Genomic DNA, 51,223 nt, shown 5'->3' with positions numbered 1-51,223 from the left:
TTCGACACGGCTCATTCCTCAAAGATCGAGGAGAAGTGTCACCACCAAACAGCGCCGAAGTGTCACCGATGTCCTGAGGCAGATTCGTCACCCATGTCCTGAGACATAACAGCGCGCACACTCGAAGAGTGCCTACGTGCATTCGGTATTTTCCCTTTGGTCTGGTCGTCCTTCTTGCCTGCTCTCGTTCCTAGTCTTGTTCTCTCGTTGCTCTGCTTCCTTAGGTCTACTTCACTTCTTCTCGTCCCTTCGTCTCGGCCTCCTTCTTGTCGGGCCCTTCTCCGTGCTCAGCTTTTGCCGCCTCTTGCTCCGGCTAAGCTTCTCGCCGCTCCCGCGCGCAAGAGGACCCGACCCACGCAAATGGGTCGGGTCCTTTCGTTCGCTCGTGATTACTGGTCGAGCATCCCCACGATTTTGTGAACCGCCGCGAGGACGCGCGTAGCCGAGTCGCGAATCACGGTGATGTCCGCGTCACTCCATCCGGCGATATAGCCGATGCTGTACGCGCTGGTGTCGAAGCCGCACAGACCGGCGACCACATAGGCGACCGATTCGGCTTCGACTTCCATGCGTCCACGGTGCTGCCGGTACTCTTCGACGTTTTCGATGTGGTGGAGCTCGATATGCGCTGTCTCGTGAATCAGAGTCTTCGCGGACTGCTCGACGCTGACGCTTTCCGCGAGGACCACACGCAGCGTCTCCGGATCGGTGTAACCGCTGGCATGGGTCAGCGGTTCGCGGGTGATCCTCCATCCCCTGGACTCGAGGTTGTTGGTCAGCGGGGGGATGACGCCGTAGTCGTGGTCGCCAATGAGTTGCTGGGTGGGATCTAGCGCTAGCGGTTCGGCCCCTTCGATCGGGTCGGTCTGTGCGATGTCGAACACGGAAAGTGTCGGGAAGTATCGGATCAGGCGACTGTCGTCATCTGAGCTCTCATCCTCGCCGGTGGTCTCGGTCTGCCTCTCGCGGTATCCGAAGATCTTGATCGCTTTCTCGCCTTTGCGCACCTGCCGCCCCTTCGACTGCCACTGTCGGAAGCCGGCGACCATGCTCGCTTCCGGGTTCTGCGCGAGGATCAACAGGAGGTTATTAAGGCTGTAGTTATGGAAGGAGCGCGCGAACTCCAGGAATGCCCGCCACTGGCCGCTGTCGGCGAGCCGTTGGACCTGCTCCACTATCGACGCGTGAAGCGCCTCCGCGTGTGCCTGACGCTTCTCCACGTCTCGGGTAATGGTCGTATTTCCCATGATTTGCTGCTCCTTTGCCCACTCGTCTTTCTCGCCGTTCCGGCACGAAGATCAAGAACGGGCGGAGGCCGAGCAGTGACCGGCAGGAGCGGTTGCTAAGCGCAGGAGCGCAGCGACGGAGTCTGCAAATAGTGAGGGTCGGGAGCGGAGCAGCCGGAGGTCGTTACGATCGCAGGCCGGAGCGGGGAGAAGACACACATATTGCGCCGACGCTGTCGGCTCCACGCCAGAGCTTCATGCGAGTTCGACGACGGGCGGTGGCGCCGTCGAACCACCTCTCTGACGCTGAGGGTGCACCCACGATCGCTGGCAGGAACCAAAACGGCTCCGACGGGAGGACCTGCCCGATAGGCAGGATCGGGTCCGGTATCGGCCTAGTAGGCGGTCAACGTGGGGAAATGAGCTGCAATGAGTCTGACTCCACTCGCACGCGAGATCGTTTGTGTCACAGGTGTGGGTCAGGGGCCGTCGAGGAGGAGCCGTGCGGTCAGACGCCGCCACGCCATTGTGAGAAGGGCGACGAGACCGAGCCCGGCCATTACGATCCCACGATCAAGGTCCGACAATCCGAGGTGACGGCCAGCGCGGGATAGTACCGGCCGAGGTCCGGATAGCGGTGCCCCCGTTGAAGGCAGAGGCGGCGCTGGCTGCGGCGAGGGTGGTGCGCCCTACCAAAGTTGTTCGCATTCGAAGGACTTCAGCTTTGAAGTAGTGACCAATTCTCAATTCTCGCGGGCCGCGTCAGCCGATCTCATGCCAGATATGAGGGTCGGGGGCGTCGGAGATCGGCAGACTCAATCCTCGTGCGTCCGAAGGAGAGTTGATCTGAGCCGCCGTTGGCGGCGCTGTCCTTGCGGGTTTGTGTGTCTATCCGCCGCCCGATCGTAGCTCGTTCCCGGTGCTCCGTGCCGGGCTTTCGCGGCATATCCTCACTCGCTGCGCTCCCTCCGGTATTCCACGGTCCCGGCACTCCGCCCCTCCCACTCGCCACTGATCTCCCCGCCGGAAAGGCAAACAAAACGATCAACCAGGGGAGTGATAAGGATGCGGGTATTCGCCATCGACACGAGAAACATGGGTCCGGAACTGCAGGGCGGTTTGGTCGGAGTGGACGGCTCGACGAGCCCCTCAGCAGGCGAGAGGCAGGAGTGCATAGAGACAGTAAGTCGATACGCCCTTGACGGTTGGGCGATCGCGGCGGACCCTCGAACACCGATCGGCCGGCTAGCGGCGCTGACGGCCGAGACCGCATGTGTGCCGTTCGTGGCCTTCAACCGAGTGGTCCAGCGGGGCGGTCCGGTCGTCGGGCCGTCGAGGGCTGGGGCGCAGACTCGTGAATTGTCCTGACCGCGGAGCGCGAATCGGGCCCGTATTCGGGCCCGCATCAGGTGTGATAAGTCGCCGTCACGAAGGTCCGCACTGACTGCGGGTGCGTTCCCCTCCGCGTCGGCCGCCTTAGCCTTCGCCGGGGGATTTGCCGGGACGGCTCCAGCCCGAGCAACCGCTGCGCGAGCTTGTTCCCCTCACAGGTAGCGGTGCTAAGCGTCTACCGGTGGATGGTGAGGCCTCTGGCGATCACGACCGCCGTGTCCTATGGGGGAGTATTGCGGGAGCGGAAAGCGGTGGGCCAATTGCGTCGGACGATCTCGGCGGACGCCCACGCCTTGATGTTGGCGATCAGGATGCGCCGCTTAGCCTTCTCCTCGTCGGTCATCGTGCCGGACTTGGACTGCTGCCGCCGTAGGTGTGGAACCCGGCGCCTTTCGCGTCGTGGACGAATTGGCTGTGTCGTGAAGGCACGCAGTGTCGATCAGGGAGTCCCGAGGACCCGGCGGATTGCAGCGTGCTCCGTCTCCCAAGATGGAAGTTTCTTTTCTAACGACTCAACCTGGAGAGAAGTTTCCTTCCTGTTCATAGTTTCGGATGGGTGCGTTAAGGTGCTTCCACGAGTCTGGCGTGGTGGAAAACATTGCAGAGGACCTCGCTGAGTCTGCCGCCCCGCTGGCTCGTATTCGGGCCTTGTTGCCCTCGTTGCCACCCAGCGATCGGCGGGCCGCAGAGGTCATCTCTGCTCGGGGTGCGGAGGTGCTCGGTTCGTCCATTTCGGAGATCGCGCAAGCGGCTCGAGTTGCCGAATCGACTGTCATCCGAGCTTGCAAGCGTCTTGGCTTTACGGGGTTTCAGGATCTGAAACTTGCTATCGCACGCGACGTGCGACCTCAGCTGGAACTAGTTGCAGATGAAATCCGTGATGGTGATAGCGCGACCGAGATCGTGGCGAAAGTCTTTGCGGCGTCTTCTGATGTGTTGTCGGAGGCGGTTACCTCTGTGGATACGCCGACCCTCAGTCTTGTCGTTGATGCCATGGCGGTGGCCGACCGTGTGTTGTTTGTCGGACTCGGGCCGTCATCACCAATCGCTCAAGACGCTGCATACCGCTTTCGGAGCATCGGAGTTCGTGCTGACGCACCGATCGATTCGCTGACTCAGCATCAGGCCGCAGCTATGTTGCACTCGGGGGACGTGTGTGTGCTGATCAGCCACACTGGCGCGACGAGGGAAACACTTGAGATTGCCGCCACGGCAACCGACCGTGGTGCGGTCACGGTCGCGGTCACAAGCTATGGACGATCCCCCCTCACGAGGGCGGTCGAGTATCCCCTGATCGCCGGCGGACGGCAGCTCGGCTTCCGCGTTGAGGCTATGGCGAGCCGGTTAGCTCACCTATGCGTTCTGGACTCGATGTATGTCGCCCTTGCGATGCGCGATTCGGACCGCGCGATGGCCGCCCTGGACGCACACCACGCGGTCGCTTCCCATCATCAGCTTTGAGCCCCCAACCACCATCAGCTTTGAGCCCCCAATTGGAGATGTCATGACCTCAAAACCTCGGGTCCGCATTGTTACGACGAACGATCTGTTTGGGTCGTTCTTTCACCGCAGAACCTCCTACGGGGTCCAACCGGGGGCACGTTCCCTAGTGAATGCTGTCGATTCATTGCGCTCGGGAGCTGAAGCTTCGCTGTGGGTCGACGGGGGAGATTTCGCCCAAGGGGGGCCGTTGGCTCCCGCATCAGGTGGGACGTACGGTTTCGCCACCTTTCGCGAGTTGGGTATCGACGTGGCGACCATTGGAAACCACGAGTTCGACTGGGGCGAGGAGCACGCTCGCCGTTGGCTTGGCGAGGCAGGTGTGCCGATTGTCGTCGCAAACTACGACATCGGCCTGCCGTCCACGGTTCTGCTGGATGCAGGCGGGGTGGGCGTTGGCGTGATCGGTTTGACTCACCCCGCGCTGCAGCAATTCAACAGCACCCTGAGTGGCGATCAACTGGCGCCGGAAGTATTGGTGCCGGATCTTGCCCGATCATTGCGGACGAGTGGCGCCGACGTGATTGTGACTGTCATACATGACGGGGTTGATTGGACCACCACCGTCCAGGGACCGCTGCAGATCGACACGGGCCGTATCGAAGCGTTGGTGACATCGCTGCGGGGTCATACCGATGTTCTACTTGGTGGACATACGCTAGGTCGTTTCATCGGGACGCTCGCGGATGTGCCCTTTGTCCAGCCGTGGGCGTTCGGCGCCGAAGTTGGCGTCCTGGACTGGAACGCCGATGGTTCGTGGACAACGTTCGGTGTGATGTTGGAGGAGACCGATAATCCGTGGACTGGCCCGGGAGCTTCCGCCAACTGGGCACTATCGCATGAGGTCGTAGGGGAGATTTCGCAGCCGCTGGCGGTCCGTCCGTGGCATGACAACTCGCTGGCCGAGTCGATGGCTCGGGGGATCGCTGCAAATACCGGGGCAGACATTTCGCTGGTGTTCCCTCAGCAGCTGCAGACGATGCAGTCGCCGATCGATGGCACGTTTGCGTTTCTGCCCGCCGGGCAGGTGTCTGAGGCGGACATCCTCCGGGTAGTTCCGTTTATCACTGACCACGTGTGCCAGGACGTGTTCGTCTCGGAAATGACGCTGGGTGAACTGGAGGTTCTGCTGGAGTGCGCGTCAGGTGCACGCCCGGTTGAGGTGGATGTCGCCCTGAGCCCGAAGACATGGGGCGGACCAGCAGTGGCGCGGAACCGTCAGCGAACCGGGCAGACGATCTCGGTTGCCATGGCCAGCCTGTATAGCGAACGCGCCCTAGCTGAGTCGTGGATTGGTCGCACATTGAACTGGGACCCTACGGGCACAGACCTTCGCGCTGCGCTGCGGACCGATGTCGCCCGCTGACGTTGTTCTCTCCTGCGCGGACGTGTCAGTTCGATTCGGTAACAGAGCCGTATTGACAAGCGTGAGCTTCGCGGTGGAGCACGGGAGCGTCCACGCACTGATCGGTCCGAATGGTGCAGGAAAAACAACTCTGGCGAACGTCATCACTGGGCATGCGCGAGCTGAGAGCGGGACCGTGACATTGAACGGGATACGCCTGCACGGCGCTCCGTGGCGTCGAGCACGTCGCGGAGTGGGACGCAAGTTCCAGATGCCGCGTGTATTTCCTCGTGCGAGCGCGGAACAGAATCTGGTCGCGGCCGACGCGCGGGTCGCATGGGACGGAGTTGGGGCGGTCACATGGGCGCGGCAGCTGGGGCGGCGACCAGCGGAGACCCTATCGCATGGGATCCGGCAACAGCTGGAGTGGCACATGATTGTGGCCCGGCGGCCGCATCTGATTGTGTTGGACGAACCCACCTCGGGCCTGTCGGTGTCCGAGCGTGAGCTTCTCGCCGAACAGGTACTCTCCCATAACAGGGCAAGTCAGACCTCATTCCTGATCGTGGAACACGATCTGTCTTTTGTCTCAGCGGTGGCGGACCGTGTCTCGTACTTGGAGAGCGGCCGGCTGGTCACGACGGGCACGTTCCAGTCGGTGACACAGGATCCCCGAGTCCGCGAAACGTACCTTGGAGAGTACGCGTGAACGCCGCGGGTGGTCTGCACGGGTCAATTACAGTTTCACGCGGGCGAGCCAGCATCGTGCGCGACGTAGACATCACGCTGCCGCCAGGCCAGGCGTTGGGGGTGGTTGGCCACAACGGTGCGGGAAAGTCGACACTAATCGCCGGGATCTGCGGGCTTCTGCCTTCGACGGGGACATTGGAATTCGGTGACCAATCGCTCCTCGACATGCTGCCGTATCAGCGGGCGCGCGCCGGCATCGCTGTGGTACCGCAGGGCCGACGCCTGCACCCTCAGCTGACCGTACGAGAGAACCTCGACGCAGCTCGGATCGCTCCCGCGGGACCCGGGCCATCAATTGACATTGACGTCATCTTCCCAACATTGACGTCGTTGGCGAATTTGCGGGCCGGGTTGCTCTCCGGCGGCCAACAACAGCAGGTCGCTATTGCCCGGGCGATGCTACGCAGGCCAGCCGTGCTGCTTCTCGATGAACCGACGGAGGGACTGGCGCCGGTCGTCACGGACCTGCTGGTTGACAGCCTAACGAACGCCACCGAGCACGGCATTGCTCTGCTGATTGCCGAACAACGACTAGATGTCTTGCAACGCATCTGCCACACGGTGACTGTGCTGCGCTCGGGAAATGCCGTCGCAACAGGAGCAGCCGGCTCCACCCTCGTGCGCACGCTTGCGACCGAACTCTAAGCCAGATCAAGTATTTCAACCCAGGAAGACAATCATGCCCGAAAAGAACGAAGTCTCACGCCGCTCCCTACTCGGAATTGCAGGTGCTGGCGTGGCAGCTGCGAGTCTGACCAGCCTCCTAACCGCGTGCACACCACGCGCAGTTCCGGCACCGGCATCCAGCACATCTGGCGGCGAAAGTGGCACGATCAAGTTGGGTGTGCTGTTCTCACTATCCGGTGATTTGGCCATTGCTGAAACAGCAATGCACAACGGGACAATGCTCGCGATCGAGGAGATCAATGCCGCCGGAGGGATCCTAGGCCGCACGATCCAGCCCGTCGTGGCGGACTACGCCTCGGATTTCAAGCTCGTCGTAGAAAAGGCTCAATACCTAGTTGATCAAGGTGTTGCTGCCACGGTCGGCTGCTACTCCTCGGCGTCTCGCAAGGCTGTCTTGCCAGTCTTCGAAAAGGCCGACGCAGTGTTGGTATACCCCACGTTTTACGAAGGCCTGGAGTGTTCAACGAATGTGATCTACTCCTCCCTTGTCGCAAACCAGCACCTCACTGACGCCTCCGAATGGATGGTAGAGAACCTCGGCAAGCGCATCTACATGGTCGGCTCCGACTACGTGGGCCCGCAGACCTACAACGCCATCGTGTCGAAACTGACGCAGAAGAGAGGTGCGACGGTTGTCCAGAACCGTTTCTTCCCGCTCGGTCAGACCGAGTTCGGTGCCGCGATCAGTGATATCAAGGCCACCAAACCGGATGTTGTGTGGTGCACCCTGGTGGGCGACAGCGTGCCGGCGTTCTACAAGCAGATGCTCAACGCCGGTCTTAGCGGGCAGGTCATGCCAATCATGGCCGGGATTACGACCGAGCAGGAGCTAGCAGCGATCGATACCGACGCTGCGCTAGGACACTACTTCCCGAGCTCGTACTTCGCCACCATGACCGGCAATGGCAACAAGGCGTTCGTAAACCGCTATCAGGCGAAGTTCGGCTCAAACCAGCCCACGAACATGCCGGTCGAGGCCAGCTATACGTCTGTCTACTTGGTGAAGGCCGCCATCGAGAAGGCTCACACGGCCAACCCTAAGGCGATCTTGGCCGCATTCCCCGGTGTGACGGTGAATGCACCCGGCGAAGGGCAGGTGACTGTAACAGCGAATCACCACACCACCCATCCAATCTTCCTCGGGCGAGCGAATAAGGACCGGCTGTACGACGTGGTTGCAACGTTCAAGCCGCGCAAGCCGGACCCGTTCCCGGCAGACCTGGTGGGAGCGGAGAACGTTCCTATGTGCCCGCGTCGCGAAACAACCTGATGACTATCGTCGTTGATGCTCTAACCCAAGGCGCCAGCGCAGGTGCGATCTTGCTGTTGACATCGCTAGGGCTCACCGTGATCTACGGCGTGATGGGTGTGGTGAACCTTGCCCACGGTGAATTCGTCATGCTCGGCGCATACAGCTCGGTCCTTCTGACACCCATTGTTGGACCATGGCTAGCGATTGCGGCCGCCCCCGTGGCCGTCGGAGCCTTTGGTGCAATCCTGGATCGAATAGTGATCAAACATCTGTACCGCAATCCGGTGCGTTCAATGCTGGGCACATTCGCTCTCGCGTTGATTCTGCGGCAGCTGATTACGGTGATCGTTGGCCCTGGCCTGCAGTATTCGGCGCCGCCGATCGGGGGGAGCTTCCCCCTCCTGTTCGGCGCGGAGATCTCGACGTGGCGATTGCTGGTCACGGCAGCCGCGGTGACGGCGGCAGTCGCCGTTGGTTTGTGGCTCGCCCGGACAAAGCTGGGTCTCGGGATCCGGTTGACGGCGTCCGACCATGAAATGGCTCAGATGCTCGGGCTGAAGACGAATCGACTCAGCGCCGTGACGTTCTTGGTGGGCGCTGCCCTCGCTGGGTTCGCGGGTGCGCTGATCGCGCCACTGGCTTCGGTAAGTCCTGACATGGGCAACCAATATCTGGTCGACGCGTTTCTAATCGTTGTGTTGGCTGGGCTGGGGAATGTGCGCGGGGCGGTCGTGTGGTCTGTGATTGTGGGTGTCGCTACAGCGGCGATTGCTATCCCATTTGACAATGTCATCGCTCAGGTCGCCACTTGGGCGGCGGCGTTGGTGATTGTGTCGGTACGCACCCGGACGAGGGTACGAGTGTGAGCGCCCGTCTGGTTTTCCCACTCGCGTCGATCGTGGCTGTCGTCGGCGTGACAGTTTTGCTGCCGCTGATATTGCCGTCGTTCTCGATCACATTGTTGAGCATGTGGATTCCCTTTGTCCTGCTGGCGCTAGCGGTGGACATCATGTGGGGTGAGAACAGAATTGTCTCCTTCGGGCATGGCGTCTTCTTTGCACTCGGCGGGTACGTTGCCGGTGTCATCCTGCGTGGCCATACGCAAGATTCGAGTTCCGCGAATTTGGCGTTGCTCAATGGTGGTGCCGATGGGTCTGACCCAGTCCATGCGATGTTGGGAACGCTGGCGGATGTTCGTATTGGCGGGCTGTCGGTCGCTCCACTGATCGCACCCCTGGTGCTGTGCGGTTTGTTGGGATGGCTTATCGGTGTGAGTATCTTCCGTCTGAACGACCCCGAGTTGTACGCCCCGCTGGTCACGCTGGGTGTCGGGGTTATAGCCACAGCTGCCTTCTTACGTGTTCCTTTGTTCGGGGGGAGCAACGGGCTCTCGGGGATCCCATCGCTGGTGTCGTCGGGTGGCGTTGTATCCACCTACGCGATCAACGCGGCCCTAGTGACCGTGCTCTTCGTCGGGTATTGGATCTTCCGAAGGCGGCGCTCCGGTTTGCTTTGGCGTGCGAGCGGTGATGATCCGCTGCGTTTGGAGGCTCTGGGCTTCCGTGTAGCAGGTCGTCGCGCGCTAGGGTTCGGCGTTTCGGCAGCGCTCGCGGGATTGGCGGGCGCGTTGTATGCGAGCGCAGCCGGATATGTGTCTGCGGATCTGGCCGCGGTGGGCTTTTCGGTCCAGGCGTTGGTATGGGTGGCCGTTGGCGGACCTGGGAAGCTCTTCGGTCCCATTCTGGGAGTGCTGCTGTTGCAGTCTGGGCAGCAAGCACTGAGTCAACAGTTGGCGGGCGTGTGGCCACTGGTGTTGGGCGGGTTGCTGCTTGTGCTGGTCCTTGCAGCCCCAACCGGTGTAAGCGGGTTGGTGGGGGATCTTGCCACCCGGGTAGCGGAAAGGAATGAAGCGCGTGGTGCGTATTCTCGCAATCGGTGACGTTGTCGGCGAGGAAGCAGCGCAGTGGCTGGCTTGCCGGCTTCCACAGCTTCGGCGCGCGGAGCTTCTGGATTGGGTGATCGTGAATGCTGAGAACTGCACAGTCACCGGTCCCTCGCCAATGAACGGGTTTGGACTGAGCGAATCTGTGGTGTTGTCACTGTTGGCGGCTGGCGCTGATGTGGTCACGGGGGGCAATCATTCCTGGGATGGTCCAGACGTTGCCGCCGCTTTGGCCCTATCGCGGGTGGTGCGGCCGTGGAATGTGTCAAGCTCGCTGGGTCGAGGCTATGTGACGGTGGAAAGGGACGGAGTCCGGCTCACGGTGGTGAACCTACTGAGTCCAACCGCCCAGTTGCCGGACATGAAAGCTCCTATGCCAGAGCCGATTTGGGATGCCTGGATGCGTCTTCGGAGCGAGCTGCCGAAGTCGGAGATCGTAGTTGTCGACCTTCATGGTGAGTCGCCGTGGGAGAAGGCATCATTCGCGACCGCCGTGGACGGGGAAGTGACCGCTGTCGTCGGTACCCATACTCACGATCCGAGCTTGAGAGGACATCTGCTTCCTCAAGGCACAGCATACGTTTCAGAGCTAGGGATGACGGGGCGGCTAGGCTTCACCGGCGGAGGTTTTGATCCCGCCCATTTTGCGGCGGACATGCGGGGAGAAGAATTGCACGATTTGGCGCCGTTTGCGTTAGCGACGGGTGAGATGACAGTCGGCGCAATGCTCATCGAGGTCGGCGCTGATGGTCGAGCTGTCGCGGTGGAGCGCCTCCAGATACCGTGACGGGGCTCAGGTGCGTCCTAACTCTTGAGGGTGCGGTGCCCCTTGGTGCGGGGAGGTGATACTGAAGTGGTGATGCACGCTTCGGGGGGTTGCCGGGTTCGAGCGGCGGTTCCATCGGATGCGTCCGCGTTGGCGGGTGTGCTGAACCGGATTATCACCGAAGGTGGGAAGACTGCAATTGAGAGTGAGCTAACCCCGGATGATTTCCTGGAGTGGTTCCTCGGTCCAAAATATGCGCTCGGGTGTTTCGTAGCAGAGGACGATCTCGGGGCTGTCGGCTTTCAGGTTTACGAGCGGTATCACGCAGATCTGCCTGCTGGCTGGGCAGACATCGGAACGTTTATCGAGAGCGCCCGGCGGGGAGGGGGAGTGGGGCGAGCGCTGTTTGCAGCGACCCGCTCAGACATGAGGCGAACGGGCACGGTAGCGTTGCGTGCTGTGATCCGTCATAGCAATCAGGGAGCGATCGCCTTCTATCGGGGGTTAGGGTTCGCCGAGACGTTTCTGTGGCAGGCCGATCCGGAGCAGCCCAACGTCATATTGGCTTTTGCTCGGTAACGTAGAGGTCAGCCAACACGCTTCATCTGGTCGTCTGAGTGTGCCGACTCCGGGTCAGTCGAGCCCGTTGGCGAACTGTCGAATATGTGCCGCCAGAAGGTCTGGAACTTCGAGAGCAGCGAAGTGACCCCCCTTGGGAAGATCGACCGTGTCGACCAGGTTGTACATGCGTTTCGCCCACACGTCCGGCGGTCGCTCGAGGTACGTGCCCAGGCGAGGGCTGTGGGCAATGGCGGTGGGAACCCGAATACGGCTTGCCGGCGGTAACCGGGTTGAACCGGCGGCCGCGTTGTCGAGGTAGTCAAGTATGGAGGTTTCGATCGAGCCAGTCATCCACATGAAGGTCAGCAGCTCCGCAAGCGGTGTTCGACCGACTCGATCGAAGGCATCTACTCCAAGAGCTGGGTCAGTCCAACGGTCCCAGCGGTCGAGTACCCATGCCGCCAGGCCCGCCGGGGAGTCCATGAGCGCTGGCGAGAGGGCCCCCGGCCGAGTGGACTGGATTGTCTTATAGCCAGATTCGTGTTTCCACCATTGGTCTGCTGCGGCGAGATAGTCGGCTTCGGTATCCGTCAGCAGATCGGAATCGGCTGGAGACGGTGAGAGCTCCAGGTTGGAGAGGTGGAGTCCGCGGACATGCTCGGGCGCGTCAAGTGCCATCCAGGTTGCGACAGCGGAGCCGAAGTCGGTGCCGTGGGCGATCACACTGGGGTAGCCGAGGACGGTGAGGGCCTCCACAAGTGCTCCAGCGGTGTCCCGCGTGGTCCATAGGCGGGCAGGGCGGGTGGAGAGCCCGTGGCCGGGCAGCGACGCGGTGAGGACGGGACGGTCAAGTGCCAGCAGGGGCGCGATTCGCTCAAATTCAAGAAAGCTGCTTAGCCATCCGTGGAGAAGTAAAATGGGGACCCGTTGACTGGTTTCCGCTCGCAGCGTGAAGTGGAGTGTGCAGTGCTCCGTGCGGACGGTGAGGTGCCGGATTTGGTTGATCCGGTTTTGGCTACGTTCCCAGCGGAATTCTGTGGCCCACCACTGGCAGAACTCGCGCAGGCGACTGGGCTTTGGCCCGGGAATGTCCGGGCGATGTGGCACCGGCAGCCGTGTGTGGTGCAGACGCGATTTGAGGTCGTTGATCCCCGCCGGGTCAAATGCGATGCGCAAAGACGCGGCTGCGCTGGTCATGGGAGGTGCTCCGATCGGCGAGGCGGGTCACGTGGGCGAACTCTTTGTGACAGTACTCGGGCCGGGGACTGGCGTGGGGAAACGCGGGCGCTTGAGGAGAGTGCACCCCTTTTGGGGGCGCGGGTGAGAGCGCGGCTCTGAGAGGGTGAACACCAAACAATTTCAGGTGTCGCGTCTTCGATGCTGCCTGGGGTGGGGGAATGGTGGAACAACGGCTTCGCAATGCCGCTGACAGCGGTTCGATCGTGTTGGTGGTGGGAACCGGGGTGAGCGCTGCCTTGACGGGGGGTGCGCCGACCGCGACTTGGCATGGGCTTCTGCAGGCGGGTTTGATGGCGTTGGAGCCGCACACCGTGCCGGCGACGCTGGACTACATTCGCAATGCGATCGATTACGGCTTCGGCAATGATGATCTCACGGCTGTGCTGCAGGCGGCGGATCGGATGCGGCAAGCGTTTGAGGAGGTAGGCAACTATGCCTTCACCAAATGGCTTCAAGAGCATGTCGGCGGGCTGAGGGTCGCGCAGCAACCGTTGCTTGAGGCCCTGACATCTCTACCCTTTCCGATTCTGACAACGAACTACGACACCTTGCTGGAGGGTCATGATCGTGCGTCGGCGGACTGGACTGATTCTTCCCAGATGCAGGCGGTGCTTGCTGGGAATTCGAACGCGATCGGTCACTTGCATGGAATATGGAGGCGCCCGGAATCGGTGGTCTTGACGAGTTCTGACTACACGCGGCTGTTGGAAAGTTCCAGCGCACAAGACTTGCAACGGGCGGCGTCCACCCTGAAAACTCTGGTCTACGTTGGGTTCGGATCGGGACTGGCTGACCCGAATTTCGGGCGCCTGATTCAGTGGCACCGGGAAACGTTCATCCCCTCCTCGGTGCAGCATTTCCGGCTGTGCCTGAATCGGGAGCTGGCAGAACTTGAGCGCGAACACGCGAACGACCAGATCATCCCCGTCGGGTACGGGGATGATTATGCGAAGTTGGCCGGATTCCTTGAGTCCTTGAAGCCGGCTTCGGGAACGATATCGATCTCGCCCTCGGGTATCGCCAGGGACGTGGTATCGGAGCTGCAGCTGGATTTTGAGAATGAGCTGACCACGGACGCAATCCTTGCCGAGGCGTTGGACGTCGTCGGAGCCTGCGCCTTGGCGGATGTCGTACGACCGCCCGTACTGCTGCCTGTTCCGCACGCAGATTTTGTTCGGGCGCAACGTCGGCAGACTGATGGCGGTGAAGTTGCCCGTTTGGATGCATTCGAGGTTGCGCGCTCGGCTGAGGTTGTCCTCGTGGCCGCTGATGAGAGTTCGGGTCTGACGACTGCGGTGAAATGGCTTGCGCTGGAATCGGCAACCTATCTCGGCGGCGCGGCACCGCTTTATGTGTCGTTTCGGAGGCTGGGGCGCGGACACAATCCGCTCAAGCGGCTCGTGGAAACGGAAGCACGATCGCATGGGCTTCTCCCGGATCGGGGTAGTCAGATTCCGCCGCATGTGTTGGCGATCGACGATTTCTCCCCGTATGTGGAGCACATCTCCGATCGCGCGATTCAGGACATTGCGGCCAGTGATGCGATTGTCAAAATCATTGGGTGCAAGGTGGGTGCCGAGGATCTGATTCTGGAGAAGTTGCAGCGTTTAGGTGTTGATGGACGCGTACACTACTTGGGGCGTCTAACTGCGGCGGATATCCGCGCGTACGCACAGCTTGCGTCACCGGTGGAGCATGAGCAGCTTGCGGAGCGCGTGTTGAACGTGCTTCAGACCGACAATCTCCCCCGGACGCCAAACACCGTTGCGCTTCTGATCGCGGTTTTGTTGCGCGGTGGTGCGCTCGGCGCGAGTAAGTCGCAAACGTCAATCTTGGACGACTATGTGGCGATGTTGCTGGGGCGGGGTGACCCGCATGAGGATGCGCGGCTGGGCCTGGATAAGAGTTCCCGGGAGGCACTTCTTGCTGGCTTGTCGAAGGCGCTAGTTGTACGCAAGACGGGGGGTCTGACCGAGGAGGAAACGGTTGCTGCCTTCCGGGCAATTCTTGAGCGGTTGGATTGGAATGAGTCGGCCCTTGATCTGGTGCGAAGCCTGATCGATCGGAAGATCCTGCGCAAGGACGGCCAGCATGTGGTGTTTGCGCGCAGCAGTTACCTTCACCTCTTCGCCGCCAAACGGGCAGCACAAGATCAGGAGTTTTTGGCGCACCTGCTCCAAGATCCGGTGTTCTTCTCGCCCATCCTGATGGACTACGCGGCGATCAAGCGCCACGACGCCCTCCTGGTGAGTCGTCTGAACGAGCTGCTCGCACGCGATGAATGGGCTACATCCGCGAACCCGGTGTTCGAGCTTGTCCCCTCGGAAGATGCTCCAAAGGTTACTTTGAGCGAGACGAAACCATCGCGTCATGAGTCCGGCGCGACGGCAGCAGGCGAGCTGGAAGTGTTCGACGCGTTCAGCGACACTGACGAGCCCCCCTTCCCGCTCACTGAGGAGGAAGAGCTCCCTCGCGGGGTGCTCTTAATGCGCACGCTCGAGTTGGTGTCGAGCGCCCTTCGCGATTCTGACCAGATCGAGGACATCAACCTCAAACAGCATGTGCTGGAGAATGTCCTTCTTCACTGGGGGCGGCTCATGGGTACGGTCAGCTCTGATTACGGGTTCCGGGATTTCATCGCGAACCTCGTTGATGAAATGGATGCCCCGGATACTGCCGCGTCCGATGAGGATCGTGAAGAACGCATCGATGTTTTGGTCCGTGTGTTCCCGGCCGCGATCTCCCTGGGTGGGGTGTTGCACACCCTCGCCTCCCGCAAGCTCAGCAGGGCGCTGGAACGGCTCGTTCCCGCTGTGGTGGAGCTGGATGATGATGAGCTAACAGTTGCGACGGCATTTATGATCTTCGCGCTCCGCGATGAGGGCTGGGTGCAGGCGTTGAACACTCTGTTGGCCAGGACGGGGAACATCTGGGTTATCCGGAACTTCCTTCTGCAGCAACTGCGGTCCGTTTACGTAGGGGATGAGGGAGCCGAGCGGGTTGGCGACGAGGAATTGCTGAGCTTGTGTGTGACGATCATCCAGAAGGCCCACTCGTATGGAGATGCTGAGCATCGCAATGCCGATTACAGTCGGATTCGTAGTCAGCTAATGAGTCGCAGGTTGGAGGAGCTGCTGAGCCGGCGCTCGCAAGGCGGAACGATCGAGATCGCGTAGCCGTCGGTGATCCTTGATTTTCGCCGACGGAGTTCGGTGTGGCCTGAGCGACTGGAGCCAGAAGCGTGAATGTGGATACTCGATACCAAGTCTTCGTCAGCTCCACCTATACCGACTTGATCGATGAGCGCCGTGAAGTGATGCAGGCACTTCTGGAGCTTGACTGTATTCCTGCCGGGATGGAGCTCTTCCCGTCAGCGAACGAGGATCAGTGGACACTGATCCAGGAAGTCATAGATCAGAGCGACTATTACTTGGTCATTGTTGGCGGCCGTTACGGTACGGTCAGCGCTGAGGGCTTGAGTTACACGGAGAAGGAATACGATTACGCGGTCGCACAGAAGATCCCCGTGCTGGGTTTTGTCCACGCGGATCCCGATGCGATTGTTGTGGGCAAATCCGAGCTGGACGTTGAGCTGCGCGAACGATTGATGGAGTTCCGCAAGAAGGTTCAACAGCGGATGGTGAAGCATTACCGCGGAGCAGAAGATCTCGGGTCTGTGGTTTCGCGCGCCCTGACTCGAGCAATCAAACGCAATCCACGACCGGGGTGGGTTCGGGGTGATCAGGCCATGACCGATTCGGTTCGGGCAGAGATCGCAGAGTTGCGCGCCAGCCTTGCGGAGGCCCGGCAGGCTCAGGATCGCGCAAAGCTTGATGCAGACATAACTGCGATCGATGTCAGCTTTGAGCACGGTGATGACGAGCTGACCCTCACGTTTGTGATTACCAGCGGGTTCAACTTCCGGCAGGACGTCGATCTTGAGTACACCTGGGACGAACTGATCGAGGTGCTCGGCCCCTTCATGATTCATGAGGCGCCGGAAGGGCAATTGCGCAAGATCGTTGAAGACCGCGCGTGGACTGAGCTGATCGGGATGGGCCAGAACTGGGAAGAACTACCCTATCCGAAGACCCACATCAGTGATGAGTCCTGGGGGCGATTGGTTGTTCAACTCAGGGCTTTGGGCATGATCACGGCCGGGACAAAAAAGCGCACTGTCTCCGATCGGGAAGTTTATTGGGGTCTGACCGCGGCCGGAGATGCCTACCTGGTACGGCTGCTGGCCACCAAGCGAGCCCCCCAATCAGCTGGCGACGAGTCTTAGTGGCCCGTCACTCGCACCTGCCAGTTCACAGCTTGAACTTGACCTATCGTCAAGCGGCGTCGCGACCGTGAGGAAGGGACGGAGTTGATGGAGGCAGTCGTCGTCGACATGCGCTTCCTGATCACCTCGCTCTGTTGTGGCAAGACGTTTCGTCGAGGTTAAGCGGAGCCGCCGTTTCGCGCTCTCAGGCGAAACGGCGTCCTTTCCGGTTGTTTTCTCGTCTGTGCGTTAGTTGTTCCGTTCGCGGTCTGAGCTGCCGGCCTCGTCCGACGTAAGAAGGATGACGTTTCCGTCGGGGTCTTCGACCATGGCGGCGTATGGCCCGATCGTTTTGGTGGGGGACATCCTTCCGACGTATCCGGCTCCGGTGAGGGTCGCCCATTGTTCGTCAACGGCCGAATCGATACCGACGTAGAACTCGAGCATCTGTTGATAGCCCTCGCCAGTGGGGCGACTCCACGCGGGATCGTATTGCGCGGCGAAAGAGCTGATAAGTAGGAGGCTGACACCGCTTCCCATCCGGTGGACGACCGCCGGCGGGGTGGGCATGGTTTCTGGGATGTTGAGGCCGAGCCGCCTGTAGAAGGCGAGCGTAGCTGCCATGTCTTTGACCTCGAGGATCACCATGCTGAGCTGTATCTCCATCGTTTGATTTTGCCGGTGTCCACCGACATTCGTCAGAACAGTAGACAGGTCAGGGCGCCAGGGCGGCTCGTGCAGCATGATGGTCATCGGGGTTGGGTGGGGATCGCTGCATGGGAGGGGAGTAGGTGTGGCGGGTGATTGGCGTGCCCGGTGGGTTCGGGCGGTGGGTCGGATGTATCGGTCATGGGCGCGGAAGCGGAGGCTGTCCGATAGTGTTCGCGTTCATCGGTGGGCGATGGCTCTGATCCGCCGGCAGCGTTACTGCGTCGTGGTGACTCAGGGTGCGGAAGGGCCATCTACGCGCATCGTTGAGGTGTTTCGCCCCGCGGTGGATGGAAGCATTTGTTTTGCTACAGACCCGAATAGCCGTAAGGCCGGCGAGCTAATTAGCACTGGGCGGTGTGTGTTGGTGTATGTCGATAACCGGCGCCGCGCGTACGTGAGTGTCGAGTGTGACGTCGTGGTCGAGCTCGATCTGGGCGCGCAAAGTCCATTCAAGCCGTTTTGGTCGGCGTTTTGGCCAGGCGGGCCAGGCGAGGATTACGCGATGGTTCGCTGCGCTCCGACTGCACTTGAGGTCTGGGCTGGTTTGGCTGTCATCGCACCGGATCCGTTCGGTCGGCGCAGTTTCCGACTAGAACGGCACGAGGGCGGATGGACGACACCATCTTTCCCAAGGGAACCCGTGGTGTAGGTATCCGTCAACTCGGAAGGATGGGCATTCGCGCGCCTGTGTCGGAGCGTCGGTCCGATAGGCAAGAATTGAGATGTGCCCGTGTCCATCCTGCATCCCGCTGATACGCGCGAGGTGCGGAAAGCTCGCGGAGCGTTCTTTACGCCCCCGCCGATCGTTCGTTTCATAGCTGACTGGGCGTTGCGTGAGCCGTCTGATTCGGTTTTTGAGCCCTCCGCGGGAGACGCTGAGTTTCTCGTTGATGCTGTCCGACGATTGTGTGAGCTCTCCGGCGACGCCGACTTTTCGCCTGCGGTGCATGGCGTTGAGATCCATGAGCACAGTGCGGAGGTCGGTCGGCGACGAATTCGCGAGGCTGGTGGCACACCTCATCTTGAGGTGAACGACTTCTTCCGGCTGTCGCCGGCGCATCAGTTCACGGCCGCTATTGGGAACCCGCCGTATGTCCGTTACCAGGACTGGACGGGCGAGGCGCGAGCACGTTCACGCGAAGCGGCCCTGCGGTCCGGCGTTGCTCTGAGCGGACTGGCCTCGAGCTGGGCGGCGTTCGTCGTGCAGAGCGCCGCGCTACTGATGGACGGCGGGCGATTGGGCTTGGTCCTGCCGGCTGAGCTAATGTCCGTGAACTATGCAGGGCCGGTGCGTCGTTTCCTGTTTGATCATTTCCGCGCCCTGCAAATCGTACTGTTTGAAGAGCAGGTGTTCCCTGAGGCTGAAGCTGATGTGCTTGTGCTTCTCGCGGACGGTTACAACCAAGGACCGACAGATCGAGCCACGATACATCACGCGCGCAACGCCTCGGACTTGCCAGATCTCGGCGTTGGGAAGACCTGGGTGCCCAACGATCCGGCCGATAAGTGGACGGGCGCGGGCCTGGTCTCTGATGAAGCGGTTGCGCCTCTGCTTCGACTGAAGTCGGAGGAGCACTTCACGGATCTAGAGGCGTGGGGCGATACCACGCTTGGAATCGTGACGGGCAATAACAGCTACTTCGCACTGTCACCGCAACGAGTCAAACAGTTGGGGCTTCGTCGCAAGGAGCTACTTCGGCTCTCACCGCCTGGAAGCGCCCACCTGCGCGGGCTCGTCTTGTCTTCGGATATGCTGACCCGGCTTGGCCGCAAAGGGAAGTCGACATGGCTGTTCTCCCCATCAGGTCAGCTCTCGGTCGAGGCAAAGTCGTACATCGACGCCGGCCATATGGCTGGCGTGGACGGGGCCTACAAGTGCCGAGTGCGGAAGGTGTGGTATCAGGTTCCCCTTGTGGCCCCGGCTGATCTCCTCCTGACGTGCATGAACGCTGACACGCCTCGTTTGACAACAAATCTGGCTGACGCGTACCACCTGAATTCGATACACGGTGTGTATCTGGGGGAATCGCAACGCGAACTGGGCCGCGAGCTCCTCCCGTTAGCGTCCCTTAATTCCATGACACTTTTGAACGCCGAAATGGTTGGCCGGGCATACGGCGGGGGATTGCTGAAGCTCGAACCGAGAGAAGCCGACCGGTGGGCCATGCCGACGCCGAGGCTCGTGCGCGAGCGGACAGCCGCGCTTCGTCAGATACGCGATCGCGTCGCCCGCAAACTGCAGGCAGGCCAGCTTCTTGCCGCCGTCGAACTCGTAGATCAAGCGTTACTGGTCGAAGCTGACCTGGTGACCGCGCGTGAACTGTCGCAGATCAGGGCCGCACATCACGAGTTGACGCGGCGACGAATGGTGAGGGCAAAGAGTGGCTGAGCCATCAACTAAAGACAATGCATGGGTCATCTTCGATCGGATCATCTCCGATGCTGCCCCGAGCGGTCAATACACGAATCCGTGGGTAGTAGACAATGCCGGGCGGCGATACGAGCCAGACATCCCCACGCTTGAGCTTCTCCTGGGTGTGCCGCTTTACTTGCGCGCCACGGTGCGATCGGGCGTGCGAGCGCTCGCCCTCGACGTGTGGCTTGCCTATGAGCTGCGTCGGGCAGGATTTGACCCCAACGCGGTGTGGCCGCGGGCGGAACACCCTCGAATCCTGCCTGTTCCCGTCAGCAACCTTCTCGACGCCCTTCCCAAGCCCGAGAGGGCCAGGCTGTTGGCGCGGCTGACTCGTAAGAGCGCTATTGCGGGAGTTACTTCCTCCAGCGCTTCTATCCTGGGGAAGAATTACCTCAAGCAGGTTGATGTGATCATGACCGACTGGGCAACGGGCCCTGAGGTCCTGATCTCGACAAAGCGGATGGACTCGTCTTACGGCAAGAACGCCCCCAACCGGGTCGAGGAGTCGTACGGAGATGCCAAGAATCTGAGGCTGCGCCATCCGATGGCTGCGCTCGGATTCCTTATTGCGCTTCGCTCCGACATTCTTACTAAGGAGCCGCTTGTCTTTGATTGGCTTAGTGATCTGGTCGGAAAGCTCGGGCGCGAAGACGACGCGTATCACGCGACGTGTCTTGTCCTGATGGACTATGGGGACGATCTCGCTTTAGCCGAGGAGGAAGGCGACGACGAGGAACCAGAGGATCCCTTGGCGGATGCCGGCGTCGAGATCGAACACGACGACTACGACCTAGAGCCGGTCCCGAGAAGCGATGTTGAGCTGGCCGTCGCGGCGCTGCCTGCCGTGGCTGTCCGAGATGAGCTCGTGGAATCCCCCTTACGTCGGGGCGTGTTCCTGGCCAGTCTTGTCGAGCGAACTTTGGATGCGACTCCGGTAAATCTGCATCGAGAGGCCCGCTCGAGGAGAAAGAACCCGCGACTCATTTCTGGGCTTGCCAACGTTTCAGATCACGCGCCGGTCGATGGCGCTGCCGAGTAGCTGGCGGCATCTCCCGCGAGGTGGCTGCACGCCTAAGCTATAGCTGTTCTCGCGACTGTAGCGGTGGAGCCGTCAATTCAGGCGCGTGACGGGGTCGGCCCGCTCTTGGTCCAGACGACCGCCTGCGCCACGTATCCGCGTGTCCCGTTCCAGGTGAGCGCTGGGTTACCGTGAAGCTCATAACCGAGTTCGAGGGCTTCACTGACGCGCTCGCAGAATGCCGAGTCGTCGATGCCGGTGAGGAGCCGGTACTTGGGCAGGTTTCGCTGCGTGCTTCCCATGTGCGAATTCTCCCACAGCGCCTAAGCGGGCCATCCAACTCAAGGTCAGCTGCCCACACTGTTCTGCTCGGTGTGAAGCGTATGACGGGGACGTTGGCTAGTGGCGTGGGGCCGGGGCTCGTCTATGGGCAGTGTTCGGCGGTCGAAAGGCCAGTCGCGCATCTAATCCCAACGCGCAATGAGAGTCCTTCGAGTGCCAGCGTTTGGAGTCAGGGGTCGAATGCCCTCCGAACGTGAAGGGCGAACTGCAAATTCAGGGCCCGAGCGTGATGATGGGCTACCACAACAACGATATTGCAACAGCTGAATCGAGGACCGCTGACGGCTGGCTGCGAACAGGCGACATCGCCGTTGACGACGGTTTCAGCCACTTTCGAATCGTGGACCGCCTGAAAGACATGATTATTGCTGCGGGCTACAACATCTATCCCGCCGAGATCGAAAGAGTCCTCGTCGCACACGAATCTGTCTCTATTGTGGCCGTCGGTCGTGTCACGGATCCAATTAGAGGTGAAGTGGCACGCGCATATGTCGTCCTGGCAACGGGTGCCGTCGCTGACGCGGATGGGCTCCTGGAATTCGCTCGATCCCATCTAGCGGCCTACAAGGAACCGCGGGCAATTCACTTCATGTCGGAACTGCCAACGACTTCGAGCGGGAGGATCATTCGTCGGCTTCTAGCCCCACCAGCGCCGTAGCACCAGCAGCCAGACATTGCTGGTGGGCAGGTATGTTGTTGGAGGTTAGCGGAGCAGCGGGAGCACGAGGGCAAGCAACACGAGGAGAGCCCAGGATCCCCAGGCGATGGCACCACGTACTGGTCCGGGTATGCACAGCTCGACGTTGTTGGAGTCCGGATAGATCGGAAAGACGATGCGCGGGTCTTCTGCGGTGATTTCCTGGAACGCGTCGCTAGCGCGGTTGCCGTCGTCGGTTGGGCCCATTTGACCTCCTCGTGCCCAGTGACCGCGACTATTACAGTCGGTGCTTTCGCGACACTGTAAATGAGTACGCTAGCGCGAGACAAGGTCCCACCACTCTTCCGTCAGTCTTTCGCTCATTCGCAATTGGATGGTTGGCGATCGGCCCACGGCAGGTGCATTGGTCGGCTGGTGAATGTGGAGCTCAGCCCTTATCGAGTGATTCCGAGCGTCGAGATCTCGAAGAGCTCCTCGAGTCTTGCCTCGCCGAGTTCCGTGATTCGGATTGCCCGCGTGGAGGTGGACGTTTTGATCCATTTGCGGGCGTGGAATTCGGTGAAGAGCGCTCGTCCTAATGGGCCGTTGGTATGCGGTCGCCTTTCGGTCCAATCGATGCAGCATCGTACGGGCATGTTTTCGCGTAACCGCACGTCGACGTTCGTGAGAAACTGTGCGCCGCGCCTGGTGAGCGTCATCGCCTCGATGCTGTCGCCATCCCCGTTGACGGTGGTGGGCACTTCGAGGTGGCCCCGCGCGACCATAGTCTCTGTGATACCGACGGCAAGCCGGCCGCCGAGGTGGCTGTAGCAGCGTCGCGCATTTCGCAATGCATCAGCTTGTATGTCATCGGTGAGCGAAGTGATCCTGGTGGTCGGGGCTAGTCGAGCGATGCGTTCGATGAGTTCGGCGATTTCTGGGTTGGCGAGCGTGTAGTAGCGATGGCGACCGTGGATCCTAACGGTCAGGAACCCCCCATCGGTGAGCTTGGCTAGGTGCGCGCTCATTGTCGAGGGTGCGACGCCGGCTTCTGTGGCGAGGGTTGTCGCTGGCAGATGTCTTCCATCCATGAGGGCGACGAGGGCCCTAGCGCGAGCGGGTTCGCTGAAGAGCCTTCCGATGACACTCAGATCCGGTTCCCCACCCTTTCGGCTTTCCATAAGCCTCAGGCTAGGCCCGATTCCCTTCGTTTCAGCCCGAAACTTCGTGGGCATACGGTCGTTTCATGAATGGATCGATGGCTAAGAATGCCGCTGCATTCCGTGTGTCCGCGTTCGCGTTATCGGTACTCCTGGTGGGCGCAAATCTGGCTTCTCCGCTGTATGCGACGTTTGCACATCAGCTGGGCTTTGATTCGCTGATTCTCACCATGATCTACGCAACCTATGTTGGGACTCTCATTCCGTCACTCGTTCTTGCGCCCGTGCTGGCTTACCGATGGGGATTTCGGAGCGTTGTTGGTTTTGGGCTTGTTGCGATGGCGGCTGGTGTGGGTCTCTTTGCGATCGGGACTTCTGCGGGGGTCCTTTTCGCTGCCCGAGCAATGCAGGGGGTGGCGGTTGGTATGAGTTCAGGGGCGTTGTCGGCTGCTTTAGCGCAGACGGAGCCGCGTGGTGATGTGAGTCGGGGTGCCGTCGTTGCGACGGCGGTCACCACTTTTGCTACAGGGGCGGGGCCGGTGTTGGCGGGTGCGCTGGCGGAGGTGTCTGCTTGGCCGACGAAGGCCTGTTTCCTGGCGGAGGGCGTGGCGGTGTTCGCCGCTCTTGGAGGACTGTTGTGGGTGCCCAACGAGCTGGGGCGTTCGGGGGTGTGGCGTGCGCCTCGGTTGCCTCGGATTCCTGGAGGTCGGCGCCGGTCGTTCTGGTTGGCATGTTGCTATAGCGCGCTGGCGTGGGCGGTTACGGCCGCATTTCTTTCCGTGGTTCCCACGCTCGTACACGATCTGGTGGGCGGCCCGGCATTTCTGGCATCCGGTGCAGCCGCTGGCGCTCTTCTATTGCTCTCTGGTGCCACTCAGCTCGTCTCCCGGCGATGGGTCTCAGATGCGGTGGCCCAGCGGATGGGCGCTCTTGTGCTCGTGGGCGCACTCGCCATCCTTGGCCTTGGCAGCATGACAGGGTCGGTCACGGCGATTCTCGTGGCCGCGTCGGTTGGTGGCATTGGCCAGGGTCTGGCCTTTATGGGTGCGCTCGGGACGGTCACGTCCATGACCGCGGATGCGGAGCGGCCGACGGCGCTTTCCGGCTTCTACGTGGTCACGTACCTGGCGGTAGGCGTCCCAGTGATCGGCATTGGCGCTTGCGCGTTGGTGTTCGGGCTAGCTGCGGCGATTGAGCTGTTTGTGGGGATGAGTTTGCTTCTCTTGGTTGCATTGTTGGTCGTCTCGCACAGCAGTCAGCTGGCAACCTGCGACGTTGCGGGGGTGGGGGACCCCCGCCGGAGGTCGAGCGATTGCTGATTGGTCAGTCATTGCGGACCGGACACCGTCGCCTGAATCAGGGGAGATGGCGTTCGAGTACGATCGCAGCCCCTTGGCCGCCGCCGCCGCAGATACCGGCCGCGCCGAGGCCGCCCGCTCCGCGTGCCGCGAGCCGTCGAGCCAAGTGTCCAACGATACGGGTTCCTGATGCTCCGATCGGGTGTCCGAGCGCGATTGCTCCTCCGTGCGGGTTGACCAGCTCAGGATCAATGCCGAGTTCGCGTGTGGAGTGGACGGCCACGGCAGCGAACGCTTCGTTGATCTCCGCTGCTGTGATGTCTGAGGTGGAGGCGTTGATGTGTTGAAGTGCTCGGGTGATGGCTGCTGCAGGTTGGGTTTGAAGTGAGAGGTCCGGTCCCGCGACGATGGCGTGGCTCAGAACGCGGGCGATCGGGGTGAGTGAGGCGGAACGGTCCTCCGACACGAGGACGATTGCGGCGGCGCCGTCCGTGATTTGGGAAGCGTTGCCTGCGGTGATGGTTCCATAATGGTGGAACGCGTTTCGGAGATCACCGAGACGTTCGGCCGTGGTCTCTGGGCGGATGCCGTCATCGGTGAGGACGCGGGTCGGCTCTGTTCGGCGTCTGGTTTCGATGCCGGTGATTTCGCCTGCGAGGAAGGAGACGGAAGAAGCGGCCGTCTGGTGTGAGCGGGCAGCCCAGCGGTCTTGAGCGGTCCGGGTCAGACCGAGCGTGGCGTTGAACCTCTCGGTGAGTTCACCCATTGAGGTGTGTTCGAAGGCGTCGGTGAGGCCATCGGTTTCGAGCGTGTCGATGAGTTCCATGGCGCCGTATCTGGCCCCGAGTCGAGATCCGGGCAAGGCGTGTGGGGCGAGCGTCATCGATTCCTGGCCAACCGCGACAACCACGTTGGCCTGCCCGCTGTCGATCAGGCGTACGCCTTCGATAACAGCGAGCATCCCTGAGAGGCAGACCGCGTTGAGGGTGATAGCCGGGACTGTCAGGGGGATTCCGGCAAGGAGCGCCGCCTGCCGTGCAGGGTTCTGGCCTGCCCCGGCCTGTAGTACCTGGCCTCCGTAGACGAAGTCGACGCTTTCGGCAGCAACCCCTGCATTCTGGAGCGCTGCTTGCATGGCGTACGCGCCCAGCTGCGTTGCCGGGAGGTGAGCGAGGGTGCCGCGGAATCGGGCGAATGGTGTGCGGGCGTAGCCCGCGATGACAACACTCACAGCGTCCTCTCGATGTCGGCGGCGATTGCGAACGCGGCGCCCGTTTTTGTTTCAAGCTCCTTGAGGGTGACGCCGGGCGCGGTCGCGGACAGGAGGAGGCCACGGTCGGTGATATCGAAGATGGCGAGGTCGGTGATGATGCGATCGACGACGCGGATGCCGGTAAGTGGCAACGTGCATGTGGGAACGATTTTGGGAGACCCGTCCTTGGCGACGTGTTCGGTGAGGACGATGACGCGGGGTGTCCCGGCGACAAGGTCCATAGCACCGCCCATGCCTTTGACAAGCTTGCCGGGGATGGTCCAGTTCGCTAGATCGCCTCGGGCGGAGACCTGCAGGGCTCCGAGTATTGCAGTCTGGATATGGCCGCCGCGGATCATCGCGAACGACAGTGCTGAATCGAAGACGCTGCCACCGGGAGCGATGGTGACGGTCTGTTTTCCCGCGTTGATGAGGTCGGCGTCTTCGTCGCCCTCGTACGGGAAGGGTCCCATTCCAAGAATCCCATTCTCGCTCTGTAGAGACACGGTGACCCCGGAGGGGAGTTGGTTTGCTACGAGTGTGGGGATCCCGATTCCCAGGTTGACGTAGGCGCCGTCGTGAAGCTCGGCTGCTGCCTGAGCTGCCATCTCTTCTCGTGACCAAGGCATGTGGAGGTGTCCTTCTTTCCGCTCTTCAGTGAAGTTCGACCCGCGGCCGAACGGTGAGCTGTTCGATGAGCTTGGCGCGAGGGGTAGCGCGGATGAGGCGGGGAACGAACACGCCCGGGGTCGCGACCTCGTCCGGGTCGAGGAATCCCTCGACCACGCACTCTGCCTCCGCGATCGTTTCTCGCGCCGCCATTGCAACGAGCGGATTGAAGTTTCGCGCCGTCAGTCGATAGCGCAGGTTTCCAGCAGAGTCCGCCGTGTGCGCGTGTACGAGCCCGATGTCGGGGATGATTGCCCGTTCTTGCAGATAAGTGCGGCCATCAAATACTGCGTACTGTTTGCCGATTGCGATATCGGTACCGACACCGGTGGCCGTGTAGAACGCGGGTATCCCGGCCCCGCCAGCACGGAGCCGTTCCGCGAGGGTTCCCTGGGGGGTGAATTCGACTTCTAAGGTGCCGTCGAGGTACTGCTGCGCGAAGAGCCGGTTCTCGCCAACATAGGAGGCGATCACCTTCGAAACCTGCTTGTTCTCAAGGAGGAGCCCGAGGCCGTGCCCGTCGATGCCCATGTTGTTGGACACGATGGTGAGATTGCACACGCCGGAGTCGCGTACGGCCTCGATCAGGTCATGCGGGTTTCCGCTGAGGCCGAAGCCGCCGACGGCGATTACGAGCCCATCTGTGAGCACGTCGGAGAGGGCTTCGGCAGCGGTCGAATAATGTCTCGTCATTGAAACCTCACGTCTATGGTTCTTACAATGTGGTCTCCGATCATTCCGTCCTCGGCTGTCCACCGCGACGTTTCGAGGCTTACTGGTCACGTCATGATCGCCGAGCATCAGGAGGTCCATATAGTGAGCACGGATAGATCGGCAGCGCGCCCGGCTGGGACACAGCTCGTCGGTCGTGTCACAACCCTTTTGCGTCTCATCGGGGCGGCAGAGAACGGGTGCAGTACTGCCGAATTGGCGCTGAAATCTGGACTCTCCCGGCCTACGGCGCATCGGATTTTGATGGCACTCGAGCGCGATGGATTCACTGGCCGGAACAACGTGACTGGTTCGTGGGTGCTCGGTGAGGAAATGCTCGTGTTGGGTTCGGTTGCCGCCTCGCGCGATGACAGGTCGGATAGGGCTCGCGGTGTCGCAGCGCGATTGTCGTCCGTGACCGGCGAGAGTGCGTTCTTTTCAGTGCTCCGGGGCGAGGAGACGGCCTGTTTGATCCGGGAAGAGGGCAGCTTTCCGTTGCGGTCCTTTGTGCTGTTTGAGGGGGTCCGGTTCCCTCTCGGTGTGGCCTCAGCTGGCTTGGCGATCCTCTCGTTCTGTTCCGACGGGTTCATTCACGACTATCTCGATCGAACCGACTTGGAGGAACGGTACGGCGCTCAGCATTCGCCCGAGCGGGTTTGGGAGCGCATTGCGGCGACTCGAAAGGTTGGGTATGCCGTGAACCCGGGTCTGCTTTTGGAGGGTAGTTGGGGAATGGCTGCAGCGGTGTTCAACGACCGAGGGGATCCTTTTGCAGCGGTGAGCTTGACGGGCGTGGAAACGCGATTCCGTCCCGAGCGACAAACGGAACTGGGACGTTTACTTAGGGACGGTGCGTTCGCGCTCAGCTCGGCTCGCCGGCGCCCGTAGTCAGTTAGCTTTCGCTTGATAACAGCTGCGATACCCATTGCTCGAAAGTGGTGTCAAACAGTCGAGCGGTTGGTGAGGGGAGGAGGACCTCGCCGGCCATGGATTCGTCAAGCGCGCCTCGCCAGGTGGGAATGAGGTCAACGGTCTTGCCCCGTGCCGCGAAGGTTCGGCGAGCCATGTCCACCAGATCCTCTGTTCGCGGGCCGGCGATCTCGATGGGCTGATTCTGTGGTTCACCCTCTGCCGCGTCAACAAGTGCGCGCGCCACATCGACGGGGGCAATCGGCTGCACCAGCAACGGCGCTACTCGTGTGGAGCCGTTCTGAAGGCCCCACTCAGCGACCATCTCGGCGAAGTCATGGAACTGCGTCGCCCGCACAATTGTCCAGGGGACGGAACCGGCGCGCGCATGACGTTCTTGCTCTTGTTTCCCGAGATAATGGGCGAACGTGTGAATGCGATCGACGCCAACAATGGACAAAACGACATGGTGTTTCAGGTGTGAGCGGCGGGCGGCAGCCGAGATGTTGGCGGACCCGTTTCCGAAGAAGGACAAGTTCTCTTCCGCGGTCGCCGCGGCAGTGTTGGTGACGTCGATCACTGCATCCACCCCAGAGAAGGAAGCGGTAAGCGCGGTGATATCGAGCACATCGATTCCTGCCGACCGACTCACCGCGACGCCCGAGTGCCCACGAAGGGCGAGTTCCTCCATAACCAGTTTTCCGACTCGACCCGAGCTCCCGACCACAGCAATCTTCACGAGTATCTCCCCTCCCGGTGGCTTGCGGCCGGCGCCGCCCTGCTAGCGCGCACTCCAGCCTCCATCCATTGTGTAGCTTGCTCCAGTGACCATGCCAGATTCTGGTCTGCAGAGCCACACCGCAAGGCTGGCGACTTCTGATGGCTCCACGAGACGCTTGACGGCGGACTCAGTGAGGAACACCTTTTCAAGGACCTCCGATTCCGGGATGCCGTGCAGTCGCGCCTGATCTGCGACCTGCTTCTCCACGAGCGGCGTTCGTACATACCCGGGGTTGATGCAGTTCGACGTGACGCCGAAGGGACCGCCCTCAAGAGCAGTGGTCTTCGACAGTCCTTCAAGTCCGTGCTTGGCGGCCACATATGCCGACTTGAATGCGGATGCGCGCAGGCCGTGGACGCTGGATACATTCACGATTCTGCCGAACCCGTTCTCATACATTCTGGGCAGTACGGCGCGCGTTAGCAGGAACGGGGCTTCGACCATTACTCGTAACATCAGGCCGAACATACTCGGTTCGAACTCCTGGATCGGTCGCACGTGCTGCAGGCCAGCGTTGTTGATCAGAATGTCGTACTCGAGGTCTGAGTCGTATAGGCAAGCTGTGTCACGCAAATCGACAACCCAGGTCTTTGCGCCCAGACGATCAGCAGTCTCGCGCGCGGCCGGCCCGTTCGAGTCAGCTATGGTGACTCGCGCGCCCTCGGCCGTGAAGGCTTCCGCGCATGCAAGCCCGATTCCGCTTGCACCACCGGTGATCAATACTCGTCGCCCTTTCATCTGCAGGCCCACTCCGCTCAGTTCCTATTGCGCTTCAACTCGAAAATCGGAACACCGGTTGACCAGTGCGCCAATAAGAGCGTAGCGTTCCTAACGGGCCACGAGAAACCCCAATCGTCCACCTCTGATCCCGTTGGAGCACTCGGGCGGCCATAAATACAACGGATATCCGGTCGTGTACGGAGTAAACATGTCAGAGCAATTGGTCGCACCGGGCTTTGAGACGGTGCGGGCGGAGTTTGTGGCGGCCGTAGAAGGGCTCGCGGGCGGTGCCGGGTTATCGGTGCGAATTGATAATTGGCCAGTAGTCGACGTCTGGTCCGGGCGCACAACAGACGGGAGAAATTGGACACGCGACACCAGGGTGTGTACTTGGTCGGTCAGCAAGGCCGTGACGGGAATCCTGCTTCGGCGCCTAGACCACCTCGACGCACTCAAGCTTTCTGCGCCGGTCGCCGAATATTGGTTGGAATTTGGCCAAGCCGGAAAGCGCGAGATAACAGTCAAGCAAGTCCTCACTCACACCGCTGGTTTGCCCGCAATTCCTTCGTTGCTAGAACTCGTCCAGCTGGGCTCAGGTGTCGGTTGGGACGAAGAGGATGCTATAACATCGGCAATATCGCGCGCACCGGGATTCTGGCCCGCGGGCCTGGTCATGGCTTATCACCCCTGGACGTTCGGGTGGATACTCGAGCAGGTCGTGAGGGCGGCAACATCGCGGTCCTTAGCCTCGTATCTAGATAACGCAGCAGCTGAGATAGGGGCTGGCGTATCTTTCGGGCTCCCTGGATCGGCCATCGAGACGTGGGCACCTCTGCGGAGCCTAGCCCGCCTGGACGACTTCGATCGGGAGAACGCAGTTCGTACCCTGAGCCCCAACACCCTTCACGGGATGGCAATGCTTGCCGCGTCATCCAGGAGTCTCGATTTTCAGGCGACCGCCAATTCCGCTTCCTTTCGCAAGGCAGTTCTCGTGGGATCAAACCTGTTTTCTAGTGCCCACGACCTAGCTCGCTTGATTGATCATCTTCTTGCCGACCTTCGCGCGCGCTCTTCGATGGACGTGAATATCGAGCTGGCGGTGGGCCCTGATCTCACCCTGGGTATGCCGGTGCGAAGGGGGCTTGGAGTGGTCCTTGAGGGTGCCGGTGAGCCCTTCGCCGGTCGTGTCGGAGCTTTTGGGCATGGAGGGCTGGGAGGTCAGCTCTTGATGATCGATCCTAAGCAAGCCTTGACCATGTGCTACCTCACTGACTCTCCCGACATTAGTGACGCGGCCGCCAGACGCGTTCGATCGATAATCGATGCCGTGTACGCCTGCTTGAAGGGAAGTAGTTAGATGAGTCATTTGTCCTCGACCCGTTCCAACGTCGCAGTCGGAAGTGTTGCACCTGGCTTTGAACGGGTTGCGCGTGCATTTTCTGCCAATTTTGTTGAGAGCGACGATAACGGTGCGGCGTTTGGGGCATTCGTGGACGGCCGACTAGTCGTAGACCTTTGGGGGGGATGGGCTGACAAGGAAGCGAAGCGACCATGGGATAGCGATACCTTGCAGCTCATCTTTTCGGGCACCAAGGGATTGGCCGCTGCGTGCCTTCTACTTTTATGGGATAGGGGGCTCGTCGATTTTGATGAACCTGTTGCCCGATACTGGCCCGAGTTCGCACAGCGTGGAAAGGGTGGTGTGACGATACGCCACGTCCTGACTCACACGTCTGGCGTCCCTGGACTGCGCGAGCAAGTCTCATTCGAGGATTTGACTGATTCGAGTCTCATGACCAATCGCATTGCCTCGGAACCGCTCTTCTTCCCGGCGGGTGAGGTCTTGTGCTACCACCCGATTACGTGGGGGTACATCATAGGGGAACTAGTGCGGAGGATCGACGGTCGGTCCATCGGGCGGTTTTTTCAGGAGGAGTTCGCAAACCCGCTCGGACTTGAAACCTGGATTGGTTTGCCGCCAGAACAGGAAGATCGCGTGTCGACTCTGAGACTGGGGGCAAGCTGGGGTCGGCTTGGGGGATATAGAGAACCGGAACCTGCGCGCGCCGAGTATGTCGAGGCAATTGTCAACAACCCCAGGGGCAGGCACCGCGAGCCAGTAATCTGGAATAAGCCGCCGTGGCGGGAAGCTGAGATCCCAGGTGTAAACGGTATCTCTACCGCGCGTTCAATGGCACGGTTCTACGCCCTATTCGCGCAGGGAGGCGAACTCGACGGTCGACGACTACTTAGCCCGCGAGCCGTGGAGTTAGCTCAGACACCGATGGGTCGACTTGGGCAGGAAACCGAATGGATGTCAGGAATTGAGAACTGGGTGATGGGGCCAGGATTTGGACTAAGCGAATTCGCGCCGCAACCCACTCTCAAGGTGAGAGGTTTTGGCCACAATGGGGCAGGTGGATCCATCCATGGGGCATGGCCCAAGTATCGCGCGTCGTTCTCCTACGTAATGAATGAAATGCGGTCAATGCCCGACGAGCGCGGTGGTCGCATGCTTGACGCGCTCTTTGCCGCGTTGGGCCGGTAGGGCCCTCGATTCGCGCAAAAGGCGAGTTCCGTCTGGATTTCGCGGGGCAACGTTTGGACCCGAGGCGAGTGGAATTGGTGGTCCTCAAGGCAAGGATTTACCCCGACGGCTCGACAATTGTTCTTGTTGCTGATAGATCACCAACGCAAGCTAGCCTCAAAGATCGCTCTATTTTGACAAACCTGGACTAGACAGCGTCTTCCCGTACCGAAGCCTTCAGGCTGGCCGTGACTAATTCATGAGCTCGTTCTGCGAGAGAATTGCTGCGCGGAAACGCCGGCTGGCGCGCTCCATGTGCGCACTCATCGCAGCTCTCGCAGCATCGGGATCGGACGCCTCAATTGCCTCCAGAATCGGTATGTGAACGGCCAGCGAGGTCTCCGTCTCGCCGGCTGCGTTGATGACCCTGGTCGCCCACGCGTGTAAAAGCGACTGCAGATTGCGGAGGATCCCGGCCAGCACCGTATTGCGTGCCGCATCGGCAATTGCCAAATGAAACGCAACATCAAGGTCAATGTAGAGTGCCGCGTCAGTGGATGACTCAGCCATCCGCGCAATTAAGTCGCGCATCTTCTCGACGTCATCGCGGGTTCGGCGTTCGGCAGCGAGTCCCGCGAGAGTGACCTCAAGATACTGACGCGCTTCAAGCACATCTTGACTCTTCGACTCACCCAGTAGTAGCCCCCACTCGACCACGCGGGGGAGGAGGTCGGACGCGACGTTCTTCATGTACGTCCCGGCGCCCATGCGCTGCTCCAACACGCCAAGCACACTTAGTGACTTAAGCGCGGCGCGTAGTGCTGCGCGGCCAACGCCGAGCGATTCGGCCATATCGCGCTCCGACGGCAAGCGGTCACCTGGCCGCAATTTCGCGGTGACCAGGTAATCCATTAGCTTTCGCGTCAGCTCGGACTCTAAAGACTCACGTTGAGCCAACTCGAATTTAGGAAGAGTCGACGACATACAAAGAAGTCTATGACTCGCCCAGCAACTCGTCCACCGGCACACCGGTATGCCATCGCCCACGAGTCACTCATTGGCTAGCGAGTTATTGGCCATCCAGGTCGATTGAGAACAATTGGTCTAATGGTTGACCAATCAGGCATTTGCGCGTAGGGTCACATTCCACAAGCTTCAGGCTTCGATACCTAGCAAATCGACTAACTCAAGGAGGAGTCAGTGTCCGCAATGAATCGCATGGCAAAGTCACGACACGGCGTAGCCAATTACGTGGTGGGGACAGCACTTGTCGCCAGCCTCGCCGGAGCTGTGCTAACCGGATGTTCGGATACACGGGCTACCAGCGCGGCAACGCCCGATCAGAACTCCGCAACTGGTCACCCGAGCTCGATGCTGGCGCCCTACAACCCGGACCTTCCCGCCGGCACGAAGCCAGACTTGCCAAAACGCATTGGAATTCCAGGGGATTTCAATGTTCCGGTTTCGGTCGAGCTTGCGACACAGATGCGCGCTTCTGCCGAATCGCGTGGCCTGACGTTTACCGAGGCGATTGCGAACGGCGACCTTGTGTCATTCCGGTCGCAGGCTGAAAGCATGCTGACCCAGGGGTTGGGTGGATGGTGGGTTTACGCAGGGTACAACTCTGACGACATCGAGAAGCAGTCGCGAGACAAAGGCATCTTCACGTTTGGCCTCGAGAGCGGCGTTCAGTCGCAGATGGCGGATGACCTGTATGCCCTCGGTCAGGACATGGCAACCGCCGCCGTCAAGTGGGCTGACAAGTCGATTCATGGTCAGGGGGAAGTAGTAATCCTGGCTCCGCCTACGACCTCTCCTGCTGTCGTCCAATATAAGCAGGGGATGAAGGATGTTCTCGCCAAGCATCCCGGTCTGCACATCGTAAGTGAAGAGCAGACTCCAAAGAGCGGTGGTGATGCAGCGGACACCATGGCTACTCTTCTCCAGGCCCATCCCAACATCAACATCGTTCTAGGCCATTCCGCTTCCATCGGTCCGGCACTGTCTGCTTTCGAGTCACTGGGGCGAGGAAACGACCCGAAGGTGTTCATGGCTGCAAATGAAGTCGATAGTGGCCTGCTCGCAAAGATTGGGCACTCAATCTTTCGCGCTGGGTTTGCAAATCCGTGGCCTCTGTACGGGTACGCGTACGGCCAGTACACAGCAGACTGGCTCGAGGGCAAGTCTGTACCAAAGTTGCTGACTCTTGCGAATGGTCGCTCTCTTCTACTCGACACTCCCGCTGAGGCCAGGAAGTACATCGCTGACATGAAGGACGCCAAAAGCACCTGGAACGACGTCAAGAAGCGCGATTCGTACATTAAGGCATGGGGAAATGTGAGCTACGACACCCGAAGCGACTACTGGCATCAGGCGCTTCTGAGTCTTCACGGCGTCGTTCCGAACAGATAGTGATGCGTGGAAAATTGGAACAGGTGACTGCTGAAATGTTGACAACCTCAAAGGAAGCGCCGGCGGAAGGGGTAACCCTTCCCTCGCAAGCGACACGAGCCAGCAATGCTGGCCGCCCTCCAAGCCAATCGCGCTCGTTCCTAGATTGGATCCGTTGGCGATCTGCGACAATTCCCGGAGAGGCGAGTGGTCGACTGGGACTTGCCTTCGTGGCACTCGGACTCTTCGTTGTGTTTTCAATTATCGCCCCAGGCTATTTCTCGCCGTCAAACATCGCCACAATCGGTCTTGCTGTTGCGCCCCTACTAATTGCTGTTGTGGGTGCGATGATGATGCTGACTGCAGGAACTATTGACATCAGTATCGGATCGATATTCGCACTGACGGCGGTGTGTGCGGGGCAGGTCGCCCTTTATACCTATAACGCGACGCTCGCATTCCTTACCGGCGTGGGGGTGGGGGCTGTCCTCGGGCTGATCAACGGCGTCGTTGTAAGAATGATCAAGCTAAATCCGTTCATCGTGACACTCGCCACGATGATCATCTATGGAGGGCTTGCATTCGTTGTAACCATGGGTATGCCCCTCAGCGGATTTCCACCTACGTTTACAGCTGTGGGCCGATATGAGGTCGGCGGCGTTTCGCTCGTCCTGATCGTGGCAGTCGTTGTGTTCGCAATTGGCTCGTTCATTATGGTCCGCACGAAGCATGGACTTCGCCTCTACGCAATCGGGGGCGATGACAAGGCGGCACTAGCGAGTGGTGTAAACGTTGGACGGACAATAGTCACGATATTCGTAATCGACGGGGCATTGATTGGGCTCGCGTCAACGTTGATGACCGCGCGGATCGGTATTGCAGATCCCACGGCAGGTGGGACCTTTATTTTTGACGTCCTAACCGCTGCAATTCTGGGTGGTGTTGCGTTCGCGGGGGGAGGAGGGCGCCCTGCTGGGGTCTTGATCGGTGTCACAACGATCGGAATCCTCAAGTCGGGTCTAATCTTCCTCGGCATCCCGAGCTATTGGCAGGACATCGCGACCGGAACAATGCTGATCGTTGCGATTATTGCTGACGAAGTTCTGCAGGGTTCTCGCGACGCTGGAGGATTCATTGAGATAATCCGTCGAAGCTTTGGAGCTGGTAAACGAGAGGGAACAGCCGTTGCTCGTTCCACGGAACTCGCGATTGATGGATACGAACGTGTCCGCAGCGTCGACCCGAAATTGGCCAGCGCTGCACCGATCCTGACTGCACGAGGTATTCGTCGCGAGTTCGGTGCTGTAAAGGCGCTTCGAGGAGTAGATCTCACAGTACGTCCGGGCGAGGTCGTATGTCTTGTCGGCGACAACGGGGCTGGCAAGTCGAGCATCATTAAGATTCTCTCTGGGATCGACAAGCCTGACGGTGGCGCGATTGCTCTGAACGGTTCTGAAGTCGTATTTGGGAGCGCACAGGATGCTCAGCGTGCAGGTATTCGAACTGTCTTCCAGGATCTTGCTCTTGTGCCATCGCTCAGCGTGGCGCATAACTTTGAGCTCGGCAACGAACCGACAAGACGACTTCTTGGATTCATTCCCGTCAGGGATGAGCGCGAAGCAGAGCGGCGAACTCGCGTAGCGCTTGCCGACCTTGGGATTCAGATTCAGGATGTGTTTTCTTCTGTTCGTCGCAAGTCGGGAGGTCAGCGACAGGCCTTGGCAATCGCCCGTGCAACCGGCAGCGGAGCTCCGGTGGTGATTTTGGATGAGCCAACCGCGGCGCTCGGCGTGAAGCAGACCCAGCTCGTACTTCGCGCAATAGGCAGGCTTGCCGACAAGGGGACTGCTGTCATCCTCATCACACACGACATTAAGTCCGTGTTTGCCATCGCGGACAGAGTTGTTGTTCTTCGACTTGGGGAGGTTAGCTTTAGCGGAAGCATCAACGATGTCGACGAACACCGCCTCATTTCCCTGATGGCGGGCCTGTAAAGTGGATCAAGGTCGTATGCACCCGGAACTGGCCGCGCCGCTTGAACTCGTGGACGCAATTCCAATCGCCGAATGGGCGGATACTTCTCGGCTTCGAAAGTCGCAACGAGAAACGCGTCGACGTCTCACGGAAGCGGGATATATCCCTGCGCCAGCTGCTGACGTTGAATCAATACCCGTCGCGATTCAAGCAGCCGGCGGTCTTGAGATCCCGGTTGTCACTTATCAGGCCAAGAAGCATAGCCCGAATGCGGGAACATTCCTTCACATCCACGGAGGAGCGTTTGTTCTTGGCGACATGTACGAAGAGCGGTTGCTCTGCGAGGAGCTTGCCCGGGCCGGTTTCTTGGTTGTGTCGGTTGACTATCGACTAGCTCCTGAGCACCCGTTCCCAGCTGCGCTCGATGACATCTATGGCGTTCTCAATGAGCTTCCGCGTATCGCTGGCAAGGCGGGTGTTCAGAAGAGCAAGATTGTTGTCGGCGGTCTGAGCGCGGGCGGATCACTTGCAGCCGCTCTCTGCCTCCGCGCGCGTGATGCCGGCGGTCCGCCGATCGCATTGCAGGTGCTCAATCAGCCCTGCCTTGATGATCGAATTCCCGCATCCTGGGACCCTGGGGCTGTTCCAGATTCTGAGCGAGAGGGCCGCGCGTGGATGTGGGGCAGTTATCTCGGCGGCGCAGAGCCGACATACTTGTCTACGCCGGGCCGGTCCAGTAACTTTTCCAGGCTCCCCTCGGCGCTGATAATCGTGGCTGAGCTTGACAGTCTCCTGACGGAGGCGCTCGAATATGGTGAAAACTTGCGGCGTGCTGGAGTTCACATTGAATCCGAAGTTATCCAGGGGGCGTATCACGGATTTGATGTGACCGCGCCGCTCGCAGCCCCCTCGGTGAGGCTTCGCCACCTTATCGTGAGTCAAAGTCTCAACGCATCCGACGAGGGGGATGATTAACACGACCCGTCCAACGAGAGATGTTGGTCGCCGGGAGAGACTTACACGGAGGTTCCTGTGATCAGGCGAGCCCCTTTGTAATAAGTTGAACTTCGGGCATCCGCTATATTGCGACCGCGTCGGCAGAATTGATCCGGAGTCATCTGGATCTTAATCCTCGAAGGATATGCAAGTGGGCTCAGGCGGAGCGGCTGGTTCCTACGGCGATCCGCTAGTCAATGGTTGAACTCATCGAGGTCACGGGTCGGTGGCAGAGCGCAAGTTATTCCGGACAGGGCGACGGCTATCGCGACGTGAGATCTCACCTCGTAAGCTTCCCGAACTCGAAAGCCGACCTCTTCGCGCTTACGGGCTCCGGAAGTCGATCCTCTCCGAAGGCTCAATCGTGGATACGTCAGCAAAGCGCTGCTCACGACTTACGTATGGTCTCAGAATCGATCAGCTCCTCCAGCAGATCTTGGAATTGTGCTGTTCGGATCTGTGCAAACGCGAACCAGAGGGCACCACCGATGACTGGGATCAGGAGCACCACCAACAACCACTCTTTTCTCATTGCAGTCGAAATGAACGGATAGAAGGCAACGTGAACGCCTGCAAAGATGGCGGCGAGGCCCATTACAACTGCAACGACGATCGACATCGTGCGGCCGCCTCTCTGTGTATCGATAATGCCGGTTTGGGTCAGAGCCTCGTCGCAACACAATCTTCAGATGTATGCGGTCTACGGCCCACCGCTAATTGGTTGACCAGTCGCCCATTGTTTGACATACTACCAATCATTCCAAGAATCAACAGAGCGGAGTTGGCCGATGACGGTGACCATCCCATTCGATGCGCAATATCTCGATGACCTCCTTTACTCGAACGGTTTAGACGCGCTCCTCGCCACTACGAAGCACAACGTGCAGTACCTTCTAGGCGGCTATCGCTACTTTTTCTTTGCGAACGCCGACGCAACTGGCATTAGTCGCTACCTGCCAGCGCTCGGACTTGTGCGTGGTCGGCCCGACGAAGCGTTCTATATCGGGGCCGGCAACGAAGACTGGGGGACCGAAGGAGGGGCTATTTGGGTCCCCGACGTGCGCAATGTGAGCTGGACAAGTATTGACACCGCTCGCGCGGCGGCAGCCGCTCTTGAGGAGCGTGGGCTTGGCAAATGCACCATCGGAGTTGAGAAATCGTTTATCCCGGCGGACGCACTCGATACGCTCCGCGAGATGCTCCCCGAAGCTCGTTTTGTTGAAGTGCATCGAGTTCTTGAGTCCTTACGGGGTGTCAAATCTGCGGATGAGCTAGAGCTTGTCCGCTACGCCTCGATCGGCATTATTGAGTCCATGCAGGCCGCCTTCGCGTTGGCCGAACCGGGTATGACGAAGTTCGAGTTGCAGGAGATATTTCGACTCGAGCAAACAAAACGAGGCATGTATTTCGAGTACGCCTTGGTGACAATCGGTGGCGGTTCAATGAACCGTTCGCCCAGTAGTGACGTGTGGCGCAGCGGGACAACGCTCTCCCTTGACTCCGGAGGCATGTATAAGGGATACATCGGCGATCTTTCGCGGATGGGAATCGACACTGATCCGACACCCCGCATGCTGAGTCTGCTTGACCAAATTGAGACTGTTCAGCAAGAGGCGCGGACGGCGGTAGCTGCTGGCAAGCGCGGTGGAGACATCTACACAAAGGCCCTCAGCACAATCTCTAAGCTCCCTGATGGTGGGAGCATGAAGTTCGTCGCCCACGGCATGGGACTAATCACTCACGAGGTCCCTCGTCTCACCGCCTCCGGGCCTGTGCCTTACCCTGCTTCGCACGAAGATGACGCGCTCGAGAGCGGGATGGTTCTCTCGATCGAGTCATGGTTTGAAGACTACGAGTCGGGATTTATCAAGCTAGAGGACACACTCGTTGTTACGGACGATGGTTGGGAAGCACCGGGCGATGACGCTCGAGGCTGGAACCGCACCGGCGTTGCCCGGTCCTGATGCCCATGTCTGTTTGGACGGTCGTACTTGACGACGATCCCACCGGGACGCAGGGACTGAGTGGCGTACCTGTTGTGGTGAAACCAACCGCGACAGTGTTCAGATGGGCGTTAGACCATGGCCCGCTAACTTATGCATTGACAAACACGCGGGCGCACTCGGAACCTCATGCCCGCGCGGTCGTGGCCGAGTTTGTAAACGCGGCTCAGAGTGTTGCAAATGAGAAGGGAGTTCGCGTCCGCTTCATTAGCCGTGGCGACTCAACGCTTCGCAGTCACTTTCCTTTGGAAGTATCTACGATCCTTGCCCGAACCGCGGCTGATGGCTGTCTTCTGGTCCCCGCCTTTCCTTCCGCGGGTCGTGTAACTCTGGACGGAGTTCATCTCCTCGACATTGGTGGTGTTCTTACTCCGGTCGCGAAATCAGAGTTTGCCAGGGACAGCACTTTCGGTTTCGAATCGTCGGAGCTAACCGAGTGGGCTCGTTCTCGTGTCCCGTACGAGTGGCGCGTCCGGGCGCTCCCCAGCAGCCTCTTCGATGCGGGAGTCGACGCGCTCGTCACCACTCTCTGCGCCCCAGATCGGTTCACAGTCTGGTGCCCGTCCATTCGTGATGACAATGACCTGGCTCTTCTAGCGGAGGCCCAACGGCGTGCCGAGAGCCAAGGGACGACCTACGTGGTCCAATCCGGGCCCCCATACCCCGCACTTCTTGCTGGACGGCCATTCGGTGCCCCGTCGTCTTTGAAGCGCGGCGCTGGCAATGGCCTGGTCCTAGTGGGTAGCCATACAAAGCTGACGAATATGCAAATCGGCGACGCGATGCGGGCGCACCCACTCCATCTAGTCGAGCTGGACACTCAGGAGTTGCTTACGAGCGGTCGTGAACGCGAGATCCACCGCGTCGTGAGAGCCTCCTGCCGTCTCCTTGACGTAGGTCATGTGCTGCTACGCACGAGCCGGCTGGTACAGAAGGGCGCGACGCCGGCCCTCTCATTGAACATCGCAACGACGGTGTCTGAAGGTTTGGCTGAAGCCGCGCGGCGCATTCTCAACCATGCGCAGCCGTCCTTTGTTGTTACCAAAGGTGGCATTACATCGGCCGATGTGGTTAGCTCCGCCCTGAATTGGGACGCAGCGATAGTAGTTGAGCCACTCCTGGATTCCACGCTCCCGGTGTGGAGGAGCTGGGAAGCGAGTATATCCGCGCCCTTGTGCGTGGTCTTTCCCGGAAACGTTGGTGCTCCGGACCTCCTGAGCCGAGCCGTCAGCAGACTAGACGATATTGCCGTGTCGAATGAAAGGTCATGGGCCAAATGATGGCGCCGCAACTGAACCTTGCCGATCAATTCCTGGCGAAGGAGAACTTGATCGGCGTTATTCTCAAGATGCCCTCGCCTGCGTCAGTCGAGCTGGTGGGCGGGCTTGGATTTGACTTTGTCATCATCGATACGGAGCATGGCCCAGCAGGTGGTAGCGAGCTCGACAACCACATCCGGGCGGCTGACGCTGCCGGCATCCCGGTTGTTGTCCGAGTAAGCACCCTGTCTCGGACCGAGATCCAACGTGCCCTAGATGGAGGTGCGGCGGGCGTAGTGGTCCCGCAAGTCGACACTGCGGCAATGGCGGAGGAAGCAGTACGACTTGCGCACTACCCACCGTTTGGCGCACGCGGCCTTGCCACAAGCACACGCGCGGGTCGGCAAGGCACGGTGCCAACGGCGAAACACTTGGCAAGGGCGCGAAAAGAAACGATTGTCATCGTCCAGATTGAATCTAGAGCAGGGGTGTCGAATGCCGACGCCATCCTCGCCGTCGAAGGCGTATCTGCTGTTTGGCTAGGCCTGAGCGACCTCACCCTTGACCTTGGCCATTTCGGAGAATATACGCACCCCGATGTCGCTTCGGCCATAGATTACACCGTGTGCGCTGCCAAACGGGCAGACATACCGTTCGTAATTATCGCTGACTCTCCTTCAGATGGCGCGCACTGGATTGACCGCGGGGCCCAGGTGCTCTTGGTCAATGTATTGACGGTGCTTTCCCGAGGCCTTGCTTGGCTCAAGAACGCACATCACAGCACCATGAATGAAAGGAAGCAACCGCAACCATGAGCACACCAGACGATGTGTTGATCAGCCCCATACTCGACCGGTTTCGGTTGACAGGCCGGGCCGCTCTAGTCACAGGCGCCGGCCAGGGCATCGGCCGTGGCTTTGCCCATGCCCTTGCTTCTGCCGGCGCAGCGGTGACCATCGTTGATCTCGACAAAAGCAAAGCTGACGTTGTTGCTGCCGAGATCGCGAGTCTGGGTGGACGCGCTCACGCCGTGGAAGCGAATGTCACCAATGAAGCCGATATCCGCCGATTCGTCGACGAAACCGTCCAGGAATTCGGGCGCTTGGATATCGCGGTCAACAATGCTGGGATCAACCGCAACGCGGCTGCGGAGGCCACCACCCTCGAAGAGTGGGACCTGCACCAGTCGGTAAACCTTCGGGCAGTGTTTCGCAGCTGCCAGCTCGAAGCAGAAGCAATGTTCCCAAACGGTTACGGCAAAATAATCAACACGGCCTCGATGGCCTCGTTGATTGTTCCGCATCCTCAGAAGCAAGTAGCATACAACGTCGCCAAGGCCGGTGTCGTCGCGCTCACAAAGACGCTCGCGGCCGAGTGGGCGGACCGCGGCATCCGTGTAAATTGTATGTCGCCGGGAATCATTCGAACGGCGCTGATTGAGGGGTCCGAAGCGCTGCGCCCGCTCGTGAAAGAATGGTTAGCCGGCATTCCAGCCGGTCGATTGGGTGAGGTCAGCGACCTGCAGGGTGGTCTCGTCTACCTCTCGAGCTCAGTCTCTGACTATATGACCGGCCACAATCTGATAATCGAGGGCGGCCAGACCCTATGGTGACCTTGCCGGCCGTTGGTCAGTTCAACGATCGCCTAAAGCGCGCTCGATTTCGACAGCGCCACGAAGGCGTGTTGACGCTCGCGTCATGTGCGCTCTCATGGATTCTCGTGCGTCGTAGGCGTCCCCATCTGTGATCGCCTCCAATATCGGAATGTGCATGGACAGCGATGATTTGGTTTCCCCGGCAGCGCTAATGACCCGGCCCGCCCAAGCGTGAAGTAGCGACTGAAGACTTCGCAAGACACCTGCGAGGACTTCATTCTGCGCGGCGTCCGCGATCGCCATGTGAAACTCGACGTCCAACTCGACGTACCTTGAAAGGTCATCAACCGCTCTTTGCATTTGTTCGACGAGCGATTCCAGCTTTTGAATGTCCTTCGAAGTGCGACGCTCCGCGGCGAGTCCGGCGAGGGAAACTTCAAGCACGGCGCGCGCTTCAGTCACGTCCTCAACGCGCTTCTCGCCGAGCAGTAGACCCCATTCGATTACGTGCGGGAGCATTTCTATCTCGCCTCCTCGAAGAAAAGCGCCGCTGCCTGGCCTCACTTCGAGTACCCCAAGCACACTCAGCGATTTCAAGGCATGTCTGAGGGCAGCTCGCCCTACGCCCAGTGTTTCCGCCATTCGTCGTTCTGACGGGAGCCGTTGCCCAGGATGAAGGCCCGAAGACGCCAGGTAGCCCATCAACTTTCGAGTCAATTCAGATTCGATTGGCTCTCGAGAGTCCAAGCCAAACGAGGGCAACGGTATCGAATGGTCCATCGTGCACTCCGCTCTACCCTCTTACGGGGCCCTGGTACGCATCAATCGACTCCACCGACCGTCCGGTGGAATTCCTACGTGCGCCGAACCGCGAAGGTGGACCGCTCTGTACACGCTTATTGTAGACAGTTTTGGTTGACCAGTCGACCACTATCCTCTATCTTGATCACACGATTACCTAACACTCGCCAGAGGAGGTCCCCTTTGAGCCCCCCGCCATCTTCGATGCCCCGATTCGAGCTTCATCACGTCGGCATCGTCGTCCCGGACTTGGAGAAGGCGATCCACTTTTATGAGAATGCGTTCGGCATGCACGTGCTTTCACGGGAGGCTGACACCGATGTCAACCCTCACGCACTGGGAATCGCTGCGGACGATGTCCGCCTGCGGGGAGCAATACTTGAGGCCGGCGGCGCCCACTTAGAACTTCACGAATACCTCACCCCAACTGGACAAGCCAGCCGCAACGTTTACGAGCTCGGCATCGGGCATATCGCCTTCGCGGTCGAAGACATCCACACCGCATTCGCGTACTTGCAGAGCCTCGGTGTGCGCTTCAACACGCAACCTCAGCTAATCATCGAGGGCGTCCTCGCTGGACGGTGGTGGGTCTACGGAACCGATCCATGGGGCAACGTCTTCGAGCTCGGCCAATCTCCCCGCCAACCTGCAGCGTAAGGCAACGAAACTAATGAGCACTCCAAGCAGCTATGCCAACAGCCTCCATGTTCATCACCTCCACCTTCCACCAACGGGCGACTTTCCCTCGTTGGTGACCGACCCCACGGACACGCTTCTGCGTGACCTCGCCCGCCAAGTCGAGAACAACCATCAGGAGACCGGTGCCATTGTCCTTCTAACCGGTTCGACCGAGGATGAGTCTGCTCGTGCACTGCACGAGGCGACATTTGAGGCACTGCGTGGAATCATCGGTGCGCTCACGGTCGAGCTTGCCGGCCGGATTCGCATCAACCTGGTGCGCGCTATCACGGTGGAAGATGCCACAACTACGTTGGATTTCCTTCACAGCCCAACCTCCGCATCGGTCGCCGGTGCAACCTTCGACCTGACAGGAGAATTCGAGTGACTGCCCTCGTAACGGGAGCCGGCGGCGCCATCGGGTCAGCCATCGTCCGTCAGCTACTCGCGCAGAACGTTGACGTCATCGCCCACGACCTCAACGAAGTCGCGTTAGAGATGTACCGGGGAGACCCTCAAGTCACCATCGCAGTCGGCAACCTCCTCTCCGAGGTGTTCCCGGAAGTGATGCGGACAGCGCTCGATGGGAGAGAACTGTCCCGTGTGGTCGCCGCGCACGGCGTCGATGGTAGCGGCAGACTGGCCGCGATCGACAGCAGCTATTACAAGAAGGTGATGGCCATCAACGCCGAAAGCGTAGTCAGGCTTTTCAGCGCGGTCGAAGCGGATCTGATTCAGTCCCCATCCGCTGGGCAACCGATTTCAAGCACGTTCGTAATCGTATCCTCGCAAGCCGGGCTCATCGCCGAGGCAGACAATGTCGCCTACAGTTCCAGCAAATTCGCGCTAATCGGATGGGCGCGCTCGCGTCGCCGCGCACTGCTCCGACGCGGCATCGCAATCCGCATCGCAGCGCCAGGTTGCACCGAGACGCCTCTGTTCTACGCGGCCCAAGAAGAATTCGCCGCAGCAAATGGCGTTAGCCTCGAAGAATTCCTCCAGCGGCGCCTCGATCGAATTGCCGTCCGCCGGTTCGCCTCTACAGATCAAACCGCGGCCGGAACCGTATACCTGAGTGAACCCACGCAACAACGCCCCTTCATCCTCGCGGCGACGGGCGGAGAGGTCCGTCACTAGAAGCCATGCCGAATTGGGCGAAGGCCGCGCGGGCTTTGTTCGCGTTCTGCAGCACGGAAAAGCTGCATCGAGGCCGTCTGAAGATCCCAGTTGCCCAGCGGCGGGTCATGCCGCAAAACTCGAGTTAGTTTGAGCAGGGTTACCCTCGGTATCGCCTGCTCGCCATGTACCGTCGTGTTCGCAAATTCCATGGGAGAGGTCGTGAGGCCTCTCTACTAGTTGCACTTGACGATCATGGTCGGCAGGCATGTTGGGAATGACAGCGGCGGAAGTAACCCTACGTGAATGCTGAATTGTTTCCGGATGAATCAAGTGAGGTGAAGTAGTCGACTATCGTCCTTGCTGTCTCAGGATTCGCCATCGAGCCCGAGGCTACGTCTTCAAATAGGCGCTTCTCGATGAGGGCCTGGAGGAGATCGCTTCCCACCTTCATCGAACGGTTCAGCTCCGACTGTGACAAGCGATTTCGACTCGTCCATATTTCTGCGTCAAGGTCACCGACGACGATCTGTCCCTGCGTGGACTCCAATGGCACGCCGGTAGCTTCCTCAGGGACCTTGAAAACACTCACGTTTGTGATATTTGAGAATTTCAACTCCTCAATGCGTCGACCCAGCTGATCTGCCGTCTCGACGCCCGGGGGCAGCGCGCTCTTACGCGAGCTGCGCTTCTTTGTCCGTGTCATGGCTCACGCTCCGCCGATGTCCCCGTGGGTGATGGATACTCACTATAAGTCCCTGTTCCGAACACGATCTCATACGCTCTTGAACTCCTGATCGAGCGGATGCTCAATACGACGAATAGGACGACCACCACCGCGCCCGTGCACATCCCGATCAAGACATCTGCATTCGTCATTCCCCGATACAACTGATCTAGACTGCTTCCGCGTTCAACGGGGTTCAGTGAGGATGTGCTTCCTCGGATGAGCACCCAGAATGAAAGCAGGAGCATCGCAATGGTTTGCGTGTATAACGCGAAGCGCGGCAGCAGGGGGCTGTTCAGTACCTCGCGCTTTGGCATCAGGTGATCGACTGCGGCTGAACCAAGCGCGACAAATGCCGGAATGAGTGCCGCCGTCGGAGGCACACTAGCCCCACCGTGAGCGAGAGACCAGCAGACCATCGTCACGGCGGTGAGTGAACCGATAAGCGCCGCGGCCCAGGCTCTGCCGACAGAGCCCGGCGGTACCTCGTTGACTTGAGCGGAAAGAGCCATTCGCACCCCGGACGCCTTGCCGTTCCCGACGAATGCGGTTACCTGACCCGGGGCGCGGGGTGAATAGGCAGCCCAGGGACCGTGCGCCGAACCACGCGGAGTTCTTGCGATTGCGGCCCTATCATGGCGAGACACCACACGCGACGACTGAACGTAGTAGCCCTCCACGGGCTGAAAGCTCACTTCGTAGTGGTTTGTGAGGTTCGCGAAGGGAAGCGGTATCAGGAACTTCGCCGGAGGCGCCCGAAACCATCGTCTCAGGCGGGGGAAGGAAAGTCCTACTGCCCCAAGAATTAGGTCATCACGATAGCGAAGGTCCACCCGCCGGGGCCTTTGTCGAATTCTTTGATCTCGATCAGTTTGAGGTAATGGATGCTCAGCATTCGGCATAGGTTGACAAAGTCCTCGGTTTCCAGGCGGACTTCGTCGGGAAGATCTTCAAGCCGAGGAAACCCACGGAGGGATCCATCGGTCCGAACGATCCTCCGCCAACGCCTTCCGTATGCGGACCCATTGCCCACGTTTGGTCGCGCGATCTCAAGTATTCTCGCGAGAGTCTGAGCGAATGAATTGAAAAGATCCTCCTCATTGGTGACGAACGGGCGGCAAAGATTGGTTATCACGCCCAAATAGCTTGCCAAAAGGATGTTGGTCACTCGGTCCTGTTCGTCGTGACTGAGGAAGCGCGCGCTATCGCTTGAGCCGTACTTGCCCAACTCGATCGGTTGTACGAACCCCTTCCGAGGCTGAGCCACGACCAAGTACAGGCTCCCCGTCTGGTGCCTCGCTGTGGCGAAGTCACTGACGTGGAGAGACACCCGCCTGTCGGCATCGTCGTTGGCGAACGCGATTTCTTCTGTTATCCGTTCGTACCAGACTTCGGGCCGGCGAAGTGTTTCGAGTATCTGTCGAGCCATATGGAGCTCTGCAGAGGGCGTTAGCTCAACCGGTGCAGCAGACTCGCTTACCCGTTTGGGCGAACGAAGCGAACGCGATTTGCGCATTTGATCCCCGGATGCTCGCTGGAAGGAGAGGTTTCCTCACGACAGTCAGAGGGTAGCCATGGCTGGGTGTTATCGAATACCCCCCACGAAGGGGCCAAAACGACACTGCTGGGAGTCACCTTGGTGCCGACCGACGCTGAGAGTCGTGCGTGAGAGCCTGGCAACACGACGATTCGCTCGCAGGGACGGTACGGGTAAGCAGAGCGCCGTAATGGGTTCTAGTGCTCTGGTGTTTCGGCTCATGCTGCCAGTCAAGGACGCATGCGACTCTATGATTGCGCTAGGCGGCCAATCGACGTGCTTATAGACGAGAGAACGATTTGTCTCGTCGTTTCAGGTCTGCCGCTCAGCATCCGAGCTACTGGCGTTGCCCTGGTCGCGAACCATGCGGATCAACCCTTCGAGGTCGCTGTCGGGGCTATAGAAAACGTGCCTTTTCGCCTGCAGAATCTGCTGCAGGTTTAGCTGCGTGGCAGCATCGTCACTCAAATCTTCATAGATCATGGTCGGGCCGAGTCCAACGAGCGTGTGAGGTCCGATGGGCAGGACATGTGTGGCGGCTTCGGCGAATGGAATGGCGCCGGTTCCGCCAGTCTGGGTGAACGAGCGGACCGCGGCGTCGCCGATCAGAAGTGGGACCACACGGGACCGGAATACTTCCAGGCTCGCGGTGTCGGCGTAACTTCGCATTCGCTCGTACAGGTCGAGGATGTCGCTCGCAAAGAGTTCATCCGCACGCCTGCGCACCTCGCGCCGAGCAAGCGAGCTCATAATAGGAATAGGGGGGGAGTCGCTCCGTATTGGGGCGACCTTCTCAAGGGACCGAGCGAACGCGTCGCTGGTCGCCGCCCGCCGCAGATAGTGGAGAGCGATGGTGTGCCGGAGGGTCTGCTGCTCCAGAGACGTGAGCCGGGACGGGTCGACGGCGGCGGTGCGGAGCGCGGCGTACAGTCCACTCTCGGTGGCGGCCCACTTGTCTTCGGCTGCTTGTGGCTCGTGCAGAATGAAGTTCGCTCGCCAACCAACGCCGGCAGGGTGTCGAAGTCGGGAGCTCCCGTAGACAAGGTCGAACGATCGAAGCTGATTCCCAAACGTCGAGCTGGTGAACTGTCTGAGGAGTACCTTCGAGATAAGGTGTTGCCGGCGAGGGGCGCTGACGCTCATCTGCCCAGTATCTCGCCGAGCGTGAACATCGGGTGCAGTTCGGGGTGGCACTAGCAAGCCCACACCAACCCCGTACATTAGAGCCGTTTCAGCAGTCCGCTTCGCCGACGAACTGTGTCGTGCCGGCTTCGACGTGATCGCAATGCGGGAGCGGCGCGAGCCAGGCGCACGACCCAGGGGACTGTCGTCGCACGCCGCGCGGAATAGGGCTCGGAGTTGAAAAGCTGGGGCGCATCTGCACCACCCCGCATTTACCCCGCACATTGAAGCCGATCGGACACGATTCTAAACTGTCCTACACAATCGAAAACCGCGAAAACTCAACGCTTTCGCACCCGAGGTGACCCAACAAGATCTACCGGAACCTAATCGTGGTGTCGCGGGTTCGAGTCCCGCCCTCGCTACAGACCAGTGAATCACTGGGAACGGCGGCTGTTGAACAGCCGCCGTTTTGTCGTTAATGGGGCGATTTGCCCACATTTTGCCCACACTTGAAAACGGTGCTGCGTGATTCGGGTGCAGCCAGGCTCATCCGCTACGCCGCGAATGCGGCTTGGCGATGTCCGTGTTCACGTCGATCCGCAGCGCGTCCTGCTGCACGGCTCTCTCTCTCTCTCTCCCCCCCCCCCCGGGGGAGAGTGGTCCCCTAACGTGGGGTAGAAGCCGAATGTAAGCCTTGGCTAGGGTCTTGTGTCTGACGCTGACAACAGCTGAGGGGATCGTTAGTGACTGACATGGGCGCGGCCGTCGGAGCAGAGGCAGACTCAATTACAGACGGGGTGGTGCAGCTTCGGTTCGCGGACGATGAGAACTCGCTGCACGCACTGAACGCTGCAGAACTTGCGCAGGTCCTTCAGGGGCTAGTTGAGTTCACGGACGACATGGCAAAGAACGGTCTTTTTGGAGACGGAATGCCGCCCGAAGTCCTGGTCCGACCCGTCAAACAAGGTTCCTTCGTACTTGAAGCGATCCTGACGTGGGCGCAGGCCAACCCCGAACCTGCGCTCGGCATTGCGATGTCGGCGGGCGGGGCCCTCGTGAAGGCATTCGACGTCGCTCTCAAAAGGCTGCGTGGATCAAAGGTGACTGACTTTGAGCATCTGCCCAATGGCAACGTAAAAATCAAATGGGCAGACGGTGATGTCAGCGAGGTTCCGGTTCCGGTCTGGACCGATCTGAACGCGATGAAGAGGAAGACCCGGCGGGCACTGAGCAAGCTAATGACTCCGCTTAGTGATCAGGCCGAGCGTCTCGAAGTGCGAGAAGCCAAGGTCGACGAAGAATCGGATTCGGTGCTGCTGTCGGAACCGGAAGCCGTAGCGACCCGTGGTGACTATCGCGAAGCCATCACAGAGCCAGAAGAGGTCGTCGAAGAAGCCGAGACTTTCACGGTCGAAGCTACCCTCCAGAGCATCGATTTCCGGCCTGGGGAAAAGTGGCGTGTAGCTACCGCACGTGGAACACGTCTTGCTAGCATCGAGGACCAAGAGTTCCTTCGCGGACTTGATCGAGGCACGCCCCTTCACAAGAATGATCTGTTCGAGGTCACAATTCGTGAGGCCCGTACGATCGCAAACGGTCGTACAACTAAGGACTGGACGATAACCAGCGCACGTCGGACGAAGCGAGGCAATGATGACGGAGATGCGGGCGCATCACAGTCGTCACAGCCGTAGGCACTCATCCGAGATCAATCTGCTTAGTGTCGCTCTCTTGCTCGCAGCTTTAGTCGCTCTCGTACTTGTGTTTGTAGGCGTGCTCGCTGGTGGAACATCTCCGATGTGGCTTCTTCTGCCACTCGGGTTAGCAGTGTGGAACATTCTTACTTTGCGAAGCTAGTTGGCGCTATCTCGTCATCGTCCTTCGAATGCTCCGAGCATGGCGGGGACTGTGTTCCAGTTAGCCGTTTGCGGTGGTCGCACTGCCTGTTGCTAACGCAGCGCGGATCAAATCGTCAGCGGCAACATTCAATCGGATAGCGACGGAATCCAGGTCGTCGTCGAATAGGTCGCTGTATGTGTCGAGCGTCATTGCAGCTGACGCATGTCCGAGCATCCGCTGGACTGCTTTTACATTCGCACCCGCGCTCACTGCGAGCGAGGCCGCTGTGTGACGAAGGTCGTGGATAGTCATGGGTGGCAGATCGGACTCTGCGAGCGCGCGGTCCCACCACGAGTTGACTGCCATCGTGGGAGTTCTCTGATATCCGTGGTGCCCGTCATCAAAGATGACGTCGTTGCGTGTCTTGCCAGCGCATGCGGCCGCGAGGGCAGCAGAGAGGAATTGAGGGTACGGCACGCTACGTCGTTCGTGCGTCTTGGGGGTGCCCACGACGATTGATCCGTTCACGTAGACAGCGTTCTCCACGACCGAAATCCGGCGCCGGCGCGAGTCGACATCGCGAACTCGCAGCGCAGATGCTTCGCCCCAGCGAAGGCCCGTATAGGCGAGCGTCGCGACGATTGGGGCGTGCTCCGCGCACGCAACGAGCAGCGCGGCTACCTGTTCGTTTGTCAGGTAGACGTGCTCGCGAGACCTTCGCCTGGGTAGCTTGATGCCGCGCGCGGGGTTAGACGGGATGAGGTGATCTCGCACCGCCGTATCGAGGATGCCGGCAAGGATGTCGTGACTTCGCCGAACGATCGTCGGGGACTTCGGCTTCTTGCCCTCGATCCCGTTGCTCAACTCCGTGATCCAAGCCTGGACTTCGCTGTGTCTGATATTGCCGATCATCGCCGTGCCCCATCGCGGCTCGACATGCAGTCGCCACGCCGACTCGTAGACGTATGTCGACGACGGCTTCAGGTGGGACCGGGACGCGAGCCACGCCTTTCCGAGCCGATCCACGGTCGCGCGAGCGGCCGTGGGATCGATGTACTCGCCCGACGCCTTCTTCGTCTCGACGGACGCCAAGAACAGTTCGGCCTCA

At 60.0% G+C, this 51,223-nt stretch carries 44 protein-coding genes (1 of these 44 running past the window's edge); 26 read left to right on the top strand and 18 right to left on the bottom strand.

The genetic code is table 11. The annotated features are described in order from the left end of the window. Positions 1-389 precede the first annotated feature (389 nt). Positions 390-1,247: an ArdC-like ssDNA-binding domain-containing protein gene (locus ABCS02_RS33545; RefSeq protein WP_345840060.1), complete on the bottom strand. Its 858-nt coding sequence runs from the start codon at positions 1,245-1,247 to the stop codon at positions 390-392. Between the two features lie 1,956 nt (positions 1,248-3,203). On the opposite strand from ABCS02_RS33545, the gene ABCS02_RS33540 reads away from it, so the two are divergent. From ABCS02_RS33540 to ABCS02_RS33500, 9 genes are all read left to right on the top strand, one after another. Then, positions 3,204-4,079 carry a MurR/RpiR family transcriptional regulator gene (locus tag ABCS02_RS33540; protein WP_345840059.1) on the top strand — a complete coding sequence of 292 codons (876 nt, stop codon included), beginning with the start codon at positions 3,204-3,206 and terminating at the stop codon, positions 4,077-4,079. Further along, a complete protein-coding gene (locus tag ABCS02_RS33535) occupies positions 3,994-5,484 on the top strand; it encodes a metallophosphoesterase (RefSeq protein WP_345840058.1) in 1,491 nt (496 codons plus the stop codon). Before ABCS02_RS33540 ends, ABCS02_RS33535 begins: the two co-directional genes overlap by 86 nt. Continuing rightward, the gene (locus ABCS02_RS33530; RefSeq protein ID WP_345840057.1) at positions 5,471-6,172 is read left to right on the top strand and encodes an ATP-binding cassette domain-containing protein; all 702 of its coding nucleotides are present in this window, start codon (positions 5,471-5,473) and stop codon (positions 6,170-6,172) included. Before ABCS02_RS33535 ends, ABCS02_RS33530 begins: the two co-directional genes overlap by 14 nt. Next, positions 6,169-6,858, top strand: coding sequence for an ATP-binding cassette domain-containing protein (locus ABCS02_RS33525; RefSeq protein ID WP_345840056.1), 690 nt, complete (start codon positions 6,169-6,171; stop codon positions 6,856-6,858). Before ABCS02_RS33530 ends, ABCS02_RS33525 begins: the two co-directional genes overlap by 4 nt. Before the next feature lie 34 nt (positions 6,859-6,892). Next, entirely contained in the window at positions 6,893-8,170 is a 1,278-nt protein-coding gene (locus ABCS02_RS33520) for a transporter substrate-binding protein (RefSeq protein ID WP_345840055.1), read from the top strand. Next, positions 8,170-9,018, top strand: a complete 849-nt coding sequence (locus ABCS02_RS33515; protein WP_345840054.1) for a branched-chain amino acid ABC transporter permease — start codon at positions 8,170-8,172, stop codon at positions 9,016-9,018. The genes ABCS02_RS33520 and ABCS02_RS33515 overlap by 1 nt, the downstream gene beginning before the upstream one ends. Then, positions 9,015-10,091 carry a branched-chain amino acid ABC transporter permease gene (locus ABCS02_RS33510; protein ID WP_345840053.1) on the top strand — a complete coding sequence of 359 codons (1,077 nt, stop codon included), beginning with the start codon at positions 9,015-9,017 and terminating at the stop codon, positions 10,089-10,091. The genes ABCS02_RS33515 and ABCS02_RS33510 overlap by 4 nt, the downstream gene beginning before the upstream one ends. Continuing rightward, entirely contained in the window at positions 10,057-10,881 is an 825-nt protein-coding gene (locus tag ABCS02_RS33505) for a YmdB family metallophosphoesterase (RefSeq protein ID WP_345840052.1), read from the top strand. The genes ABCS02_RS33510 and ABCS02_RS33505 overlap by 35 nt, the downstream gene beginning before the upstream one ends. A 138-nt stretch (positions 10,882-11,019) precedes the next feature. Then, the gene (locus ABCS02_RS33500) at positions 11,020-11,439 is read left to right on the top strand and encodes a GNAT family N-acetyltransferase (protein WP_345840065.1); all 420 of its coding nucleotides are present in this window, start codon (positions 11,020-11,022) and stop codon (positions 11,437-11,439) included. A gap of 54 nt (positions 11,440-11,493) precedes the next feature. Here ABCS02_RS33500 and ABCS02_RS33495 read toward each other — a convergent pair whose 3' ends face one another. Beyond that, entirely contained in the window at positions 11,494-12,618 is a 1,125-nt protein-coding gene (locus ABCS02_RS33495) for an epoxide hydrolase family protein (RefSeq protein ID WP_345840051.1), read from the bottom strand. A 200-nt stretch (positions 12,619-12,818) separates the two neighbouring features. Between ABCS02_RS33495 and ABCS02_RS33490 the strand changes: the two genes are divergently transcribed. Further along, entirely contained in the window at positions 12,819-15,836 is a 3,018-nt protein-coding gene (locus tag ABCS02_RS33490; RefSeq protein ID WP_345840050.1) for an SIR2 family protein, read from the top strand. Positions 15,837-15,907: 71 nt separating this feature from the next. Next, positions 15,908-16,945 carry a DUF4062 domain-containing protein gene (locus tag ABCS02_RS33485; RefSeq protein WP_345840049.1) on the top strand — a complete coding sequence of 346 codons (1,038 nt, stop codon included), beginning with the start codon at positions 15,908-15,910 and terminating at the stop codon, positions 16,943-16,945. Between the two features lie 228 nt (positions 16,946-17,173). Here ABCS02_RS33485 and ABCS02_RS33480 read toward each other — a convergent pair whose 3' ends face one another. Then, positions 17,174-17,677 (bottom strand): VOC family protein, encoded by a 504-nt coding sequence (locus ABCS02_RS33480; protein WP_345840048.1) that lies wholly within the window; start codon positions 17,675-17,677, stop codon positions 17,174-17,176. 688 nt (positions 17,678-18,365) lie between these two features. On the opposite strand from ABCS02_RS33480, the gene ABCS02_RS33475 reads away from it, so the two are divergent. Both ABCS02_RS33475 and ABCS02_RS33470 read left to right on the top strand, forming a co-directional pair. Further along, positions 18,366-20,024: an N-6 DNA methylase gene (locus ABCS02_RS33475; RefSeq protein ID WP_345840047.1), complete on the top strand. Its 1,659-nt coding sequence runs from the start codon at positions 18,366-18,368 to the stop codon at positions 20,022-20,024. Next, positions 20,017-21,090, top strand: coding sequence for a hypothetical protein (locus tag ABCS02_RS33470; protein ID WP_345840046.1), 1,074 nt, complete (start codon positions 20,017-20,019; stop codon positions 21,088-21,090). Before ABCS02_RS33475 ends, ABCS02_RS33470 begins: the two co-directional genes overlap by 8 nt. Before the next feature lie 77 nt (positions 21,091-21,167). Here the strand turns inward: ABCS02_RS33470 and ABCS02_RS33465 are convergent, their stop codons facing one another. Next, positions 21,168-21,371, bottom strand: a complete 204-nt coding sequence (locus ABCS02_RS33465; protein WP_345840045.1) for a DUF1737 domain-containing protein — start codon at positions 21,369-21,371, stop codon at positions 21,168-21,170. A gap of 233 nt (positions 21,372-21,604) precedes the next feature. Between ABCS02_RS33465 and ABCS02_RS33460 the strand changes: the two genes are divergently transcribed. Then, positions 21,605-22,069, top strand: coding sequence for a hypothetical protein (locus ABCS02_RS33460; protein ID WP_345840044.1), 465 nt, complete (start codon positions 21,605-21,607; stop codon positions 22,067-22,069). Positions 22,070-22,114: 45 nt separating this feature from the next. On the opposite strand, the gene ABCS02_RS33455 is transcribed toward ABCS02_RS33460, so the two are convergent. Next, positions 22,115-22,315: a hypothetical protein gene (locus tag ABCS02_RS33455; RefSeq protein WP_345840043.1), complete on the bottom strand. Its 201-nt coding sequence runs from the start codon at positions 22,313-22,315 to the stop codon at positions 22,115-22,117. Between the two features lie 188 nt (positions 22,316-22,503). Further along, on the bottom strand, positions 22,504-23,229 hold the full coding sequence (locus ABCS02_RS33450) for a metalloregulator ArsR/SmtB family transcription factor (RefSeq protein ID WP_345840042.1): 726 nt from the start codon (positions 23,227-23,229) through the stop codon (positions 22,504-22,506). 65 nt (positions 23,230-23,294) lie between these two features. Between ABCS02_RS33450 and ABCS02_RS33445 the strand changes: the two genes are divergently transcribed. Beyond that, positions 23,295-24,527: an MFS transporter gene (locus ABCS02_RS33445; RefSeq protein ID WP_345840041.1), complete on the top strand. Its 1,233-nt coding sequence runs from the start codon at positions 23,295-23,297 to the stop codon at positions 24,525-24,527. 37 nt (positions 24,528-24,564) lie between these two features. Here the strand turns inward: ABCS02_RS33445 and ABCS02_RS33440 are convergent, their stop codons facing one another. From ABCS02_RS33440 to ABCS02_RS33430, 3 genes are read right to left on the bottom strand one after another with little or no spacing between them, the layout of a single operon-like run. Beyond that, positions 24,565-25,737: an acetyl-CoA C-acyltransferase gene (locus ABCS02_RS33440; protein WP_345840040.1), complete on the bottom strand. Its 1,173-nt coding sequence runs from the start codon at positions 25,735-25,737 to the stop codon at positions 24,565-24,567. Next, positions 25,734-26,387 carry a 3-oxoacid CoA-transferase subunit B gene (locus tag ABCS02_RS33435; protein WP_345840039.1) on the bottom strand — a complete coding sequence of 218 codons (654 nt, stop codon included), beginning with the start codon at positions 26,385-26,387 and terminating at the stop codon, positions 25,734-25,736. Before ABCS02_RS33435 ends, ABCS02_RS33440 begins: the two co-directional genes overlap by 4 nt. 25 nt (positions 26,388-26,412) lie before the next feature. Further along, positions 26,413-27,120 carry a CoA transferase subunit A gene (locus tag ABCS02_RS33430; RefSeq protein WP_345840038.1) on the bottom strand — a complete coding sequence of 236 codons (708 nt, stop codon included), beginning with the start codon at positions 27,118-27,120 and terminating at the stop codon, positions 26,413-26,415. Positions 27,121-27,243: 123 nt separating this feature from the next. On the opposite strand from ABCS02_RS33430, the gene ABCS02_RS33425 reads away from it, so the two are divergent. Beyond that, positions 27,244-28,026: an IclR family transcriptional regulator gene (locus tag ABCS02_RS33425; RefSeq protein ID WP_345840064.1), complete on the top strand. Its 783-nt coding sequence runs from the start codon at positions 27,244-27,246 to the stop codon at positions 28,024-28,026. A gap of 4 nt (positions 28,027-28,030) precedes the next feature. Here ABCS02_RS33425 and ABCS02_RS33420 read toward each other — a convergent pair whose 3' ends face one another. The 3 genes from ABCS02_RS33420 to ABCS02_RS33410 all read right to left on the bottom strand — a co-directional run bounded on the left by ABCS02_RS33420 (position 28,031) and on the right by ABCS02_RS33410 (position 33,059). Further along, the gene (locus ABCS02_RS33420; protein ID WP_345840063.1) at positions 28,031-28,774 is read right to left on the bottom strand and encodes an NAD(P)H-binding protein; all 744 of its coding nucleotides are present in this window, start codon (positions 28,772-28,774) and stop codon (positions 28,031-28,033) included. A 54-nt stretch (positions 28,775-28,828) separates the two neighbouring features. After that, positions 28,829-29,578 (bottom strand): 3-hydroxybutyrate dehydrogenase, encoded by a 750-nt coding sequence (locus tag ABCS02_RS33415; protein WP_345840037.1) that lies wholly within the window; start codon positions 29,576-29,578, stop codon positions 28,829-28,831. Between the two features lie 2,749 nt (positions 29,579-32,327). Continuing rightward, positions 32,328-33,059: a FadR/GntR family transcriptional regulator gene (locus tag ABCS02_RS33410; RefSeq protein ID WP_345840036.1), complete on the bottom strand. Its 732-nt coding sequence runs from the start codon at positions 33,057-33,059 to the stop codon at positions 32,328-32,330. A gap of 225 nt (positions 33,060-33,284) precedes the next feature. Between ABCS02_RS33410 and ABCS02_RS33405 the strand changes: the two genes are divergently transcribed. The 3 genes from ABCS02_RS33405 (at position 33,285) to ABCS02_RS33395 (ending at position 37,415) form a co-directional block, all read left to right on the top strand. Continuing rightward, the gene (locus ABCS02_RS33405) at positions 33,285-34,487 is read left to right on the top strand and encodes a substrate-binding domain-containing protein (RefSeq protein ID WP_345840062.1); all 1,203 of its coding nucleotides are present in this window, start codon (positions 33,285-33,287) and stop codon (positions 34,485-34,487) included. Between the two features lie 209 nt (positions 34,488-34,696). After that, positions 34,697-36,460 (top strand): ATP-binding cassette domain-containing protein, encoded by a 1,764-nt coding sequence (locus ABCS02_RS33400; RefSeq protein WP_345840035.1) that lies wholly within the window; start codon positions 34,697-34,699, stop codon positions 36,458-36,460. A gap of 16 nt (positions 36,461-36,476) precedes the next feature. Next, entirely contained in the window at positions 36,477-37,415 is a 939-nt protein-coding gene (locus ABCS02_RS33395; protein WP_345840034.1) for an alpha/beta hydrolase, read from the top strand. A 409-nt stretch (positions 37,416-37,824) separates the two neighbouring features. Here ABCS02_RS33395 and ABCS02_RS33390 read toward each other — a convergent pair whose 3' ends face one another. Beyond that, on the bottom strand, positions 37,825-38,055 hold the full coding sequence (locus tag ABCS02_RS33390; protein WP_345840033.1) for a hypothetical protein: 231 nt from the start codon (positions 38,053-38,055) through the stop codon (positions 37,825-37,827). A gap of 169 nt (positions 38,056-38,224) precedes the next feature. On the opposite strand from ABCS02_RS33390, the gene ABCS02_RS33385 reads away from it, so the two are divergent. From ABCS02_RS33385 to ABCS02_RS33375, 3 genes are all read left to right on the top strand, one after another. After that, positions 38,225-39,400, top strand: a complete 1,176-nt coding sequence (locus ABCS02_RS33385; RefSeq protein ID WP_345840032.1) for a Xaa-Pro peptidase family protein — start codon at positions 38,225-38,227, stop codon at positions 39,398-39,400. A gap of 1,306 nt (positions 39,401-40,706) precedes the next feature. Beyond that, entirely contained in the window at positions 40,707-41,513 is an 807-nt protein-coding gene (locus tag ABCS02_RS33380; protein ID WP_345840031.1) for an aldolase/citrate lyase family protein, read from the top strand. Further along, positions 41,510-42,310, top strand: coding sequence for an SDR family oxidoreductase (locus ABCS02_RS33375; protein WP_345840030.1), 801 nt, complete (start codon positions 41,510-41,512; stop codon positions 42,308-42,310). The genes ABCS02_RS33380 and ABCS02_RS33375 overlap by 4 nt, the downstream gene beginning before the upstream one ends. Before the next feature lie 21 nt (positions 42,311-42,331). On the opposite strand, the gene ABCS02_RS33370 is transcribed toward ABCS02_RS33375, so the two are convergent. Further along, positions 42,332-42,994: a FadR/GntR family transcriptional regulator gene (locus ABCS02_RS33370; RefSeq protein ID WP_345840061.1), complete on the bottom strand. Its 663-nt coding sequence runs from the start codon at positions 42,992-42,994 to the stop codon at positions 42,332-42,334. A 303-nt stretch (positions 42,995-43,297) separates the two neighbouring features. On the opposite strand from ABCS02_RS33370, the gene ABCS02_RS33365 reads away from it, so the two are divergent. The 3 genes from ABCS02_RS33365 to ABCS02_RS33355 all read left to right on the top strand — a co-directional run bounded on the left by ABCS02_RS33365 (position 43,298) and on the right by ABCS02_RS33355 (position 44,908). After that, positions 43,298-43,750, top strand: coding sequence for a VOC family protein (locus ABCS02_RS33365; protein WP_345840029.1), 453 nt, complete (start codon positions 43,298-43,300; stop codon positions 43,748-43,750). A gap of 94 nt (positions 43,751-43,844) precedes the next feature. Beyond that, the gene (locus ABCS02_RS33360; protein WP_345840028.1) at positions 43,845-44,159 is read left to right on the top strand and encodes a hypothetical protein; all 315 of its coding nucleotides are present in this window, start codon (positions 43,845-43,847) and stop codon (positions 44,157-44,159) included. Beyond that, positions 44,156-44,908, top strand: coding sequence for an SDR family NAD(P)-dependent oxidoreductase (locus ABCS02_RS33355; RefSeq protein ID WP_345840027.1), 753 nt, complete (start codon positions 44,156-44,158; stop codon positions 44,906-44,908). Before ABCS02_RS33360 ends, ABCS02_RS33355 begins: the two co-directional genes overlap by 4 nt. A 277-nt stretch (positions 44,909-45,185) precedes the next feature. Here ABCS02_RS33355 and ABCS02_RS33350 read toward each other — a convergent pair whose 3' ends face one another. The 3 genes from ABCS02_RS33350 to ABCS02_RS33340 form a co-directional block, all read right to left on the bottom strand. Next, entirely contained in the window at positions 45,186-45,593 is a 408-nt protein-coding gene (locus ABCS02_RS33350) for a hypothetical protein (protein ID WP_345840026.1), read from the bottom strand. Positions 45,594-46,419: 826 nt separating this feature from the next. Beyond that, positions 46,420-46,782 (bottom strand): hypothetical protein, encoded by a 363-nt coding sequence (locus tag ABCS02_RS33345; RefSeq protein WP_345840025.1) that lies wholly within the window; start codon positions 46,780-46,782, stop codon positions 46,420-46,422. 681 nt (positions 46,783-47,463) lie between these two features. Then, on the bottom strand, positions 47,464-48,294 hold the full coding sequence (locus tag ABCS02_RS33340) for a DUF4238 domain-containing protein (protein WP_345840024.1): 831 nt from the start codon (positions 48,292-48,294) through the stop codon (positions 47,464-47,466). A gap of 725 nt (positions 48,295-49,019) precedes the next feature. Here ABCS02_RS33340 and ABCS02_RS33335 point away from each other — a divergent pair. Further along, positions 49,020-49,970: a hypothetical protein gene (locus tag ABCS02_RS33335; RefSeq protein WP_345840023.1), complete on the top strand. Its 951-nt coding sequence runs from the start codon at positions 49,020-49,022 to the stop codon at positions 49,968-49,970. Positions 49,971-50,193: 223 nt separating this feature from the next. Here the strand turns inward: ABCS02_RS33335 and ABCS02_RS33330 are convergent, their stop codons facing one another. Next, positions 50,194-51,223 carry the 3' portion of a tyrosine-type recombinase/integrase gene (locus ABCS02_RS33330; protein ID WP_345840022.1) on the bottom strand. 107 nt of this gene lie beyond the right edge of the window, so the window shows 1,030 of its 1,137 coding nt (coding positions 108-1,137); its start codon lies off the right edge, out of view — the gene reads right to left on this strand; its stop codon occupies positions 50,194-50,196.

It is taken from the genome of Microbacterium sp. X-17 (genome assembly GCF_039615055.1).
This window is presented reverse-complemented; position numbering and strand designations above follow the sequence as displayed.

Bases quoted from the DNA above. Each gene is read 5' to 3' on its own strand.
- ABCS02_RS33545 (WP_345840060.1), bottom strand. From the start codon at position 1,247: ATGGGAAATACGACCATTACCCGAGACGTGGAGAAGCGTCAGGCACAC.
- ABCS02_RS33535 (WP_345840058.1), top strand. From the start codon at position 3,994: ATGTCGCCCTTGCGATGCGCGATTCGGACCGCGCGATGGCCGCCCTGG.
- ABCS02_RS33530 (WP_345840057.1), top strand. From the start codon at position 5,471: ATGTCGCCCGCTGACGTTGTTCTCTCCTGCGCGGACGTGTCAGTTCGA.
- ABCS02_RS33520 (WP_345840055.1), top strand. From the start codon at position 6,893: ATGCCCGAAAAGAACGAAGTCTCACGCCGCTCCCTACTCGGAATTGCA.
- ABCS02_RS33515 (WP_345840054.1), top strand. From the start codon at position 8,170: ATGACTATCGTCGTTGATGCTCTAACCCAAGGCGCCAGCGCAGGTGCG.
- ABCS02_RS33505 (WP_345840052.1), top strand. From the start codon at position 10,057: ATGAAGCGCGTGGTGCGTATTCTCGCAATCGGTGACGTTGTCGGCGAG.
- ABCS02_RS33495 (WP_345840051.1), bottom strand. From the start codon at position 12,618: ATGACCAGCGCAGCCGCGTCTTTGCGCATCGCATTTGACCCGGCGGGG.
- ABCS02_RS33490 (WP_345840050.1), top strand. From the start codon at position 12,819: ATGGTGGAACAACGGCTTCGCAATGCCGCTGACAGCGGTTCGATCGTG.
- ABCS02_RS33480 (WP_345840048.1), bottom strand. From the start codon at position 17,677: ATGACCATCATGCTGCACGAGCCGCCCTGGCGCCCTGACCTGTCTACT.
- ABCS02_RS33465 (WP_345840045.1), bottom strand. From the start codon at position 21,371: ATGGGAAGCACGCAGCGAAACCTGCCCAAGTACCGGCTCCTCACCGGC.
- ABCS02_RS33455 (WP_345840043.1), bottom strand. From the start codon at position 22,315: ATGGGCCCAACCGACGACGGCAACCGCGCTAGCGACGCGTTCCAGGAA.
- ABCS02_RS33450 (WP_345840042.1), bottom strand. From the start codon at position 23,229: ATGGAAAGCCGAAAGGGTGGGGAACCGGATCTGAGTGTCATCGGAAGG.
- ABCS02_RS33445 (WP_345840041.1), top strand. From the start codon at position 23,295: ATGAATGGATCGATGGCTAAGAATGCCGCTGCATTCCGTGTGTCCGCG.
- ABCS02_RS33435 (WP_345840039.1), bottom strand. From the start codon at position 26,387: ATGCCTTGGTCACGAGAAGAGATGGCAGCTCAGGCAGCAGCCGAGCTT.
- ABCS02_RS33430 (WP_345840038.1), bottom strand. From the start codon at position 27,120: ATGACGAGACATTATTCGACCGCTGCCGAAGCCCTCTCCGACGTGCTC.
- ABCS02_RS33410 (WP_345840036.1), bottom strand. From the start codon at position 33,059: ATGTCGTCGACTCTTCCTAAATTCGAGTTGGCTCAACGTGAGTCTTTA.
- ABCS02_RS33405 (WP_345840062.1), top strand. From the start codon at position 33,285: ATGAATCGCATGGCAAAGTCACGACACGGCGTAGCCAATTACGTGGTG.
- ABCS02_RS33395 (WP_345840034.1), top strand. From the start codon at position 36,477: ATGCACCCGGAACTGGCCGCGCCGCTTGAACTCGTGGACGCAATTCCA.
- ABCS02_RS33390 (WP_345840033.1), bottom strand. From the start codon at position 38,055: ATGTCGATCGTCGTTGCAGTTGTAATGGGCCTCGCCGCCATCTTTGCA.
- ABCS02_RS33385 (WP_345840032.1), top strand. From the start codon at position 38,225: ATGACGGTGACCATCCCATTCGATGCGCAATATCTCGATGACCTCCTT.
- ABCS02_RS33380 (WP_345840031.1), top strand. From the start codon at position 40,707: ATGGGCCAAATGATGGCGCCGCAACTGAACCTTGCCGATCAATTCCTG.
- ABCS02_RS33375 (WP_345840030.1), top strand. From the start codon at position 41,510: ATGAGCACACCAGACGATGTGTTGATCAGCCCCATACTCGACCGGTTT.
- ABCS02_RS33370 (WP_345840061.1), bottom strand. From the start codon at position 42,994: ATGGGCTACCTGGCGTCTTCGGGCCTTCATCCTGGGCAACGGCTCCCG.
- ABCS02_RS33365 (WP_345840029.1), top strand. From the start codon at position 43,298: ATGCCCCGATTCGAGCTTCATCACGTCGGCATCGTCGTCCCGGACTTG.
- ABCS02_RS33350 (WP_345840026.1), bottom strand. From the start codon at position 45,593: ATGACACGGACAAAGAAGCGCAGCTCGCGTAAGAGCGCGCTGCCCCCG.
- ABCS02_RS33340 (WP_345840024.1), bottom strand. From the start codon at position 48,294: ATGAGCGTCAGCGCCCCTCGCCGGCAACACCTTATCTCGAAGGTACTC.